48 protein-coding genes and 1 tRNA gene are annotated in these 57,671 nt (G+C 73.9%); 18 read left to right on the forward strand and 31 right to left on the reverse strand.

Annotated features, from left to right (window positions below):
• Nucleotides 1–65: 65 nt before the first annotated feature.
• The 3 genes from ACGF12_RS11530 to ACGF12_RS11540 all read right to left on the reverse strand — a co-directional run bounded on the left by ACGF12_RS11530 (nt 66) and on the right by ACGF12_RS11540 (nt 1,704).
• On the reverse strand, nt 66–338 hold the full coding sequence (locus ACGF12_RS11530) for a hypothetical protein (RefSeq protein WP_393028089.1): 273 nt from the start codon (nt 336–338) through the stop codon (nt 66–68).
• Nucleotides 339–458: 120 nt separating this feature from the next.
• Nucleotides 459–725 carry a UBP-type zinc finger domain-containing protein gene (locus ACGF12_RS11535; RefSeq protein WP_393028090.1) on the reverse strand — a complete coding sequence of 89 codons (267 nt, stop codon included), beginning with the start codon at nt 723–725 and terminating at the stop codon, nt 459–461.
• A gap of 34 nt (nt 726–759) precedes the next feature.
• Nucleotides 760–1,704 (reverse strand): helix-turn-helix transcriptional regulator, encoded by a 945-nt coding sequence (locus ACGF12_RS11540; RefSeq protein WP_393028091.1) that lies wholly within the window; start codon nt 1,702–1,704, stop codon nt 760–762.
• A gap of 162 nt (nt 1,705–1,866) precedes the next feature.
• Here ACGF12_RS11540 and ACGF12_RS11545 point away from each other — a divergent pair, with 162 nt between their 5' ends.
• Together ACGF12_RS11545 and ACGF12_RS11550 are read left to right on the forward strand one after the other, a co-directional pair.
• On the forward strand, nt 1,867–2,628 hold the full coding sequence (locus tag ACGF12_RS11545; protein WP_393028092.1) for an SDR family oxidoreductase: 762 nt from the start codon (nt 1,867–1,869) through the stop codon (nt 2,626–2,628).
• 238 nt (nt 2,629–2,866) lie between these two features.
• Complete coding sequence (locus ACGF12_RS11550) at nt 2,867–5,605, forward strand: lysylphosphatidylglycerol synthase domain-containing protein (RefSeq protein ID WP_393028093.1); 2,739 nt, start codon at nt 2,867–2,869, stop codon at nt 5,603–5,605.
• Nucleotides 5,606–5,616: 11 nt separating this feature from the next.
• Here the strand turns inward: ACGF12_RS11550 and ACGF12_RS11555 are convergent, their stop codons facing one another.
• Nucleotides 5,617–5,814 (reverse strand): hypothetical protein, encoded by a 198-nt coding sequence (locus tag ACGF12_RS11555; RefSeq protein WP_387615921.1) that lies wholly within the window; start codon nt 5,812–5,814, stop codon nt 5,617–5,619.
• Between the two features lie 181 nt (nt 5,815–5,995).
• Between ACGF12_RS11555 and ACGF12_RS11560 the strand changes: the two genes are divergently transcribed.
• From ACGF12_RS11560 to ACGF12_RS11585, 6 genes are all read left to right on the forward strand, one after another.
• The gene (locus ACGF12_RS11560; protein ID WP_393028094.1) at nt 5,996–6,463 is read left to right on the forward strand and encodes a carboxymuconolactone decarboxylase family protein; all 468 of its coding nucleotides are present in this window, start codon (nt 5,996–5,998) and stop codon (nt 6,461–6,463) included.
• A gap of 194 nt (nt 6,464–6,657) precedes the next feature.
• Nucleotides 6,658–7,302: a class I SAM-dependent methyltransferase gene (locus ACGF12_RS11565; protein ID WP_393028095.1), complete on the forward strand. Its 645-nt coding sequence runs from the start codon at nt 6,658–6,660 to the stop codon at nt 7,300–7,302.
• Nucleotides 7,299–7,877, forward strand: coding sequence for a TrmH family RNA methyltransferase (locus tag ACGF12_RS11570; RefSeq protein ID WP_380608578.1), 579 nt, complete (start codon nt 7,299–7,301; stop codon nt 7,875–7,877). Before ACGF12_RS11565 ends, ACGF12_RS11570 begins: the two co-directional genes overlap by 4 nt.
• Nucleotides 7,878–8,045: 168 nt before the next feature.
• Entirely contained in the window at nt 8,046–8,933 is an 888-nt protein-coding gene (locus tag ACGF12_RS11575; protein WP_393028096.1) for an ABC transporter ATP-binding protein, read from the forward strand.
• The gene (locus ACGF12_RS11580; protein WP_393028097.1) at nt 8,927–10,498 is read left to right on the forward strand and encodes an ABC transporter permease; all 1,572 of its coding nucleotides are present in this window, start codon (nt 8,927–8,929) and stop codon (nt 10,496–10,498) included. The genes ACGF12_RS11575 and ACGF12_RS11580 overlap by 7 nt, the downstream gene beginning before the upstream one ends.
• A 139-nt stretch (nt 10,499–10,637) precedes the next feature.
• A complete protein-coding gene (locus ACGF12_RS11585; RefSeq protein ID WP_393028098.1) occupies nt 10,638–11,189 on the forward strand; it encodes a hypothetical protein in 552 nt (183 codons plus the stop codon).
• A gap of 140 nt (nt 11,190–11,329) precedes the next feature.
• On the opposite strand, the gene ACGF12_RS11590 is transcribed toward ACGF12_RS11585, so the two are convergent.
• Both ACGF12_RS11590 and ACGF12_RS11595 read right to left on the reverse strand, forming a co-directional pair.
• Nucleotides 11,330–11,566 carry a DUF6059 family protein gene (locus ACGF12_RS11590; protein WP_393028099.1) on the reverse strand — a complete coding sequence of 79 codons (237 nt, stop codon included), beginning with the start codon at nt 11,564–11,566 and terminating at the stop codon, nt 11,330–11,332.
• A gap of 113 nt (nt 11,567–11,679) precedes the next feature.
• A tRNA-Thr gene (locus ACGF12_RS11595) sits at nt 11,680–11,753 on the reverse strand.
• A gap of 205 nt (nt 11,754–11,958) precedes the next feature.
• Between ACGF12_RS11595 and leuE the strand changes: the two genes are divergently transcribed.
• Nucleotides 11,959–12,609 carry a leucine efflux protein LeuE gene (gene leuE, locus ACGF12_RS11600; RefSeq protein ID WP_393028100.1) on the forward strand — a complete coding sequence of 217 codons (651 nt, stop codon included), beginning with the start codon at nt 11,959–11,961 and terminating at the stop codon, nt 12,607–12,609.
• A gap of 10 nt (nt 12,610–12,619) precedes the next feature.
• Here leuE and ACGF12_RS11605 read toward each other — a convergent pair whose 3' ends face one another.
• From ACGF12_RS11605 to bldG, 11 genes are all read right to left on the reverse strand, one after another.
• Nucleotides 12,620–14,233, reverse strand: a complete 1,614-nt coding sequence (locus tag ACGF12_RS11605; protein WP_393028101.1) for an alpha/beta hydrolase — start codon at nt 14,231–14,233, stop codon at nt 12,620–12,622.
• A 199-nt stretch (nt 14,234–14,432) separates the two neighbouring features.
• The gene (locus tag ACGF12_RS11610; protein WP_393028102.1) at nt 14,433–15,596 is read right to left on the reverse strand and encodes a hypothetical protein; all 1,164 of its coding nucleotides are present in this window, start codon (nt 15,594–15,596) and stop codon (nt 14,433–14,435) included.
• 320 nt (nt 15,597–15,916) lie between these two features.
• Nucleotides 15,917–17,128: a DNA polymerase III subunit delta' gene (locus ACGF12_RS11615; protein WP_393028103.1), complete on the reverse strand. Its 1,212-nt coding sequence runs from the start codon at nt 17,126–17,128 to the stop codon at nt 15,917–15,919.
• Between the two features lie 174 nt (nt 17,129–17,302).
• The gene (tmk, locus tag ACGF12_RS11620; protein WP_393028104.1) at nt 17,303–20,743 is read right to left on the reverse strand and encodes a dTMP kinase; all 3,441 of its coding nucleotides are present in this window, start codon (nt 20,741–20,743) and stop codon (nt 17,303–17,305) included.
• Nucleotides 20,744–20,899: 156 nt separating this feature from the next.
• Nucleotides 20,900–23,794, reverse strand: coding sequence for a type I DNA topoisomerase (gene topA, locus ACGF12_RS11625; RefSeq protein ID WP_393028105.1), 2,895 nt, complete (start codon nt 23,792–23,794; stop codon nt 20,900–20,902).
• A 466-nt stretch (nt 23,795–24,260) separates the two neighbouring features.
• On the reverse strand, nt 24,261–24,722 hold the full coding sequence (locus tag ACGF12_RS11630; RefSeq protein WP_393028106.1) for a DUF3592 domain-containing protein: 462 nt from the start codon (nt 24,720–24,722) through the stop codon (nt 24,261–24,263).
• A gap of 266 nt (nt 24,723–24,988) precedes the next feature.
• Nucleotides 24,989–26,521 (reverse strand): methyltransferase, encoded by a 1,533-nt coding sequence (locus ACGF12_RS11635; RefSeq protein WP_387615814.1) that lies wholly within the window; start codon nt 26,519–26,521, stop codon nt 24,989–24,991.
• A gap of 170 nt (nt 26,522–26,691) precedes the next feature.
• The gene (locus tag ACGF12_RS11640) at nt 26,692–27,456 is read right to left on the reverse strand and encodes a small secreted protein (protein WP_393028107.1); all 765 of its coding nucleotides are present in this window, start codon (nt 27,454–27,456) and stop codon (nt 26,692–26,694) included.
• A 137-nt stretch (nt 27,457–27,593) separates the two neighbouring features.
• A complete protein-coding gene (locus tag ACGF12_RS11645) occupies nt 27,594–27,962 on the reverse strand; it encodes a cyclophilin-like fold protein (RefSeq protein WP_393028108.1) in 369 nt (122 codons plus the stop codon).
• A gap of 149 nt (nt 27,963–28,111) precedes the next feature.
• Nucleotides 28,112–28,531, reverse strand: coding sequence for an ATP-binding protein (locus tag ACGF12_RS11650; protein ID WP_393028109.1), 420 nt, complete (start codon nt 28,529–28,531; stop codon nt 28,112–28,114).
• A 160-nt stretch (nt 28,532–28,691) separates the two neighbouring features.
• Nucleotides 28,692–29,033, reverse strand: a complete 342-nt coding sequence (bldG, locus tag ACGF12_RS11655; protein ID WP_380608663.1) for an anti-sigma factor antagonist BldG — start codon at nt 29,031–29,033, stop codon at nt 28,692–28,694.
• Between the two features lie 223 nt (nt 29,034–29,256).
• Here bldG and ACGF12_RS11660 point away from each other — a divergent pair, with 223 nt between their 5' ends.
• On the forward strand, nt 29,257–31,674 hold the full coding sequence (locus ACGF12_RS11660) for a DEAD/DEAH box helicase (RefSeq protein WP_393028110.1): 2,418 nt from the start codon (nt 29,257–29,259) through the stop codon (nt 31,672–31,674).
• On the opposite strand, the gene ACGF12_RS11665 is transcribed toward ACGF12_RS11660, so the two are convergent.
• The 7 genes from ACGF12_RS11665 to ssd all read right to left on the reverse strand — a co-directional run bounded on the left by ACGF12_RS11665 (nt 31,669) and on the right by ssd (nt 37,360).
• Nucleotides 31,669–32,169, reverse strand: coding sequence for an Rv3654c family TadE-like protein (locus ACGF12_RS11665; protein ID WP_393028111.1), 501 nt, complete (start codon nt 32,167–32,169; stop codon nt 31,669–31,671). The genes ACGF12_RS11660 and ACGF12_RS11665 overlap by 6 nt on opposite strands.
• Nucleotides 32,157–32,597, reverse strand: coding sequence for a TadE family type IV pilus minor pilin (locus ACGF12_RS11670; protein WP_393028112.1), 441 nt, complete (start codon nt 32,595–32,597; stop codon nt 32,157–32,159). Before ACGF12_RS11670 ends, ACGF12_RS11665 begins: the two co-directional genes overlap by 13 nt.
• Nucleotides 32,587–32,859 (reverse strand): DUF4244 domain-containing protein, encoded by a 273-nt coding sequence (locus tag ACGF12_RS11675; RefSeq protein WP_393028113.1) that lies wholly within the window; start codon nt 32,857–32,859, stop codon nt 32,587–32,589. The genes ACGF12_RS11670 and ACGF12_RS11675 overlap by 11 nt, the downstream gene beginning before the upstream one ends.
• A gap of 57 nt (nt 32,860–32,916) precedes the next feature.
• A complete protein-coding gene (locus ACGF12_RS11680) occupies nt 32,917–33,567 on the reverse strand; it encodes a type II secretion system F family protein (RefSeq protein WP_393028114.1) in 651 nt (216 codons plus the stop codon).
• A 131-nt stretch (nt 33,568–33,698) separates the two neighbouring features.
• Nucleotides 33,699–34,727 carry a type II secretion system F family protein gene (locus tag ACGF12_RS11685; RefSeq protein WP_393028115.1) on the reverse strand — a complete coding sequence of 343 codons (1,029 nt, stop codon included), beginning with the start codon at nt 34,725–34,727 and terminating at the stop codon, nt 33,699–33,701.
• A gap of 147 nt (nt 34,728–34,874) precedes the next feature.
• Nucleotides 34,875–36,152: a TadA family conjugal transfer-associated ATPase gene (locus tag ACGF12_RS11690; RefSeq protein ID WP_393028116.1), complete on the reverse strand. Its 1,278-nt coding sequence runs from the start codon at nt 36,150–36,152 to the stop codon at nt 34,875–34,877.
• An 83-nt stretch (nt 36,153–36,235) separates the two neighbouring features.
• Nucleotides 36,236–37,360 (reverse strand): septum site-determining protein Ssd, encoded by a 1,125-nt coding sequence (gene ssd, locus ACGF12_RS11695; RefSeq protein ID WP_393028117.1) that lies wholly within the window; start codon nt 37,358–37,360, stop codon nt 36,236–36,238.
• An 825-nt stretch (nt 37,361–38,185) separates the two neighbouring features.
• On the opposite strand from ssd, the gene ACGF12_RS11700 reads away from it, so the two are divergent.
• Complete coding sequence (locus ACGF12_RS11700) at nt 38,186–38,983, forward strand: HAD family hydrolase (protein ID WP_393028143.1); 798 nt, start codon at nt 38,186–38,188, stop codon at nt 38,981–38,983.
• 347 nt (nt 38,984–39,330) lie between these two features.
• Here ACGF12_RS11700 and ACGF12_RS11705 read toward each other — a convergent pair whose 3' ends face one another.
• A complete protein-coding gene (locus ACGF12_RS11705; protein ID WP_393028118.1) occupies nt 39,331–40,221 on the reverse strand; it encodes an oxidoreductase in 891 nt (296 codons plus the stop codon).
• 219 nt (nt 40,222–40,440) lie between these two features.
• Here ACGF12_RS11705 and ACGF12_RS11710 point away from each other — a divergent pair, with 219 nt between their 5' ends.
• The 7 genes from ACGF12_RS11710 to ACGF12_RS11740 all read left to right on the forward strand — a co-directional run bounded on the left by ACGF12_RS11710 (nt 40,441) and on the right by ACGF12_RS11740 (nt 50,568).
• Nucleotides 40,441–41,472, forward strand: coding sequence for an ATP-binding protein (locus ACGF12_RS11710; RefSeq protein ID WP_393028119.1), 1,032 nt, complete (start codon nt 40,441–40,443; stop codon nt 41,470–41,472).
• A 426-nt stretch (nt 41,473–41,898) separates the two neighbouring features.
• Nucleotides 41,899–44,274 carry a SulP family inorganic anion transporter gene (locus ACGF12_RS11715; RefSeq protein WP_393028120.1) on the forward strand — a complete coding sequence of 792 codons (2,376 nt, stop codon included), beginning with the start codon at nt 41,899–41,901 and terminating at the stop codon, nt 44,272–44,274.
• Nucleotides 44,275–44,516: 242 nt separating this feature from the next.
• On the forward strand, nt 44,517–46,472 hold the full coding sequence (gene acs / locus ACGF12_RS11720; RefSeq protein WP_393028121.1) for an acetate--CoA ligase: 1,956 nt from the start codon (nt 44,517–44,519) through the stop codon (nt 46,470–46,472).
• A 448-nt stretch (nt 46,473–46,920) separates the two neighbouring features.
• Entirely contained in the window at nt 46,921–48,297 is a 1,377-nt protein-coding gene (gene nhaA / locus ACGF12_RS11725; RefSeq protein ID WP_393028122.1) for a Na+/H+ antiporter NhaA, read from the forward strand.
• A 232-nt stretch (nt 48,298–48,529) separates the two neighbouring features.
• A complete protein-coding gene (locus tag ACGF12_RS11730; RefSeq protein WP_387615760.1) occupies nt 48,530–49,006 on the forward strand; it encodes a phage holin family protein in 477 nt (158 codons plus the stop codon).
• A gap of 99 nt (nt 49,007–49,105) precedes the next feature.
• Nucleotides 49,106–50,149, forward strand: a complete 1,044-nt coding sequence (locus tag ACGF12_RS11735) for an alpha/beta fold hydrolase (RefSeq protein WP_393028123.1) — start codon at nt 49,106–49,108, stop codon at nt 50,147–50,149.
• A gap of 209 nt (nt 50,150–50,358) precedes the next feature.
• Entirely contained in the window at nt 50,359–50,568 is a 210-nt protein-coding gene (locus ACGF12_RS11740; RefSeq protein ID WP_393028124.1) for a hypothetical protein, read from the forward strand.
• Nucleotides 50,569–50,605: 37 nt separating this feature from the next.
• On the opposite strand, the gene ACGF12_RS11745 is transcribed toward ACGF12_RS11740, so the two are convergent.
• The 6 genes from ACGF12_RS11745 to ACGF12_RS11770 form a co-directional block, all read right to left on the reverse strand.
• Nucleotides 50,606–51,307, reverse strand: coding sequence for a metal-dependent hydrolase (locus tag ACGF12_RS11745; protein ID WP_393028125.1), 702 nt, complete (start codon nt 51,305–51,307; stop codon nt 50,606–50,608).
• Nucleotides 51,308–51,517: 210 nt separating this feature from the next.
• Nucleotides 51,518–52,702 (reverse strand): MarP family serine protease, encoded by a 1,185-nt coding sequence (locus ACGF12_RS11750; RefSeq protein WP_393028126.1) that lies wholly within the window; start codon nt 52,700–52,702, stop codon nt 51,518–51,520.
• A gap of 46 nt (nt 52,703–52,748) precedes the next feature.
• Nucleotides 52,749–53,483, reverse strand: a complete 735-nt coding sequence (locus ACGF12_RS11755; protein WP_393028127.1) for an NUDIX hydrolase — start codon at nt 53,481–53,483, stop codon at nt 52,749–52,751.
• Entirely contained in the window at nt 53,480–54,382 is a 903-nt protein-coding gene (nth, locus tag ACGF12_RS11760; RefSeq protein ID WP_393028128.1) for an endonuclease III, read from the reverse strand. The genes ACGF12_RS11755 and nth overlap by 4 nt, the downstream gene beginning before the upstream one ends.
• A 137-nt stretch (nt 54,383–54,519) precedes the next feature.
• On the reverse strand, nt 54,520–54,921 hold the full coding sequence (locus ACGF12_RS11765; protein WP_393028129.1) for a 6-pyruvoyl tetrahydropterin synthase family protein: 402 nt from the start codon (nt 54,919–54,921) through the stop codon (nt 54,520–54,522).
• A gap of 56 nt (nt 54,922–54,977) precedes the next feature.
• Nucleotides 54,978–57,626 (reverse strand): AAA family ATPase, encoded by a 2,649-nt coding sequence (locus ACGF12_RS11770; RefSeq protein ID WP_393028130.1) that lies wholly within the window; start codon nt 57,624–57,626, stop codon nt 54,978–54,980.
• Between the last annotated feature and the right edge of the window lie 45 nt (nt 57,627–57,671).

Genomic DNA, 57,671 nt, shown 5'->3' on the forward strand with positions numbered 1-57,671 from the left:
GGGCGGATGCCCGGGTCGCGGCATCCGCCCCCGCGGGGCCGTCGGGCGGCGTCGGGCGCCGCCGGTCAGTGGGCGGAGTGCTTCTCCGCGCCGCGGTGCCGATGCCCCTTGAGTTCCGCGTGCATCGACGGTGCGGCGTGCATCGCCGAGGTCGCCGCGTCGCGCCCGCCGTGGCGGAAGGCGTCGCCGGAGAGGTACCCGGCGCCATAGGAGGACATGGCCGCGGTGTGCGGCTTCGGTCCGAGGCTGCTGGGCGTGCTCGCCATGCCCCGGCGTTCCAGCAGGTCCTGGGTGCCCTGGCGGAGCTTGGCGGTGCTGCCCGGGGTTCGCTTGGTCATCGTCGGCCTCCCTTCGGTGGCCACGGCCGGACGGATACCGAGCCGGAGGGCCGCACGGGCGTTATGTCCGGATTTTATCCGGGTTGTGGGCCGGTGCCACCGGGACGGCCCCCGCCCCGGTCAGCCCATGACCTCGTGGACGAAGCACCAGCGCCAGTCCTCCCCCGGCTCATAGGAGCGGATCACCGGGTGGGAGGTGTCGTGGAAGTGTGCGGTGGCGTGCCGCTGCGGCGAGAAGTCGCAGCAGCCGATGTGGCCGCAGTCCAGGCAGACCCGCAGGTGCACCCAGTCCCGGCGCCCCTGGGCCAGGCAGTCGGCGCAGCCGTCGGTGGGCGGGAGGGGCTCGATGTCCCGGGGGGCCATGGCGAGGTCTTCGCAGGCGCTCATGGTCGAAGGCTATGACGGCCCGGGCCGGGTCGCCTCAGGAGACGCCCGGGGTCCCGGCGGCCGCGCCCGGTGCCGTGCCGGGCCTCGTGTCGGGGGCTGCGCCCGGTGCCGTACCGGGTGTTGCGTCGGCGGCCGTCCAACTGGCCAGCAGGGCCAGCTTCTGGGCGGTGGGCGAGTCCGGCTGGGCGGTGTAGACGACCAGGACCTGGTCCGGGGAGCCGTTGACGTCCAGGGTCTCGTAGCCGAAGTCGAGTTCGCCGACCAGCGGGTGCCGCAGCTGCTTGCTGCCGCTGCTCTTGTCCCGGACCAGGTGGTCCGCCCAGAGCCGGCGGAACTCCTCGCTGCGCAGCGACAGTTCGCCGACCAGCGCGGTCAGGGCCGGGTCCTCGGGGTGCAGTCCGGCGTCCCGGCGCAGAAAGGCGACGGTCTCCGAGGCGACGGCGTCCCACTGGCGATAGTGGTCGCGGGCAGCCGGGTCGAGGAAGACGTGCCGGGCCTGGTTGGGCGCGGCGTTCGGGTTGGCCTCCGAGCGCGGCCCGACGTCCGGGCGGGCCGAGAAGCCGCTCACCGCGTCGCCCAGCGCGTTCCAGGCCAGGACGTCCATCCGGCGACCCAGAACGAAGGCCGGCACCCCGGTCATCAGGTCCAGCAGCAGCCGCGTCCCCGGGCGGACCTCCTGGGCGCCCCGTACCCGGGCCGCCGAGGCCTTCGGCGGTCGGGTCAGCGAACGCAGGTGCGCCGCCTCCGTCCCGTCCAGCCGCAGCACCCGGGCCACCGCGTCCAGCACCGCGTCCGAGGCGCTGCCGCCGCGGCCCTGCTCCAGCCGGACGTAGTAGTCCACGCTGACCCCCGCGAGCTGCGCCACCTCCTCCCGGCGCAGGCCCTGCACCCGGCGGCGGCCGTGCGAGGGCAGGCCCACGTCCTCCGGCTGGATCCGGGCCCGGCGCGAGCGGAGGAAGTCCCCCAGGGTGTTCTCCATGGCAGGCAGCGTAATCGCGGGGTGCGGCGCGAGGGTGGTACCGGCTTTCCCAGGAAGGGAGTTCCCGGGCTGGGCTGTCCCAGGAGGGGCACGGCCCTGGGTGGACGTGCGCGGCGTGCCCAGAGTGGTCGTCGTCAGCCCGATCCTCCCGAGGAGCCCCCGATGAGCTACCCCGCCCTCGCCACCCGCACCGCCGTCGTCACCGGAGCCGCCAGCGGCATGGGCGCCGCCACCGCCCGGCTGCTCGCCGCCGACGGCGCCCGGGTCGCGCTGCTCGCCCGTCGCACCGACCGGATCGAGGCGCTCGCCGCCGAGATCGCCGCAGCCGGCGGGCAGGCCCTCGCCGTCACCGCCGACATCACCGACCAGGCCTCGGTCGACGCCGCCGCCAAGGCCGTCCACGACGCGTACGGCCGAATCGACCTGGTGGTCAACAACGCCGGGGTGATGCTGCCCAACCCGCTCGCCGACGGCCGGATCGACGAGTGGACCCGCATGGTCGACACCAACCTCACCGGCGCGCTGCGGATCGTCCGCGCTTTCACCGAGGACCTCACCGCGGCCGCCGCCGACGGCCGCACCGCCGACCTGGTCAACGTCTCCTCGATCGCCTCGCACGTCGCCTTCCCCGACTACGCCGTGTACGGCGCCACCAAGGCCGCGCTCACCCAGCTGTCCGCCGCCCTGCGCAGCGAACTCGGCCCGCGCGACGTCCGGGTCAGCGCGATCGAGCCCGGCCTGACCGACACCGAGCTCGGCGGGCACATCGACAACCCGGTGCTGCGGGAACAGCTCGGCGGCATGTTCGCCGCCATCCCGGCGCTCGGCGCGGAGGACATCGCCGACCTGATCGCCTACACCGTCAGCCGGCCGCGGCACGTCAACCTGCGCCACCAGGTGGTGCTGCCGACCCGGCAGGCGTAGCGGCCGCGCGGAATCCCCGTTCCGGGGTCACGGGTGGCATGGGAGCATGCCACCCGTGGCGATCGTGACGGGGAGAGCGAACGACGACACCGGCGGGGGCGGCGGCGGTGCCTCCTCCACCGGGCGAACGGATACCGGTGGGGGCATACCCCGGCAGCCTGGAACGCCGGAGCCCGGACCCCGGGAGCCCGGGGCCGGGCAGCCCGGAGACAGCCGGCCCAAAGCCCGGCCGCCCCGGATGCGGCCGCTCACCGACACCGGCCGGATCCGGCAGCCCGTCGCCCTGCTCCGGTTGCTCACCGGCCTGCTCGCGATCGCGGTCACCCTGCTGCTCGCCGACTACGCCCGCGCCACCACCGGGGGCTTCGCCGCCGACGTCGCCGAAGCCGCCGCACTGGTGCCGCGCCCCCTGGCCGGCCTCGCCGGCGGGCTCACCACGGCCGCCGTCCTGCTGCTGCCGGTCGGACTCGCCGTCCGCCGGCTGCTCGGCCCGGACCGGCGGCGCGCCCTCCAACAGGTCTCCGACGGGCTGCTCGCCGCCGTCCTCGCGTACGGCGCCACCCTCGTCCTCGACCTGTGGGCCGACGACCTCGCCCCGGCCTCACTGGTCGCCGCGCTCACCCAGCGGCTGCCCGCCGACGTACTCGCGCACACCGAACCCGTCTACGGCTACCTCGCGCCCGTCCTCGCCTTCATGACCGCCTCCGGCAGCCGCGAACGGCGCCTGCCCTGGGCCGTCCTCGCCCTCTCCGGCCTCGCCGGACTGGCCGGCGGCTACGCCACCCCCACCGCACTGCTGCTCGGCCTGCTCATCGGCTGGACCGGCGCCCACCTCACCCTGTACGCCGTCGGCACCCCGGACCCCCGGCCCCGGCCCGGCGAGGTGCTGCGGGCCCTGCGGGACAGCGGGCAGCGGCCGGTCGAGGCCCTCCCCGTCGGGCCGGACCGCTACCGGATCCGGCAGGCCGAGGGGTGGCCCGAACTCGACGTCCAGCTGCTCGACCGGCAGGCCGTCACCGCCGCCGCCGTCCGGCGCGCCTGGCGCCGGCTGCGGCTGCGCACCGCCCCGCACCCCCGTGCACTGCGCTCCCCGCGCACCGGGCTGGAGCACGAGGCGCTGGTCACCTACGCGGCCCTCGCCGCCGGCGTCCGCACCCGCCGCATCGCCGCCACGGCCGGCCTCGGCCACGACACCGCCCTCATCGCGTACGAGCACCTGGCCGGCCGCACCCTGGACCAGCTCGCCGACGAGGAGATCACCGACGGCCTCCTCGCCGACACCTGGCGCCAACTCGCCCTCCTCCAGCGCCGCGAGATCGCCCACCGCGCCCTGGTCCCCACCTCCGTGCTGATCGACGACAACGGCGCCGTCCACCTGGTCGACTTCGCCGACGGCGACATCGCGGCCAGCGAACTCGTGCTCCGCTGCGACATCGCCCAGCTCCTCACCACCCTCGCCCTGCGCACCGGCGCCGCCCGCTCCGTCCACACCGCCACCGCCGTCCTCGGCCCCGACCCGGTCGCCGCCGCCCTCCCGCTCCTCCAACCCATCGCCCTCGCCCGCACCACCCGCCAGGCCCTCAAACACCACGCGCAGCCGAAGGCCGCCGCCGCACAGGACACGGCCTCGGCCACTGCGGTGCCGGGACGGCCAGGCGACCAGGCGGACACGGCCTCGGCCACCGCGGCGGCCGAGGCCGAGGGGCGTGCCGATCTGCGACCCGCGACCCAGCCGGGCGCCGGAGTCGGCACAGCGGGCTCCGCGCCGCAGCCGGGTCACGGCGGCGGCGGACACGCCCCCGTACCCGCGCCCCGCGCCGCGGCGCCGACCGAGAGCACGCACCAGGCGCAGCCGGGCGCCGGAGCCGACAGGTCGGCCCCCGCGCTGGTGACCGCGTCCCGCAACGGATCCGCCACGGCCGCCGACGGGCAGCCCCAGGGCCCCCGCAGCGCCGAGGACACGTCCGGGGGATTGTTGGAGGAGATCCGCGCGGAGGTGGTGCGGGGGCGGCCGGAGGTGGTCGGGCGGCCGGTGCGGTTGGAGCGGTTGCGGCCGCGGACCCTGCTCGCCGTGGTGGGCGGGGTGGTGGCCGGATGGCTGCTGATTCCGCAGTTCTTCGCGGCGGAGGACAATCCGGTCGCGGCGCTGGCCGACGCCGATCCGTGGTGGCTGGTGCTGGCGCTGGTGGCGGCGGGGCTGAGCCATGTGGCGGCGGCGATGGGATTCGTCGGGTTCGTGCCGGAGCGGCTGGACTTCCGCAACGCGGTGCTGGCGCAGTTGGCCGGGGCGTTCGTGAAGCTGGTGTCGCCCGGGGGTGTCGGCGGGATCGCCTTGAACACCCGGTTGCTGCAGCAGGCGAACATCCCGACCGCGCAGGCGCTGTCCAGCGTCGGGGTGGGGCAGTTGATCGGGCTGGTGCTGCACCTGCTGCAGCTGGGGGCCTTCGTCTACCTGGTGGACGCGCGGCCGGGCGGTTCGGAGCTGGAGGCGCTGCCCCCCGTGGTGGCCGGGCTGGCGGTGGCCGCGGTGCTGCTGGCGGTGGTGTGGTCGATCCGGCCGGCCCGGCGGTGGCTGGCGGCGCGGCTGCGGCCGTTGACGGCCGAGGTGCTGCCCCGGCTGCTGGACCTGCTGCGCAACCCCGGACGGCTGGCCGTCGGGGTGGCCGGGCAGCTGCTGGTGTCGCTCTGCCTGATCGCCTGCCTGTACTGCTGCATCCGCGCGGTCGGCCGGGTGCCGTCCTTCGCCTCGGTGGCGGTGGTGTTCCTGGTTTGCAACGCAGCGGGCAACGCGGCGCCGACCCCGGGCGGGGCAGGCGCGGTGGAGTTGGCGCTGGCCGGGGGGCTGGAGCTGACCGCGTCGATGGAGAAGGGCGGGGCGACGGTGGCGGTGGTGCTGTTCCGGCTGCTGACGCTGATCCTGCCGGTGCTGCCGGGTTGGGCGGCGATGACCTGGCTGCAGCGCCGCAAGGCGCTGTAGGACGGCGGGTCCTACTCCCGGTAGTCGTCCTCGTCGAGCTGGACCACCCGGCTCTGTTCGGCGGCGTCCGCGACATCGGTGGCCGGGTCCGCACCGAGGGCCCGGCGTTCGGCGACCTCGTCGTACTCGCCGCCGGTGGTTTCCTCGTCGTCGGGTTCGACGGTTTCGACGACCTCGTCGATCAGGTAGTCCTCGTGATTCTGCGGCATGGCGTCCGTCCTCGCTGTTCGGAGGCTTCACGGGTGGCGGTACTGGCAGTATCCGCCGCCGGGCGCCCGGACGCGATGCGCCGGGGCCGCTCCGGCGTGTTGCCTCGAGCAGAATTGACCCACGAAACAGGTGGCTCAATGACCCAGGAAATGGGTGCATTCCGCGCCTAGGGTCGTAGCCATGACGACGAACGGCACCACCGCCGCCCCCGCCCGCCTCGACTACGCCCGCACCGCCCCGAAGGTGTTCCGCGCGATGATCGCCCTGGACGCCGCCGCCCGTGAGGGCCTGGACCCGGCGCTGGTCGAGCTGGTGCAGATGCGCACCTCGCAGCTGAACGGCTGCGCGTACTGCCTGGACATGCACGCCAAGGACGCCCGCAAGGCCGGCGAGACCGACGAGCGGATCTACCTGCTGCCGGTCTGGCACGAGGCCCCGGCCGGGGTGTACAGCGAGCGCGAGCGGGCCGCACTGGCACTGGCCGAGGAGATCGCGCGGATCGACGGCGGGGTCCCCGACCCGGTGTACGCCCGGGCCGCCGAGCAGTTCGGGGAGGCGGAGCTGGCACAGCTGATCTCGGTCTGCTTCACCATCAACGCCTGGAACCGGATCAACGTGGCCACCCGCAAGACCCCGGGCACGCTGTAGCAGCCGCCCGCACCGGCACCGCCCCGCGGACGGGAGTCCGGGGACGGGCCCCGCGTCCGCGCGGAACGCGCCGCAGGCCACCGGGGGTACGATCGGTGCCGTACCCAGGGCCGCCCGCACCCACCCGGTGGCCCCGAGGCCCTTACGAACGACGGCCCCCGCGAACGACGGCCGCAACGAACGACGGGAAGTCCATGTCCGGCTCGCACTACTTCACCGGTGCACCCGAGGTCGCCAGCGAGCGCCGGCCGATCACGGTCTCCCTCCCGGACGTCACCCTGGAACTGACCACCGACGCCGGGGTGTTCTCCCGCAGCCGACTCGACCCGGGCACCCGGATCCTGCTGGAGCACGCCCCGCAGCCGCGGGTGCGCGGCCCGATCCTGGACGTCGGCTGCGGCTACGGCCCGATCGCGCTGACCTGGGCGACCCGGCGCCGACGGCTGCCGGTGTGGGCGGTGGACGTCAACGAGCGGGCGCTCGAACTGGTGCGGCTGAACGCCGAGGCACTGCGGCTGGGCAACGTCCAGGCCGCGCTGCCGGACGACGTCCCCAAGGACGTCCGCTTCGCCACCATCTACTCCAACCCGCCGATCCGGATCGGCAAGTCCGCGCTGCGCAAGCTGCTGACGCACTGGCTCGGCCGGCTGACCCCGGACGGCTCGGCGTTCCTCGTGGTGCAGAAGCACCTGGGCTCGGACTCGCTGCAGAAGTGGCTCAACGAGCAGGGCTACCCGACCTCCCGGGTCACGTCGGTCAACGGGTTCCGGATTCTGGAAGCGCGGCCCCGCCCGGATGCGGGCGAGGGCTCCGAGAGTGGACGGGGTACCACGTCGTGAAGCAGTTGCGCGGGACCGAACTGAAGCGTCTGCACCGCTCGTGGCGGCGCAGCAACGAGTTCCGGCTCGCGATGATCCTGGAGAACCTGCAGTCGCCGTTCAACGTCGGCTCGGTGGTCCGGACCGGGGCCGCGATGGGCGCCGAGAAGCTCTACCTGACCGGGGACACCCCGTCGGTGCGCTCGTCCGGTGCGCAGAAGGCCGCGATGGGCACCGACAAGTACCTGAAGGTCGAGCACTTCCCGACCGTCGCCGAGGCGGTGGCGGCCGCGAAGGCGGACGGCTTCAAGGTGGTCGGGCTGGAGCTGGCGGACGAGGCGGTGCCGATGTTCGCCGCCGAGCTGACCCCGGCGGTGGCCTTCGTCCTCGGGCACGAGGACCGCGGGATCACGCCCGAGGCACTGGCGCTCTGCGACCAGGTGGTGTTCGTGCCGCAGCTGGGCCGGGTCGGATCGCTGAACGTCTCGGCGGCCGCGACGGTGGCCTGCTACGAGGCGCGCCGCCAGGGGTACGCGATCAGCGGCACCCCGGACGGCAGCGACCTCGGCGGCGACCTCGGCGGCGACGAGGAGTAGGTCCGTACGACGGCGACAACGGTGGCGGGGTGGGCCCGACGGCCCGCCCCGCCACCGTTTTCCGCACGCCGCTTTCCGCACGCCGTTTCCGCACGCCGTTTCCGCACGCCGCGGATCTCTGCCATATGGCAGATGTCGGCAGCCGCCCCGACCGGAAGCATTCCCGGGGTGACCGAACTGCAGATCCTCGACCTGACCAAGGAGTACCGCGGCGGCCGGCGCGCGGTGGACTCGTTCTCACTGACACTCCGGCCCGGGGTGCTCGGCCTGCTGGGGGCCAACGGCGCCGGCAAGTCGAGCCTGATGCGCATCCTGGCCACGGTCACCCGGCCGACCTCGGGCCGGGTGCTGTGGGAGGGCGTCGACATCGCCCGCCGGCCCGGGCCGCTGCGCCGCACCGTCGGCTACCTGCCGCAGGACTTCGGCGTCTACCCGCAGCTCACCGCCCGCGAGTTCCTCGGCTACCTGGCCGCCGCCAAGGGGCTGCGGCGGCGCTCGGCCAGGGACCGGATCGAGGAGCTGCTCCAGCTGGTGAACCTGTCCGGGGCGGCCGGGCAGCGGCTGGGCGCGATGTCCGGCGGGATGCGCCAGCGGGTCGGCATCGCCCAGGCGCTGCTCAACGACCCGGCGCTGCTGATCGTGGACGAGCCCACGGTCGGGCTGGACCCGGAGGAGCGGCTGCGCTTCGGCAGCCTGCTGAGCGGGCTCGGCACCGACCGGATCGTCGTACTGTCCACCCACATCGTCCCGGACGTGGCCGCCACCGCCGACCGGATCGCCGTGATGGGCGACGGCCGGCTGCTGCACCACGGCAGCCCGGAGGAGCTGCTGCGCGGCGCCGAGGGCTCGGTCTGGGAACTGACCGTGACGGCCGATCAACTCCCGTCGCTGCGTTCGCGGTTCCTGCTCGGCGGCACCACCCGCACCCCGCAGGGGGTCCGGGCCCGGGTGCTGTCCGGACACCCGCCGGCACCCGGGGCGCAGCCCGTACCGCCCCGGCTGGAGGACGCGTACCTGCTGCTCACCGCCGGGCCCGAGCGGGTGCCGGCGTGCTGACCAGGATCGGGGCGCTCGCGCTGGCCGACTTCCGGGAGCGCCGGCGGCGGCCGGGCTACCTGGTGGTGCTGATCGGCACGCTCGCGCTGGGGCTGCTGGCCGCACCGGTCGGCGACTCCCGCTGGGAGGTGTTCCAGGTGACCGACCTGCACGGCCGCTACACCAGCGGCTACGTGGGGACGGTGACGGCGCTCGGCGGGGCGGTCTGGCTGTCGCTTGCGGGCTTCGGGATCGCCCGGGGCACGGTCGTCCGGGACGAGGAGAGCGGCGTCGGCCAGCTGCTCGCCGCCACCCCGCTGAGCCGGATCGGCTACCTGGCGGGCAAGTTCGGCAGCAACCTGCTGCTGTTCGGCTCGATGCTGCTCGCGCTGGCCGGGACGGCGCTCGGCGTGCAGCTGGTCAAGGGGGACTCGGACCGGGTGGACGTGGTGCGGCTACTGCTGCCGTACGTCCTGATCACGCTGCCGCTGCTGGCGGCGGTGGCCGGGTGCGCGGTGCTCTTCGACACCGTGCGCGGGCTGCGCGGCGGACTGGGGGCGATGGTCTGGTTCGTGGTCTGGCTGGTCCTGGTGCTGGGCGCGCAGGCCGGCGGCGGGCCGGACCTGCTGGGCATGCGGCGGATCACCGCGTCGATCCGGGAGGTGCTCGCGGCGGGCGGGCGGCCGGTGGACGGGGTGGAGTTCGGGGTCGGCCTGACCGCGGACAACCGGGTCACCGGCACCTTCGACTGGCCCGGCCTCGGGCCGGGCGAGGCGGTCGGACCGGCAGCCACGGGGGTGCTGCTGGTCGGCGCGGCGGTGGGGATCGCGCTGGTCGGGGCGCTCTGGTTCGGCCGCTTCGACGGGGCCGGGGCCGGTCGAAGCGCCCACCCCGCCACGGCCCCGGACGCGCAGACACCCGCGGCCGAGGCCGAGACCGCCCCGGCCGGCTTCGCCCTCGACCCGGCCCGGCTGACCCCGGCCCGGGAGGGCCGCAGCGGCCTCGCCGCCGTGCTCGGGGAGCTGCGGATCCTGGAGCAGGGCCGACGGCTGTGGTGGTGGGCCGGGGCGGGCGTGCTGGCCGTGGCCGCGGCCGGCGTCGCCCCGGACGGGCCGAGCCACCCGGTGCTGCCGTTCGCGATGCTCTGGCCGGTACCGCTCTGGTCCCGGCTGGGCCACCGGGCGGGCGGCGGCAGCGTCGGCGAGTTGCTCGGCGCCTGCCCGTCCCCGCTGCGCCGGGGGCTGGCCGGGCTGCTCGCCGGGATCCTCCCCGCGCTGGCGGTGGCGGCCGTGCCGGCCGTGCGGCTGCTCGGCGCCGGGCAGTCCCGGGCCGCGGCGGGGGCGCTGGCGGGGGCGCTGCTGGTCCCGGCGCTGGCGCTGCTGTTCGGCAGCCTCACCCGTGGCCCCCGGCTGTTCCAGACCGTCTACCCGCTGCTCTGGTACGGGATGGTCAACCACGTTACCGGGCTGGACTTCCTCGGCGTCTCCGGGGAGCGGGCCCCGGCCCCGGCGGCGGTCGCGGGTGTCGCCGCGGCGCTGGCGGCGGCCGCGCTCGCCCTGGACGCGGTGCGGCACGCCACCCGCTGAGCCCCACGGAGGAGGGCCGGTTCCCCCGCCGGGGGGAGCCGGTCCGTTCGTACGGCGGAGGCCGCGGCCGGGGGTCGGCTGGGAGCTTGGAGGCAGCCGGGCGGCAGCCCGACTCCCTTCTCCCCATGGAGGATCGACCATGCGCAGGACCACCGCCGCCGTCGCGCTCGCCACCGCCGTCACGGCCCTCGCCGCCACAACGGCGGGCACCGCCGCGGCCGCGCCCGTACCGGCCGGGCACCTCGCCCTGCACAGCTGGACCCTGCTCAACGAGCACGGCCCGGGCCCCAACCCGGGCGAGCGGCTCACCGCCCGCGTCGACGCCCGGACGGTCGACGGCCGCGCCCGGGGGCACGCCGTGGCCCAGCACGTCTTCACCAAGGACGGCACCGTCCGGGTCGAGTTCGACATCGACTGCCTGACGGTCGACGTCAGCGGTGCGGTCACCGTCACCGGGCCGATCGATCGCGTCACCGTCACCCCGGTCGGCGGCCGGCCGACCACCACACGGCCCGGCTGGCGCCCCGAGGCCGGGCTGACCTACTACCCGGCCGACGAACACGGCAAACGCCGGGTCGGCTGGGCCGCCTCCGACTACCGGGACCCGAACGCACCGGCCAAGGTGACCAAGTGCACCCCCGTCCCGGCCGACTTCTGGGTCATCGAAGGCGGGACCGTCCTGCACCGGTAGCGGCGCCCCGGCGGTCCGGAGCGGTCAGCCCGGCGTCGGCCGCGCGTCGGCGCCGCGCACGACCGTCGTGGGCATGACGCCGCCTTCGTCGACCCGCACCCGGTCCGCCAGGAACGCGACGAGCCCATCGCCACCCTCGCCTACCTCGACCAGTAGCCCGGCAGATCGACCAACTGGCTCCACAACCCCCGCTCCACCGCCGTCATCCCGACGTCCCCCACCACCCGCTCCGGATGCCCCGGCCCCGGCCCCACCAACCCGCCCGCCTCAGCCGCCGCCACCGCCCCCGCCACATGCGCCTGCCCGAGCGCCACCAGCCCCGCCCCCAACCGCCCCCAGAAGCCCCCGACCCGCCGCCACCACACCCCACGCGCCATCCCCCCAGCCTGCCCGCACCACCTCGAACCCCCCTCGACCCGCCCCCATCCGCCCCCGCCCCGCCCAACGCAAAAGGCCCGGTCAGAACATCTGACCGGGCCTTCCACATCTGAGCCGCCTGCGGGATTCGAACCCGCGACCTACGCATTACGAGTGCGTTGCTCTGGCCAACTGAGCTAAGGCGGCACCGCTGCCGTCTGTGGTGGCAACGCGGGCCAGTCTACACAGATTCGCAGGTGATCCGTAGCCAGGACGGGCGAGGGCAGGGCGGGGGCAGAGCGGGGGTGGGACATGGGTGGGCAAAGGGGGATGGTTTTCGCTTCAATCGATCGCCGGTACGACGTTACGATGAGCGCCCCCCTGCCACCCCTTCCCCACCCCGGAGCGCATCGTGCTCGGCGTCAACGACCTGGCGACTTACATCCTCGGCGCCCTCGTCATCATCCTGCTGCCCGGTCCCAACTCGCTGTACGTGCTGTCGGTCGCCGCCCGGAAGGGCATCCGGACCGGGTACCAGGCTGCGGCAGGCGTGTTCGTCGGCGACCTCACGCTGATCAGCCTGACCTCGCTGGGCGCCGCCTCGCTGCTGAAGGCCAACCCGGCGGTGTTCGCGGTGGTCAAGTTCGGCGGGGCCGCGTACCTGCTGTGGATCGGCTTCGGGATGCTCCGCGCCGCCCGCCAGCTGTGGCGCGAGCGCCGGGCCGAGGCCGACCCGGCCGCCGAGGCGGCGCCGGAGGCGGTCGAGCGGCCGTTCCGCCGGGCGCTGGTGATCAGCCTGCTGAACCCGAAGGCGATCCTGTTCCTGCTGTCGTTCTTCACCCAGTTCGTCGACCCGTCGTACGGGCAGCCCGCGCTGTCCTTCGGCCTGCTCGGTGGGATCCTGCAGACCTTCAGCCTGCTCTACCTCTCCCTGCTGATCTTCGCCGGCACCACGCTGGCCACCGCCTTCCGCCGCCGCAGGCGCCTCTCCGCGACGCTGACCAGCGGCGTCGCCGTGCTGTTCGCGGGCTTCGCCGCGAAGCTGGCGGTCTCCTCCGCCTGACGGCAGGCGGCTACCGGTCGCAACGCTTACCCTGCTCCGGCGCCTTCCCGGTCAGCAGGAAGTGGTTGACCGCGCCGTCGACGCAGGTGCTGTGCCGCCCGTAGGCGGTGTGGCCGTCCCCGTCGTAGGTGAGCAGCCGGCCGGACTCCAGCTGGTCGGCGAGGGAGCGGGCCCAGTCGTACGGGGTGGCCGGGTCGCGGGTGGTGCCGACGACGACGATCGGGGCGGCGTCGGCGGCCCGGATGGTGTGCGTCGCGCCGGTGGCCCGGACCGGCCAGTAGGCGCAGGTCAGCGCCATCCAGGCCATGTCGCGCCCGAAGTGCGGCGAGGCCCGCTCGAAGTCCGGCACCGCCCGCTGGACGTCGTCCGGCGAGCTGAAGGGGGCGGGCAGGTCGAGGCAGTTCACCGCCGTGTTGGCGAACATCAGGTTGGGGTACGAGCCGTCCGCCCCGCGCCCGTAGTACTCGTCGGAGAGCTTCAGCAGGCCGGTGCCGTCGCCCGCCCGGGCGACGGTGAGCGCGCTGCGCAGCCTGGGCCAGAGGAAGTCGGCGTACATCGCCTGGATGATCCCGGTGGTCGCCTGGGAGCCGGTGAGCCGACGCCCGTTGTCGGTGCTCGGCAGCGGGTGGGCGTGGACGGCCGTGAGCAGGGCGGTGAGCTGCTCGCCGACCTGCTGCTCGGTACGGCCGAGCGGGCAGTCCTCGTGCTTGACGCAGTCCTTGGCGAAGGCCGCCCAGGCGGTCTCGAAACCGCCGGCCTGAGTCCGGTTGCCGGCCACCGAGTCGAGCGCCGGGTCCATCGCACCGTCCAGCACCACCCGCCCGACCCGGCTCGGGAAGAGCCCGGCGTAGGTGGCCCCGAGGAAGGTGCCGTAGGACTTGCCGACGAAGTTCAACCGCTCGTCGCCGAGCAGGGCGCGCAGCACGTCCATGTCGCGGGCCGCCTCGACGGTGCTGAGGTGGCCGAGCGCGGCCCCGGCCTGCCGGGAGCAGCCGTCGGCGAACTCCTTGTCGGCGGCGACCAGCGCGTCGATCGCCCGCTGGTCCCCGGGTTCGAGGTCGACGGCGGTGAAGGCGTCCATCCGCTCGCCGCTCAGGCAACTGACGGGGTTGCTGCGGCCCACCCCGCGCGGGTCGACGCCGACCAGGTCGTACCGGGCCCGCACCGAGCGGTCGTACGTCCGGGCGACGGCCTCCAGGTACTCGATCGCCGAGCCGCCGGGCCCGCCCGGGTTGAGCAACAGGGAGCCCAGGCGGGCGTCGGCCCCGGAACCGGGAGCGGGAGCGGGTTGCGCACCGGATTCGCCCGGTACGGCCGCCGCCCGGGCTGCCGAGAGGGTGAGGTCGCCGTCCCCCGGACGGTCGTAATCCGTCGGCACCTGGAAGGTGGTGCACTCGAACCCGCCGTCGCAGGGCTGCCAGACCAGCCGCTGCGCGTAGTACGGCGCGAGCGCGTCCGGCACGGCGGCGGGCAGCGGCTCCAGTGGGGTGACGCCGGCCGCGACGGACGCGTCCGAGCCGGTCGAGTCGGACGGCCCCGCACTGCACCCGCTCACCGGGACCGCCAGCAGCCCGGCCGCCAGCAACGCGGCCGCCGCCCGGACTCGCCGTCCGAAGACCCTCATCCGCTCCTCTTTCCATGAATCCACGAACCCCACGAACCCCCACGAACCCCGCGAATCCACGAACTCCGCGAACCACGGAAACCACAGAAACCACAGAAACCACACGAAAGAACGAGCACGAAGGTACGGGAGCGAAGAAACGCGGCTGCCCGGCACCCACCCGGGGTACCGGGCAGCGTAACGCCCGCTCAACCACCGTTCAGGACGCCTTCGCCAGCGCCTCGGCCAGGAACTGAGCCGCCTGCCGGACCAGCCGCAGCCGCTCCCGGTCGGGGGTGTAGTCCTGCACGTTGTCCGAGATCCGCACGTCCGCCTTGGCCGCCGGGCCGGGGCCCGCCTTGAGCGCGGTCTGGAGCGTGCGGGCCGTGTCCAGCCCGGCGGCGTCCGCCTTCGCGGCGGCCAGCAACAGCTTGGCCGCGCTGCCCGCCGGGGCCTCGGCGCCGGCCTGCGTGAGCGCGGCGGCGTCGTACCGGCCGGAGACCGCCGCGGCCGCGCCGTACAGGTCCGGGCGGGCCAGCCCGGCGGCGGCCGCGCACGGCGCGCCGCCCTCGACGCCGAGGGCGCCCCAGGAGGCGGGGCCGGGGGGCAGGGTGCGGAAGGAGGCCGCGATGGTGGTGCGCAGAGTCGCGTCGTCGGAGACGGCGGCCGGGGCGGCGGCGATCAGCTCGCAGGGGTGCGCGGTGCCGTTCGGCGCCTCGGGGGCGACCAGGATGAACGCACGGGCACGGCCGGTCTGCAGGGCTGCGCCGACGCCCTCGAAGACGTCCGGGACCTCGGCGTCGGCCGTCTTGCCCGGCGTGGAGGCGTGCATCACGACGACGGGGAAGCGCGCGTTCGACTCCTTGGCGTACTGCGGCGGCAGCCAGACCCGGACGTTGCGCGGCTTCCCGTCGGGGCCGAGCACGGCGGACTGCAGCAGCTCACCGCCTCCCGGGTGCCCGACGCTGTCGAAGCGGCTGACCGCGGTGGGCGTCGCGGCAGCGGAGGTAGCGGCATCCGCAGCGGTGGGCGACTCGGTCGGCGTCGGCGGTGCCGCCGGCTGCCGGACCGCCGGACCGGCGCCGGAACCCTCCCAGGCCCCCGCCGCGGCGGCGTCCACGGCCGGCTCCACCCGATCCGCCTCCTCCCCACCCCGGCTGAGGCCCCCGAAGGCGCCGAGCGCGGTGAGCAGCGTCAACGCGGTGACGCACACTCCGCAGACCATCGCCCCCGCCGCCCGCAGCAGCATCGGCCACCGGTCGCCGGCCAGTTCGTAGGTCTGAGCGGCGCGCAGGTCGCGCCAGCGATGGAGCGCGCCGCGCGCCAGCCAGATACCGCCGACGGCGGCGGCCAGCAGGGGGATGACGAGGAGCGGACGAACCACGGAACGCACCACCTCGGAGGAGGGCCGGCGCCGGACCGGACCCGGTGCCGTCAGGGAGGCGACCACGCCGGCGGCGGGCCCCCGACACAGGGGGAGCCCGGGGTACGGCTGGGGCGCAGTCGGCCCCCAGCGTGCACAACGGGCGCGCTGTCACACGCGGGTGTGCCCGGCGAGTATCGCCCGTTCACTCGAAGGTGGGACGGCAGGCCACCTCCGGGAGGCGTACGGGGGACCGGAGGCCTGCGGCGAGGACCAGCGGCCTACGGGGAGGACGGGGCCCACCGGGAGGACGGGAAGCCCACGGCGAGAAGGGAACGGCCTCAGCCCGCCCGCAGCGCCACCGTCATCGCCTCGACCGCCAGCAGCGGGTCCACGTTGCGGTCCAAGGCCGTCCGGCAGGCGAGCACCGCCTCGATCCGGCGCAGCGTGCTCTCCGCCGGCCCGGCCTGGGCGACCCGGTTCAGCGCCTGCCGCTGGTCCTCGTTGGCGAGCACGCCGGTGGAGCCGAGCTGGAGCGCCAGCACGTCCCGGTAGAAGCCGAGCAGGTCGAGCAGCGCGACCCCGAGGGTCTCCCGGCGGGTGCGGGTGGCACGGCTCTTCTGCCGCTTCTCCAGCTCCTTGACCGCCCCGGCCATGCCGCGCGGCGCCTTGCTGCCCTCGGCGGCGCCGTAGGCGGCCTTCAGGTCGTCGGTCTCCTTGGCGTCCTGGGTCTCGGCGAGCGCCTCGGCGTCGGCCTTGGCGGTGTCGACCAGGCGCTGGGCGGCGGCCAGGCAGCCGCCGATGTCGGAGACCTCCAGCGGGATCCGCAGCACCTCGGTGCGGCGGGTACGGGCCTGCTCGTCCACCGCGAGGCGGCGCGAGCGCTCGATGTCGCCCTGCCCGGCGAGCGCGGCCAGCCGGGCGGCCTCCGGCTCGACCCCGTCCCGGCGGACCAGCATGTCGGCGACGGCCTCGGCGGCGGGCGTGCGCAGCACGAGCAGACGGCAGCGCGAGCGGATGGTCGGCAGCACGTCCTGGACGGAGGGGGCGCAGAGCAGCCAGACGGTGCGCGGGGAGGGCTCCTCCACGCCCTTGAGCAGCGCGTTCGCGGCGGCCTCGGTGAGCCGGTGGGCGGCGTCGACGAGGATCACCGACCAGCGGCCGCCGGTCGGGTAGCTGGAGGCGCGCAGCACCAGGTCGCGCATGTCGCCGACGCCGATGGACAGGCCGTCGGTCCGCACGTACTTGACGTCGGCGTGGCTGCCGGCCAGCACCGTGTGGCAGCCGTCGCAGAACCCGCAGCCGGGCGTGCCGCCGAGCGCGAGGTCGGGGCTGGTGCACTGCAGGGCGGCGGCGAAGGCGCGCGCGGCGGTGACCTGCCCGGCCCCGGGCGGGCCGGTGAACAGCCAGGCGTGCGTCATCAGGGAGGCGTTCCCGCCCTGGACCGGAGCGGCGCCGCGACCGGCCTCGACCGTCGCCCCGGCCGCCCGGGCCGCGGCGGTCAGCTGCTCGACCACCCGCTCCTGGCCCACCAGGTCGTCCCAGACGGCCACTGCTGCTCCCAAACTCCGTACGACAGCGCTCCCGGCGCCGATTCCCCGCCGTCGAGCATACGTCTCCGCCCCGACAGCCACTGCTCCGTCCGGGTCACGCCCGTACGGCGGCGGGCGGCGCCGCCGAGGGCCACTGCCCCGACGACGCCGCCCGCCATCCGTGACGAAACGGGCTCAGCCCCGGCGACCCCAGCGCCGGCCCTTGCCCTTGCCGCCGTCCCCGCCCCGGTCGTCCCCGTCCGGGTCGTCCCCGCCGCGCCGGTTCCCGCCGTCGTGCGGGCCCTGCGGCCCCTGGCCACCGCCGTGCTCCCAGCGGGCCCACTCGTCGCGCGAGCCGAGCAGGGTGTCGGTCAGGCTCGGCAGGTCGTCCATCGGGGTCTCCTCGGCCCACTCCGGCCGAGGCCGCTCCGCCGTGGGCTGCTCGATGCCGGGCTGCTCGACACCTGGCTGCTCGACGGCGGGCTGTCCGGCACCGGGCCGCCCGGCACCCGCCTGCCGCCCGCCGACCACCGGCAGCTCACTCGTGCCGTCCGCCGGCTCACCGGAACGGCGGCCCCACTCGATCGGGGGCAGCACCGCGGTCTCATCCGCGGCGGGGACCTTCGGCAGCACGGCGGTCTCGTCCACCGCCGGCACCTTCGGCAGCACCGCGGTCTCGTCCACCGCCGGCACCACCGGCAACTTGGCAGTGGCGTCGGCCGCCTCGGCAGCCCGGACGGCCGCCGCCTGCCGGTCCCGCAACGACAGCTCCCGCGTCGCCTCGTCGCCGAGCCCGGCAGAGGCACCCGACGCGTCCGAAGCACCCCGCGAGGCACCCGAGGCACCCGGGGCCTCCCCCGGCGTCTCCCGAACCGCCCGCAGCTCCGTGGTGGCCGCGTCCCCGGCCTCGGCCCGCCCCTCGGCCCGCCCCGCAGCCGTCTCCGCCGCGGCGGCAGCCGCCGCGAGCGCCGCGGCCTGCGCCAGCCGGGCCTCCTCGGCCCGCTGCAGCGCCTCCTCCGCCCGGCGCCGCTGCTCCTCGCGGGCCAGGTCCCGCTGCCGCTGCAGCTCCGCCTGGGTGGCCGCCTCGTCGGCGATCCGCTTGCGCTCGGCGGCCTCCGCGGCCAGCCTGGCCTGTTCCTCCGCCCGGCGGCGGGCCTCCTCGGCGGCGCGGCGCTCGGCTTCCTCCTCCGCCCGGCGGCGGGCCTCCTCCTCGGCCTTGCGCCGGGCCTCGGCGGCGGCCCGCTCGGCCTCCTCCTTGGCCAGTCGCTCCTTCTCGGCCTGCTCGGCCCGTAGCTGCGCCAGCACCTCCTGGCGCTTGCGCTCGGCGGCCTCCTCCTCAGCCCGACGACGGGCCTCCTCGGCGGCGCGCCGCTCGGCCTCCTCCTTCGCCAGCCGCTCCTGCTCGGCGCGGGCGGCCTTCTCCTGCTCGGAGAGCGGCAGCTCGCGGTCCAGCCGGTGCCGGATGGCGGTGGTGACGAAGCCGGGGGCCTGGCTGCCGTCCACGACCAGGTAGCGCGCCGGGTCGGCGGCCGCGAGGGCGAGGAAGCCGGCCCGGACCCGCTGGTGGAACTCGGTGGGCTCGGACTCCAGCCGGTCCAGTGCCTCGGTGAAGCGCTCCCGGGCCCTGGTCGGGTCGACGTCCAGCACCACGGTCAGGTCGGGCAGCAGCCCGCCGGTGGCCCAGCGGGAGATCCGGGCGACCTCGGTGGCGGCCAGGTCGCGCCCAGCGCCCTGGTAGGCGATGGAGGAGTCCATGTACCGGTCGGTGATGACCACGGCGCCGCGGGCGAGGGCCGGCCGGATGACGTTCTCGACGTGCTCGGCCCGGTCGGCCGCGTAGATCAGCGCCTCGGCGCGGTGCGACAGGCCGGTGTTGCCGACGTCCAGGACCAGGCCGCGCAGCCGCTGCCCGACCGGGCTGCCGCCGGGCTCGCGGGTGAGCACGACCTCGTGTCCCTTGCCGCGGATCCACTCGGCGAGCGCCTGGGCCTGGGTGGACTTGCCGGCGCCGTCGCCGCCCTCCAGGGCGATGAAGAAGCCGGTGCCCGTGCCCCGGTGCGGCACCGGGCCGCTGCCGCCGCGCACCGCGTCCACCAGGTCCCGGGCGAACGGGGCGGTGCCGCGCCGGTCGTCGGTGCGCAGCAGCACGACGGCGGCGAGCACCAGCGTGAGCAGCCCCGAGGTGGCGACCGCGAGGGCCGCGCCGCCGTGGATGAAGGTGAAGGAGCCGGGCTCGACGGTGCCGTACTCGACGTCCCCGTAAGCCGCGGCGATCAGCGGGACGACCACCAGCGCGGCCGCGACCACGGCCCGCAGCACCGCGTGGAGGTGCTCGGTGACCTTCGGCAGTCGGGCCTCCTCGACCTCCTGGGCGAGCAGGGTGCGCCCGGCCGAGATGACGAGCCCGGCGGCCAGGCCGGCCAGCACGGTGAGCAGCAGGACCAGCACGAAGTCCAGCACCAGCCCGGCCAGGATCAGCGCGACACCCTCGGTGAGCAGCGCCAGCGCGAGCAGTCGGCGGCGGGAGAGCGAGGGCAGGACGGCCCGGGTGAGCCGGGCGCCCAGCGCGGGAGCGCCCGCCGCGGCGAGCACGGTCAGGCCGTAGCCGATCGGCCCGGCCCGGTGCTCGGCCGCGGTGAGCAGCGCCAGCGCGGCGACGCCGGCCATCGAGGCGAAGCCGGCCGCGACGGCGAAGGTGAAGTACGGGGCGCTGCCGGTGCGGCCCTTGCTCAGCGCGGGGCCGGGCGTGGCGTCGGTCGGGGCACGCAGGCCGGTCAGCGGCGAGTGCGGGGCGACGGCCACCGGGCCGCCGGGTAGCTGCTGGAGGTAGCCGCGGGCGGCCGAGGCGGCGAACAGGCCGGCCGAGCCGAGCGCGGCGAAGGTCAGCTGGTGGGCGCGCAGCCAGTCCGAGCCGAGCGCCGCGCCGATGTTGTTGAGCAGGGTGAAGGTGACCAGGCCGACGGCCGCGAGCGGCACGGTGGCCCAGCCGGTGAAGCGGTCGATGCTGCGGACGGTGTCCAGGTTGGCGGCGGTCGGCCGCTGCTCCGCGGCGGGCACGTACGGACTGGCCGGCGGCAGCAGGCCGGGGACGACGGCGGCCTTGGCGATCCCCCAGACCCGCTCGGCCGCGCCGGTGAGGAACACGGTGGCGAGCAGCACGTAGGTGGCGGCGCCGGAGGGCCGCGGTCCGGCGCTCAGCCAGACCGTCCACCAGGGCGCGAGGCCGATCAGCAGGGCGCGCAGCGCGTCGGCGCCGAACAGCGTCCAGCGCCGGTCGAGCTTCCCGGCGACCAGCTGGTGCAGCGGTTCCAGGAGCGCCACGCCGACCAGCCCGGTGGCCGCCACCCGGACGGCGAGGACGGCGGCGGTGGCGAAGGCGAGGCTGCGCGGCAGGTCGCCGAACTGGCCGCCCTGGGCGGCCGCGATCACGGTGAGCGCGAGCAGCACCAGCAGGCCGAGCCGGTCGGCGGTGCCGCCGATCAGCTGGGTGGTCCACAGGCGCCGGTAGGGGCGGGTCCGCAGCAGCGCCCGGGCCCGGTCCACGGGGGTTCCGGCGGGCACGACCTCGGTCAGGTCGGCCACGGTGGCTCCGGCAGCCGGGGCGGCGCTGGGGGTGGGCTGCTCCTCGCTCGTCATACGGTCAGCGTAGCGGGCTGGGCTTTGCCCGATTGAGACGAACGGCGTTCCGGACCCCGGTCATCACCGGGCTGTGACGATCCCTGCACAGACCTCGGGCCCGCGCCCCGGGTGGGGGCGCGGGCCCGAGTCCGCTCTCGGCGGGCTGTCGGAGGATCAGCCCTCGTCGGTGGCGGCGCTCTTGCCGGCCACGGCCTCGCCGGCCGCGGTCTTGGCAGCCGTCTTCTTGGCGGCCGTCTTCTTCGCCGCCGCCTTGGTCGCGGTGGTGGTCTTCTTCGCGGCCGTCTTCTTGGCGGCGGTCTTGGTCGCCGCCGTCTTGGTGGTGGTGGTCTTCTTGGCCGCCGCCTTCTTGGCCGGGGCCTTCTTCACCGCCTTCTTCACCGGCCCGCGCGCCCGCTTCTCGGCGAGCAGCTCGTAGCCGCGCTCCGGCGTGATGGTCTCGACGTCGTCGTCCTTGCGCAGCGTGGCGTTGGTCTCGCCGTCGGTCACGTACGGGCCGAAGCGGCCGTCCTTGACCACCACCGGGCGCTCGCTGACCGGGTCGGTGCCCAGCTCCTTGAGCGGCGGCGCGGCGGCCGCGCGGCCGCGCTGCTTGGGCTGGGCGTAGATCGCCAGCGCCTCGTCGAGGGTGATCGTGAAGAGCTGGTCCTCGCTGGTGAGCGAACGCGAGTCGGTGCCGCGCTTGAGGTACGGGCCGTAGCGGCCGTTCTGCGCGGTGATCTCCGCGCCCTCGGCATCGGTGCCGACCACGCGCGGCAGCGAGAGCAGCCGCAGCGCGTCCTCCAGGGTGACGCCGTCCAGCGACATCGACTTGAACAGCGAGGCGGTACGCGGCTTGACCGCGTTCTTGCCGGTCTTGGGCGTGCCCTCGGGCAGGATCTCGGTCACGTACGGGCCGTAGCGGCCGTCCTTGGCGACCAGCATGTTGCCGCTGACCGGGTCCGGGCCGAGCTCGAAGTCGCCGCTGGGCTTGGCGAGCAGCTCCTCGGCCAGCTCGACGGTCAGCTCGTCCGGCGGCAGCTCGTCCGGGATGTCGGCGCGCTGGCCGGGCTCGCCCTCGACGGCGGAGGCGCGCTCGACGTACGGGCCGTAGCGGCCGACCCGCAGGGTGATGTCGTCGCTGACCTTGAACGAGCTGATCTCCCGGGCGTCGATCGCGCCGAGGTCGGTGACCAGCTCCTTCAGGCCGCCCAGGTGGTCGCCGTCGCCGTTGCCGGCCTCGGCGGCGCCACCCGCGACGTGGCCCTCGCCCTCGCCGAAGTAGAAGCGCTTCAGCCACGGCACGGACTGCGCCTCACCGGCGGCGATCCGGTCGAGGTCGTCCTCCATCTTGGCGGTGAAGTCGTAGTCGACGAGCCGGCCGAAGTGCTTCTCCAGCAGGTTGACCACGGCGAAGGAGAGGAAGGACGGGACGAGCGCCGTGCCCTTCTTGAACACGTACCGGCGCTGGATGATCGTGTCGATGATCGACGCGTAGGTGGAGGGGCGGCCGATCTCCCGGTCCTCCAGCTCCTTGACCAGCGAGGCCTCGGTGTAGCGGGCCGGCGGCTTGGTGGCGTGGCCTTCCGGGGTGATCCGCTCGGCGGCCAGCGGGTCGCCCTGGGCGACCTGCGGCAGCCGGCGCTCACGGTCGTCGAGCTCGGCGTTCGGGTCGTCGGCGCCCTCGACGTAGGCCTTCAGGAAGCCGTGGAAGGTGATGATCTTGCCGGAGGCGGAGAACTCGACGTCCCGGCCGTCGGCGGAGGCGCCGCCGACCCGGACGGTGACGGACTGGCCGACCGCGTCCTTCATCTGGGAGGCGACGGTGCGCATCCAGATCAGCTCGTACAGCTTGAAGTCGTCGCCGGTCAGGCCGGTCTCGGCAGGGGTACGGAAGCGGTCGCCGGAGGGGCGGACCGCCTCGTGCGCCTCCTGGGCGTTCTTGACCTTGCTGGCGTAGGTGCGCGGGGCGTCCGGCAGGTAGTCGGCGCCGTAGAGCTGGGTGACCTGCGCGCGGGCGGCGGCGATCGCGGTGTCCGACAGCGTGGTGGAGTCGGTACGCATATAGGTGATGAAGCCGTTCTCGTACAGCTTCTGGGCCACCTGCATGGTCCGCTTGGCGCCGAAGCCCAGCTTGCGGCTGGCCTCCTGCTGGAGCGTGGTGGTGCGGAACGGCGCGTACGGCGAGCGGCGGTAGGGCTTGGACTCGACGCTGCGGACGCTGAACGCGGTCTGCGCCAGGGCGGCGGCCAGCTGGCGGGCGGCCTGCTCGTCCAGGTGCAGGGTGTTGGTGCTGCCGGCCTTCAGGCGGCCGTCCGAGCCGAAGTCGCGGCCGCTGGCGATCCGCTTGCCGTCCACCGAGGCCAGCCGGGCGCCGAAGGTCTCCGGGTTGGCGGAGTCGGCCGGGGTGCGGCCGGTGCCGAAGGTGCCGACCAGGTCCCAGTACGAGGCGGTGCGGAACGCCATCCGCTCGCGCTCGCGCTCGACCACCAGACGGGTCGCGACGGACTGCACCCGGCCCGCCGACAGCTTCGGCATGACCTTCTTCCACAGCACCGGCGAGACCTCGAAGCCGTACAGCCGGTCGAGGATGCGGCGGGTCTCCTGGGCGTCGACCAGGCGCTGGTTGAGCTCGCGCGGGTTGGCCACGGCCTCCTGGATCGCCGACTTGGTGATCTCGTGGAACACCATCCGGTGCACCGGCACCTTGGGCTTGAGCACCTGCTGGAGGTGCCACGCGATGGCCTCGCCCTCGCGGTCCTCATCGGTGGCGAGGAAGAGCTCGTCGGACTCCGCGAGCAGTGACTTCAACTTGCTGACCTGGGACTTCTTGTCCGCGTTGACCACGTAGATGGGCGCGAAGTCGTGGTCGACGTCCACCCCGAGGCGGCGCACCTCGCCGGTGTACTTGTCCGGCACCTCGGCCGCGGTGCTGGGCAGGTCGCGAATGTGCCCGACGCTCGCCTCGACGATGTAGCCGGGGCCCAGGTAGCCCTTGATCGTCTTCGCCTTGGCCGGCGACTCGACAATGACGAGTCGCTGTCCGTGCGCGGTCTCGCTGCTCGGGGACACCTTCGCTCTTCTCTCCCGGTCCTTATGTGGCTGGTCGGCGCCGGCAGCACGGGCTGCGCTCCGCCCGACCCCTCCACCGTCCCGGGCTGCCGCTGAACGACACCCCACCAGCGGAGTGTGACCGTACCCCGGCCACCCTTGTCAAACGGACGGATCCCGCGTTTTCACTTGCCGGGCTCACCGACGCCACTCGAACGGTAACCCGATGACGGAGGTTCGCGCCCCGTGGAGGGGGGCTTCGGCAGGTTCCGGAGGATGGAATGACGAATTTCAAGATCTGTCAACGGAAAAATCGCCGCACTTCCGGTATTGCGCTTTCCGGATCGCGCCAGGGGCCACCGACATGGCCGGTGCGGCTGAGGTGTTCGGTACGGCAGGTAGGGCCGATGCGCTCGGTACGGCTGGCCTGTCCGGTACCGCTGCCGCGGCCGCTGCTACCGCTGCCGCTGCCGCTGCCGCTGCGAGCTCAGCGGCCGGCCGCGGCCAACAGTCCGGCGCCCGCCGCCAGGCAGCACACGCCCAGGGCGCTCCACAGCAGGTCGGTGACCGCCGCCCGGCTGATCTCCCCCGCCGCCAGCACCGCCCGGCAGGGCCGGTCGGGGTCGTAGCAGACCCGCACCGAGGCGCCGGGCGCGAAGCTCTCCGGGCGGCGCAGCGGGGTGTGCCCGCGCGGACGGGTGAGCACCAGCTCCGCGATCCGGCCACCGCCGGGCCCCTCGGCGGCCGGGGGCAGCACGGAGAAGGAGAGCAGCGGCGCGCTGTCCAGCTGCCCGTGCACCTCGTTCTCGGCGACGACGGTGGCCACCGCCGGCACCCCCCGTCGGCGCACCCGGTGGCGAAGGCGCACTTCGGCGGCGCACCAGAGCAGCAGCGCGCCACCGAAGAGGGTGAGCACCAGCCCGCCCACCGTCGCCGTCGTCGTGTCCACCCCTGGCCCCCGGCTCCCCAGCTCTGTCCACAGCCTGTGGACAGAGAGCCTCACAGCGGCGGACCAACGGGGCGCGGCCACCCGGGGGCCACCGGACGAACCGGAGGGTACGGGCGGGTGAACCGGGGGTCGTCCGCGAAGCGTTCCGCCGCACGGGGCCGGACAGAGGCCGGACGGGGCCAGGCAGGGACCGGACGCGGGCCGGACGGGGACCTCCGTACCGAGGCCACCGAAGCGGTCACCGAAAGCGGGTCACCGAAAGCGGGTCACCGAACGGGGTTGATGAACCCCTGCTCGGTCAGCAGCCGCAGCGACTCCGGCACCCGGTCCCGCAGGACCACCCGGTCCTCGCCCAGCAGCTGCGCGATGGCGTCCACGATCTCGCCCGCCGCCAGCGACCCGTCGCAGACCCCGACGAAGCCGGCACCCACGGTGTCCACCTTGGTTGCCCGCCGCATGCCGCGGTTGTGACGCAGGATCACGTGCTCCGGGTCCTCCGCCCCCGGCGCGCCGACCTGCTCCTGGACCACCTCGTCGGCCAGCACGTAGCGGGCCGCGAGCAGGCCCGCGTCGTCGTGCGAGCGCAGGAAGTCCTGCCGGTCGAACCACTCCTCGATGTGCGGGCCGAGCGGCTGCTCCACCGGGTGCGGCCACTCCTCCACCCGCACGATCGGACGCTCGGCACCGCTCGCCCGCAGGGTGATCCAGCCCATGCCGATACCCTCGACCCGGCCCGCCTCGAAGGCGTCCAGCCACTCGCCGTACCGGGCCTGGTAGTCGCCGCCGGGGCCGCGGTGGTCGCCGCCGTCGCGCAGCCACAACTCGGCGTACTGGGCCACGTCCTGGACCTCGCGCTGGACGATCCAGGCGTCCAGCCCGGTGCCCGCCACCCAGCCGGCCAGCCGCTCGTGCCAGTCCTCTCCCTTGACGTGCTGCCAGTTGGCGAGCAACTGGCAGTAGCCGCCCGGCTCCAGGTGCTCGGCGGCCGAGCGCACCAGGTTGCGGCACAGGTCGTCCCCGGCCATTCCGCCGTCGCGGTAGGTGAACCGGCCGGCCGGCGAGATGACGAAGGGCGGGTTGGAGACGATCAGGTCGAACTTCCGCTCCCCGACCGGCTCGAAGAGGCTCCCGGCGACCGCCTCGGTGTTGTCGAAACCGGACAGCGCGAGGGTCAGCTCGGTGAACCGCAGCGCGCGCGGGTTGAGGTCGGTGGCGACGACCTTCTGTGCGTGCCGGGCCGCGTGCAGCGCCTGCACGCCGGAGCCCGAACCGAGGTCCAGCGCGGCCCGGACGGGGCGGCGCACGGTGATGTTGGCCAGCGTCGTGGACGCGCCGCCGACCCCCAGCACCAGGTCCTTGCGGGCCACCCCGTGGGCCGTCTCCCCGGAGCCGATGCCACCTGCGCCGCCCACCGCGCAGCCCAGGTCGGAGACCACCCAGGCATCCGAACTGGGCATCCCGGCCACCTCGTTGGCGTACGGGCGGACGTCCACCGTGGCCCGCACCAGGTCCCCGTCGGAGCGCAGCCAGCCGTCCGCCAGGCAGTCCTCCACCGGCAGCGCGGCGGCGGCCGCCTGGTACGGCACCGGCTGCTGCAGCAGGAACAGCCGCACCAGGGTCTCCAGCGGGCTGCCGCCCCGGGTGGCACGCAGCGCCGGGACGGCCTCGCTACGGGCCAACGCCGCGTATCCGGTGGGGCCCAACAGGTCCAGGCACCCGTCAGCGGTGAACGATGCGGCCAGCAGCGCCTCGCGCAGTTTGGCCAGACGGGTCGGGTCGAGAACGGGGCTACTGATCACCCCGCCATTGTCCCCCGCCCCATGCCACCCTCGCCCCACCAGCCCACCCGGGCCGCACCCACCCGAGTCCGAGCCCCGGCCTGCGCCCCTCGGCGGACACAGCAGCCGGGGCCGGAGGGCCGCTCCCGTGAGCGGCCCTCGCCGTTGCTCCCGCTGCTCCTCGTCCTCGGTCAGCTCGCGCTGGGGGCCGGGGTGGACGGGGCGGCCGCCGGGGTGGTGGCGGCGCCCGCGGAGGGGGTGGCCGCCGGGCTCGCGCTGTCCGTTGCGCCGGGCGTGGGGGTGCCGTTGGGAGCGCCGGCCGTGGCGGACGCTCCGGCGCTCGGGGTCACGCTCGCGCCCCCGGCGGCCGGGGAGCCACTGGCGCTGCCGCTCGCACCGGCGCCCGGGGTGGCCTGGCTGGGCTTGCAACCGTCCTGCTTGGCCATCGCGGCGCCGAGCTCGCCGCGCTGCAACTTGCTCTGCGCCTGGGTGGACAGCGAGGCCAGCCGCTGCACCTGGTCGGCCACGCTGCGCAGCCCGTCGGCGAACTTCGCCTGGTCGTTGTTGGGCAGCGCGTCCAGCTTCTTCTGGACGTCCTGGTAGCCGTCGGCGGCCTTCTTCAGCTCGTCGACGGTGTCCTTCTGCAGGGCCGCGCCGTTGTCCACCTTGGGCGCGCCGGCCGCGTCGATGGCGCTCGCGATGTCCTGGTTGGTCTTGGCCAGCCGCCCGATGTCCGTCGAGAGCCGCTTCTGCAGGTCGGCCGGGGCCTCGCCGGTCTTCACCTGGCCGGTGTCGGCGAGCGCGGACTGCGCCTGGGCGATCGGGTCCTTGGCCGCGCCGCAGACGTTCGACGCCCAGGATTCCAGCTGCTTGCTGTTGTCGTCGCCGCCGCAGCCGACGGCGCCGAACGCGAGCAGCACGCCGAGGGCGGGTACGGCCAGCAGTCGCTTGTTCACCGGGAGAAGCCTTTCGGTTTCGGTCGTCTTCGGTCGTCGAACCTACACGTCCGCCGTCCGAGCCCCGGTTCCCGGCTGCTCAGCCCCGGTCGGCCGACCCGGGCTCCCGCTCCCGCACTCCCGCCCCCGGCCGCCGCTCAGGCCCGCTCGACCCGGATCGGATCGCCCGGCCGGACGGTGCCCAGCACCTGGGCGTCCCCGTCGAGCGCGCCGAGGACGTTGCAGGGGCTGGCCAGTCGGCACTCGCCGTCGCGCGAGATCGGCGTCGGCCCGTAGGGCAGGGCGAGGCTGTCGCCGTCGGTCCAGAACGCGACCGTGCCCGGCTCGACCACCTGCCGGGCACCGTCCTCGCGCGGCGCGCTGACGGGCGTGCCGAAATAGACCTCCTCGCCCCAGGTGCTCGCCGTCGATTCGATCGGCAGCTCGGCCCAGAGCGCCTCGGTGGTGGGCGTGGCCCGCAGCGTGGCGGTGGCCTGACCGGCCGGCCACAGGATGCGAATCCGCATGTGCTTCCTCTTCCGCGACAGGTCCGATCAGCGATCGGACCCGGTCGTGCCGGAAGCAGCGAACCGCCGGGCTCAACAATTTGTCAACAGGATCCCAGGAATCGGGATCCCAGGAGTTGGGACCGGGGCATCGGAGGCGGCGCGGGCCCTCAGGCGGCGACGGAGGCGACCGAGACCGGCCAGCTCATCCGGATCACAGCACCGCCGGTGCCGTTCGTGACCTCCAGGTCCTCGACCAGGCCGGTGATCACGGCGAGGCCCAGGGTGTCCTCGTCCGGGTCGCCGCCCTCGTCGGCACCGGGAGCCAGGTGGGCCTCGGGGCCGGCTTCGTCCTCGACCTCGATGAGGAAACGCTTCTCCTGATCGGTCAGCGCGACCCGGACCGTGCCGCCGATGCCACCGCGCTGGTGCAGACCGACCGCACGCGAGCACGCCTCACCGACCGCGAGCCGTACCTCGTCGAGCACCGACTCGTCGACCCCGGCCCGTCTGGCGACGGCCGCGGCGACCAAGCGGGCCGTCCGCACGTGCTCGGGAAGCGCGCTGAATCGAAGTTCGACGGTTGCCATATCTCCCCTTCGGGGTGCTCCGACGGGGGCCGGAGGTACGGCCCCGGTGGGCCGGACGGGTCGGCCCCTGAGCGGCCGGGAAGCACCGGGGCCCGTTTGGGCCCCAGCGCCCCGGACGCGTGGAACGGGCGGGCCGGCCGCAGGGGCCGGCCCGGACGCGTCAGTCGGTCGCCTGGACCGCGTCCTCCACCGAGGTGTGGATCGGGAAGACCTTGGTCAGGCCGGTGATCCGGAAAATCTTGAGGATGCGCTCCTGGTTGCAGACGAGGCGCAGCGAGCCCTCGTGGGCGCGCACCCGCTTCAGACCGCCGACCAGGACACCCAGGCCGGTCGAGTCGAGGAAGTCAACGCCCTCCATGTCGACGACGAGGTGGTACTTGCCGTCGTTGACGAGCTCGACCAGCTGCTCCCGCAGCTTCGGGGCGGTGTACACATCGATCTCGCCGCCAACCTCGACGACCGTACGATCGCCGACTGCGCGGGTCGACAGGGACAGGTCCACGGAACCTCCAGCACCTTGCCTTGCTACGTCATGTGCGATCCTCGGCCGGACGGCCGCCACCGCATGGTCGCGAGCCCGGGCGCGCCAAGCCAAACGCGTGGCAAGCCTCAGCGCTGCGACCCACGGCCGTACGGCCGTCACGGCCACATTCAACCACCTGCGACCATGCCCGCACGATGGCTTACGACGATTCTGCGTCACGCCGGTGACACACTGGGTCCCCATGCCGCCCCGACACAGCCTGCCCGAGGCACTGCTCACGACCCTGGCCACCAGTCGGGGGCGATCCGACCGGCTCACCCATACGGAGCACCTTCCCGCCCGGCCTGCACGTTATTCGCCGTGGCCCGAGTCGATCCGACCGGAGATCGTGGCCTCGGCACTCGCCGTCGGGGTGGAGCAGCCCTGGGCGCACCAGGCAGAAGCGATGAACCTGGCCAAAAGCGGCCAGACTGTGGTGATCGCCACAGGCACCGCCTCGGGCAAGTCGTTGGGCTATCTGGCGCCGGTGCTCAGCGACCTGCTGGAGGGTACCGAGGCCCGCAACGGCCGCGGCGCCACCGCGCTGTACCTGGCCCCGACCAAGGCGCTCGCCGCCGACCAGCGCCGCCGCGCCGCCGAACTCGCCCCGCCGAGGGTCCGGGCCGCGCTGTACGACGGCGACACCCCGCCCGAGGAGCGCGAGTGGGTCCGCCAGTACGCCTCCTACGTGCTCACCAACCCGGACATGCTGCACCGGGGCATCCTGCCGGCGCACGCCCGTTGGTCCTCCTTCCTCAAGGTGCTGCGCTACGTGGTCGTCGACGAGTGCCACAGCTACCGGGGTGTGTTCGGCTCGCACGTCGCCCAGGTACTGCGGCGGCTGCGCCGGATCTGCGCCCGTTACGGTTCGTCACCCACCTTCCTGCTCGCCTCCGCCACCACCGCCGACCCCGCCGCGACCGCCCGGCGCCTGACCGGTCTGCCCGCCGTGGCCGTCACCGAGGACGCCTCGCCGCGCGGGCCGATGATCTTCGGCCTCTGGGAGCCGCCGCTGACCGAGAACGTCGGCGAGCACGGCGCCCCGGTGCGCCGCACCGCCACCGCCGAGGCCGCGCACCTGCTGACCGACCTGGTCGAGCGGCAGACCCGGACCGTCGTGTTCGTCCGCTCCCGCCGCGCCGCCGAACTCGTCGCCCTCCAGGCCCAGGACCAGCTCGGCCGACCGCTCGCCGAGCGGGTGGCCGCCTACCGCGGCGGCTACCTCGCCGACGAACGCCGGGCCCTGGAGCGCGCCCTGCACTCCGGCCGGCTGCTGGGACTCGCCTCCACCTCCGCTCTCGAACTCGGCGTCGACATCTCCGGCCTCGACGCCGTCCTGATGGCCGGCTACCCCGGCACCCGGGCCTCGCTCTGGCAGCAGGCGGGCCGGGCGGGCCGCGAGGCCCAGGGCGCGCTCGCCGTCCTGATCGCCCGGGACGACCCGCTGGACACCTACCTGGTGCACCACCCGGAGGCGCTGTTCGCCGCACCCGTCGAGGCCACTGTGCTCGACCCCGACAACCCGCACGTGCTCGCCCCGCACCTGTGCGCGGCCGCCGCCGAACTGCCGCTCACCGACGCCGACCTGGAGCTGTTCGGCCCCTCCACCGCGCCGCTGCTGCCGGTGCTGGAACGGCGCGGCCTGCTGCGCCGGCGCGCCGACGGCTCCTGGTACTGGACCCGCCGGGAACGCGCCGCCGACGCCGTCGACCTGCGCGGCAGCGGCGGCAGCCCGGTGCAGATCGTCGAGGCCGACACCGGCCGGCTGCTCGGCACGGTGGACGCGGCGGCCGCCCACGCCACCGTCCACACCGGGGCCGTCCACCTCCACCAGGGCCGCACCTACCTGGTCCGGGAGCTCGACCTGGAGAACTCGGTCGCCCTGGTCGAACCGGCCGACCCGCCGTACACCACATCCGCCCGCGACATCACCTCCATCTCCGTCCTCGACACCGACACCACCGTCCCGTGGGGCGAGGGGCGGCTCAGCTTCGGCTCGGTGGAGGTGGTCAACCAGGTGGTCGGCTACCTCCGGAAGCGGATCTCCACCGGGGAGATCATGGGCGAGAGCAAGCTCGACCTCCCGCCCCGCACGTTGCGCACCCGCGCGGTCTGGTGGTCCGTCACCGAGGACCAGCTGCTCGACGCGGACCTCCCGCTCGACCAGCTGCCCGGCGCCGCCCACGCCGCCGAGCACGCCTCGATCGGCCTGCTGCCGCTGTTCGCCACCTGCGACCGGTGGGACATCGGCGGCGTCTCCGTCCCGCTGCACCCCGATACCGGGCTGCCCACCGTGTTCGTCTACGACGGCCACCCGGGCGGGGCCGGCTTCGCCGAACGCGGTTTCCAGCGGGCCGTCGAGTGGCTGACCGCCACCCGGGCGGCGATCGCCTCCTGCGAGTGCGAGCGCGGCTGCCCGTCCTGCGTCCAGTCACCCAAGTGCGGCAACGGGAACGACCCGCTGAACAAGGCGGCCGCCGTCCTACTGCTGGATGTCCTGCTGGCCGGGGCACCTGACGCGGGGTCCGGGCCGGGCCCGGAAGGCTCGGAGTCCGGAACGAGCCCCGAGGCGGCGGGGTCCGGGCCCGACCCGGAGGGCGGGGCGCCGAGCGGTTCATGAGGCCGCCGCCGCGCCGCCCGGGGCGTCACCGAGACCGTCCTCGGGTGCGGTGACCGGGGCCCGTACCGGTCCGGCCCGGGCCCTCGCCCGCGCCGGGCCGACCGGCAGGTGCACCGGGAGCCCGCCGACCGGCACCTCGGCAACCACCTCGACGGCGTCCGCCGACCGGTCCACCGAGCAGGACACCAGGCCGGCACCCTGTGCGGCGGCGATCCCGGCGGCCCGACCGCAGCCGCCGTCCGGCTCCAGCAGCAGCCGGTCCGCCGCCGCGAGGGCCGCGAGGTCGGCGGCGGACTCGGCCCGGTGCCGGGCGGCGACCACCGCACCGACCGCGATCGTCGCGGCGAACACCGCCGTGCCCAGCATCGCCAGTGCGAGCAACCACACCGTCGCCGAGCCCGCGTCCGGCCCGCGCCCGCCCACCGCGGCGGCCCGAGCGGTACGGGCCCGCCCCAGCCGCCCCACCGCCCGGCGTGGGCCGCTCAGGATGGCCACGCGCCAACACCTCCTCCCGAACCACTCCTCCCCAGCACGTCCTCCCGCTGCGCCACCGCCCGCGCGCCGAGCCGTACCGCGAGCAGACCGCCGAGTTTCCCAGGCGCCGCGCACGGCGCGTCCACGTCGACCCGCACCGTGTCCGCCGCGACCGCGACCCGGACCTCCGCCCCCGGCGGGGCGGCCGCGCGGGCGAGGTCGGCGGCGTCCGCCTCACCGCGTGCGGCCGCCCTGGCGCCGATCCTGGCCGCGTCCACGCAGTGGATCTGCGCGGCCGCCGCGAGCACGCCCCAGATCAGCATCGCCGCGAGCAGGACGAGCGCGGGCAGGGCCACCGCCGTCTCCGCCGTGGCGAAACCGCCGTCGCCGCGTCGGGCCGGCCGCAGCGACCACGGACGAGCGCCGCCGCTCGCCGTCCTACGTGGCATGGAGCGCGCGTTCGAGCATCTCGGTCAGCGCCCCGGTGATGGTCGCGCTGGTCACCACCTTGTACAGCCCGGCCGCGAGGGCGCAGGCGCCCAGCGTTCCGACGGCGTACTCGGCCGTGGTCATCCCGGCGTCCGACCGGCGCCGGCGGCGGGCCAGCCGGCCGGCCCGGCCGGCCGCCCAACGGCTCTTCCGCCGCCACGCCCCCAGCAACTGCCGGAGCGGACGCCCGGCGTCGGGCCTGATCGCGATCACTGCGGTCATCGATGTCTCCTGTTCGATCTCTTCCGCGACTCCGGCCGATCCGGAGCCGACGTTCATTCACATGGACTGGGCGAAACGGCTGGTGAGGCCGATCACCACCGGCACGACCCCGATCAGGACGAAGGCCGGGAGGAAGCAGAGCCCCAGCGGTGCGGTGGCGAGCACCGCGGCCCGGCGAACCCGCGCGTGGGCCGCGCGGACGGCGGCCGTCCGCTGCTCCTGGGCCAGTCCGATCAGCGGGCCGGCCGCAGGGGCTCCACCGAGGCTCGTCCGGACCAGGCAGCGCGCCAGCGGGGCCAGCGCGGGATGCTGTTCGCCCAGTCGGGTCCAGCACAGTTCCGGCGGGGCACCCAGGGCCAGTTCGGCCCCGATCGCCGCCAGCCGCGGCCCCAGCGGCGCGCCCACACTCCGGCCCACCGCCGACACCGCCGCCGAGGGCAGCGCCGCCGACCCGAGACAGGCTGCCAACAGCTCTGCACCCAGTGGGAGTTGCCGGGTCAGCAACTCGTTCTCCCGGGCCGCCCGACGGTCCGCCGGTGACCGTGCCCGGGCCGACCACCGATGGACGCCGACCGCCGCCAGCACCCCGGCGACCGCCCCGGCACCGCCACCGAGCAACACCGCCACCGCCAGCCCGGCGCCGACCGTCGGCACCACGCGCCGCCAGGGCCCAACACTCGGGCCCTTCAGCCGCGTTCGCTTCCGCACCTCCTCCCGCTCCCACGCCCAGGCGGACGCCCGCCGCCTGGCTCTGCCCGGCACCGACGCCACCACGGTCGCCCCTGCCGCCACTGTCGCCACCACGGCGAGACCGGCCACCGCCCACTCGAAGCCCCGCATCACCCGGCCTCCGCTCCCCCGCCGAGCGCCCGCGCCCACATGAGCCCTCGACGCGCACCGCCGCGCTCCCTTGCCCCCGGAGCCTGAGCACCGCCCCCGGCCCCCCGAGGAGGCTCCAGCGCTCCCCTGGCCGCCGCCCGGACGATGCGGGCCGTCCAGAGCACGCCCAGCCCCTCCAGGACCGCGCCCGCCACGAGGCAGCCCAGCCCGGCCGACGTGTGCAGCAGGACGTCCAGCGGACGGGCCCCGAGTGCGCCGCCCAGCAGCAGCCCCGCGCTCGGCAGGGCGGCCAGGACGGCGATCGTCGTCCGCGGCCCGGCCAGTTCCCCCGCGATCTCCTCCGCCAGCGCCCGCTCGCCGCGTAGCGCCTCCGCGACCCGGTCCAGCGCGGCGGCCAGCCCCGACCCACCGTCGGAGGCGACTCGCCAGCAGGCCGCGACGGCCGCCGCCCCGCTGCCGCCCGGCAGTTCGGCCAGCAGCTGGAACGCGGCGGGGACGTCCCCGCCGTAGCGGCCCGCCGCCAGCCGGGCCACCGGCTCCTCGCCGAGCCGGCGCAGCCCCTCCGGGTCCGCCGCGAGCCGGGCCGTGGCCAGGTGCAGCGCCTGCTCCGGCGTCGAGCCGCCGCGCAACTCACCCGCCAGCGCGGCGCAGAGCTCCACCACGGCCGCGGCCCGCCGCCCGGCCTCCACCGCCGTGCGCCGCCGCAGTCGCCACCTTCGCAGCGGCAGGGCGGCCAGCACGGCCGCGAGTACCGGCACCGGCGAGGAGAAGGCCTGCCCGGCGACCAACCCCACCGGCAGCAGCAACAGTTCGGGTGCCAGCAGGTCCGGGAGGCGAGCCCTCGCACGCCCCGCCGCCTCCGGGCCCGACCCGCCCACCGGAGGCCCGCTGCCCGCCAGCACCAGCCTGGAGCGCCGACCGCCCGGCAGCTGCTCCTGCACGGCCCGCCACGCGGCGGCCGCCAGCAGGAACAACACCGCCGTCCAACAGAGCACCAGTTGACTTTGCATCACATCGCCGCCGTCCATGTCATCGCCCCTTCCTGCCCCAGGTCCCGAGCAGTGCCAGCGCGGCCACCGCGCATCCGGTCAGCAGCACCACGAACCCGAGCTCCACCAACCGCAACTCCCGCGCCGCCCCACCTGCCGACAGTGCTGCCGCGATCACCACCGCGCTCACAACGGCCCCGCCCCGGGCCCCGCCCCGGGCTGCACCCCGAGCGCCACCCCGCGCGCCGCCAGCAAGCCGACGAGCCGTTCCCAGCCCGCCCCCGGCACCAGGCCGCCCGTTGCCGGAAAGGCCACCGCCGCAGTGGTCACGGCCAGCCCGTCGCGGTCCCCGGCCAGCGTGTGGATCTCCGCCACCCGGCGGCGGCCCGAGCCCGGATCCCGGACCAGGTGCACCACCACGTCGAGCGCGGCCCGCAGCTGGCTGTGCAGCGCCGGCCGGTCGAGCCCGGCCAGCGAGCCCAGCGCCTCCAGCCGGACCGGCACGTCCGCCGCCGTGTTGGCGTGGACGGTGCCACAGCCGCCCTCGTGCCCGGTGTTGAGCGCGGCCAGCAGGTCCGAAACCTCGGCGCCGCGGACCTCGCCGATCACCAGCCGGTCCGGCCGCATCCGCAGGGCCTGCCGGACGAGGTCCCGCAGGGTGAACTCGCCCAGACCCTCCTGGTTGGGCGGTCTGCTCTGCAGCCGGACCACGTGGGGATGGGCCGGTCGCAGCTCGGCGGAGTCCTCGGCGACGACGATCCGCTCGTCCGGCCCGACCAGGCCGAGCAGCGCCGCGAGCAGCGTGGTCTTGCCCGAGCCCGTCCCACCGGAGACCAGCAGCGAAAGCCGTGCCCGCACGATGCCGGCCAGCAGGTCGGCGCCCTCCGGCGGCAGCGCCCCGCCCGCCACCAACTCGTCCAGCGTGAACGGCCGGGGCCGGCAGACCCGCAGCGAGATGTGGGTGCAGCCGGCCGCGATCGGCGGCAGCACCGCGTGCAGCCTGGTGCCGTCCGGCAGTCGGGCGTCCACCCAGGGCCGGGCGTCGTCCAGGCGCCGCCCGGCCGCGGTGGCCAGCCGATGGGCCAGCCGCCGCACCGCCTCGGCGTCGGCGAAACGGACTCCGGTGGCTCGGTGCAGACCGCCGCCACGGTCGACCCACACCTCGTCCGGACCGTTCACCAGGACGTCGGTGACGTCCGGCGCCGCCAGCAGCCGGTCCAGCGGGCCCGCACCCACCAGTTCGGCGCGCAGCGAGCGCACGGTGTCCAGCACCTCGTCCCCGCCGAGCGGCGGCCGGGTGGCCCGCAGCACTGCCGCGACCGATCCCGCCGTCGGGGCGGCCCCCGACTCGGCCAGCCGCAGCCGCACCGCGTCCACCAGCTCCGCCGTCCGCTCCTCGCGGGCCGTCCGGCCGTACGGGCAGGGCCCGTGCCCGGCCTGCGGCGGCCCGCCGGGCGGCGGCACGCTCCTGAGCGGCCGGTGCTCCCGCGCACCGTCGCCCGGGCCCGGGGCACCGCCCCGAGGGCCTGTTCTGCGAAGACGGACCATCAGTACACACCTCCTCCGACCGCCGGCACCGGCGGCAGTACCTCGTTCAGGAAGGTCGCGCAGAAGCGCGCGAGCGGGCCGCTCTCCCGGATGCCGGGCGGGACGCCCTTCTCGACGTCCTCGCCGAGCCCGGGCTCGGGTTCCAACTCCCCAGCCAGGTCGAGCCGCAGCCCGCGGGCGATCCGGTGCGCCGGGAGCCCGCCGGCGCGCACCGGCCGGACCACGGCCCGGACGTCCCCGAGCCGCATCCGGGCCGCCGCCGCGACCCGGTCGGCGGCCGCCACGGCGCGCAGTTCGGCCGGGACCACCAGCAGGGCCAGGTCGGACTGCTCCAGCGCCTGCCCGGCGGCCGCGTCGAGATGGCGCGGCACGTCGACCACCACCAGCCCTCCGCGCCGCCGGGAGGCGGCCAGCACGCTGCGCATGGCCTCCGGCGGCACCGTCAGGGTGTCGCCACGGTCCCAGGACAGGCAGGACAACGCGGAGAGCCGTTTGAGCGCCGGCAGCGCGCGGGCCAGCTCGGCCCCACTGACCCGCCCGCGCGAACCCGCCAGGTCGGGCCAGCGCAGCCCGCGGGCCGTCTCACCGCCGAGCAGGATGTCCAGGCCCCCGCCCAGCGGATCACCGTCGATGAGTATGGTCCGCCGACCCGTGCGCGCGGCCGTGACCGCCAGGGCGCAGGCCAGCGTGGAGGCCCCGGCCCCGCCCCGGCCGCCGAGCACGGCGACGGTGACCGCCGGGGAACCGACGCCCTCGGCCGCGTCGGCGATCCGGTCGAGCAGCCAGGCCTCGGCATCGGGCAGGAACAGCACGTGCTCGGCGCCGAGTTGGACCGCTCTGACCCACACCCCGGGGTCGTCCAGGTCCAGCCCGAGCAGCAGCACCCCGCCGCGCCTGCCCAGTCCGGCGCAGCGCTCCGCCTGGTCGTCCCCGACCAGGATCAGCGGGGCGCCCTCCCACAGCTCACGCGTCGGCGGCGCGCCGCGGATCAGTCGAGGCTCGGTGCCCGCCGCCGCGCAGAGCCGCAGCAGGTGCTCGGCCAGGCCCTCGTCCTCGGTGACGACGAGCGGCCCGCCGGCCTCGGGGCCCTCGGTGGTGAGGTGGTCGGCGATCGGCGTCGACATGGTGCTCTCCCCTCTGCGCCGCCGGCCACCAGGGGCGGGGCGCGCTTCGGACGGTTGCGGCGGACGGTCGCCCGGCAGACCTCCGGAGAGAAGGGGGATGAGGCCCTGCCCGGCGACCGCCGCCGACCATCACGGTGGGGGGAGATCCGGATTCCGTCATCCACGTTCCGATTGCCTGTGGATAACTCGTGGGTTGTGGATGAAAACGTTCACCCGGGCGGGGGGCTAATCGGCAAAGAATTGACGAAAGGGGGTCACGGAGATGAACCGGCCACTCACCGCACCCCGGCCGAACACTCTCCCGACACCCCCTCGCAGCCTTCCGCGCACCCCACCGCGACGGTCCGGCGGAGCCGATCGGAACCAGCCGCGTAGGCCGTGTGAGCCATGAGCAAACGGCAACGCAGAGTGACGAAAGGTGGTGGACGGAGCGAGCCGTCGACACCCCCTGTACACCGTCGGCCGGGCGGTCACGGAAGCCGCCGCGAAGGACTTTCAAGCCCTGAAAATGGCCCCGGACGTGCGACGACCCCCGCCGGGGGGGAGAGCGGGGGTCGTCTATCCACAGCCCGACTCGGGGGGGAGGAGCCGGACCGGGTTAGCACGGTCGCGAACGATCCGTGACTTCCATGGTGTACCCGAGCGGCCAGAAACACAAACCCGCACGCCCGCGAGTACGCCGAATGGCGGGGTGTTTTGCGGCTCCCTCTATCCTCGGTTCCCGTGGACACCACCGAGAACGCCGACGACCACGCCGACGAGTCCCAGGGCGGCACCACCGGGCCCGGGGAACCGGTCGCACCCGCCCGCCCCCGGCCGAGCGGGCTGCGCACGGCCGCCTTCTTCGACCTCGACAAGACCATCATCGCCAAGTCGAGCGCGTTGGCCTTCAGCCGCCCGTTCTACCAGGGCGGCCTGATCAACCGTCGGGCGGTACTGCGCAGCGCGTACGCGCAGTTCGTCTTCCTGGTCGGCGGCGCGGACCACGACCAGATGGAGAAGATGCGCGAGTACCTCTCCGCGCTCACCCGGGGCTGGAACGTCCAGCAGGTCCGCGAGATCGTCGCCGAGACGCTGCACAACCTGATCGATCCGATCATCTACGACGAGGCCGCCTCGCTGATCGAGCAGCACCACGCGGCCGGCCGGGACGTGGTGATCGTCAGCAGCTCCGGCTCCGAGGTGGTCGAGCCAATCGGCGCGCTGCTCGGCGCGGACCATGTGATCGCCACCCGGCTCCACGTCGAGGACGGCTGCTACACCGGCGAGATCGAGTACTACGCCTACGCCGAGAACAAGGCCGCCGCCATCCGGGAGTTGGCCGAGACGGAGGGCTACGACCTGGCCCAGTCGTACGCCTACAGCGACTCGTCCACCGACCTGCCACTGCTGGAGGCGGTCGGCCACCCCTCGGCCGTCAACCCCGACCGCGCGCTGCGCAAGGAGGCGCAGGCGCGGGAGTGGCCGGTGCTGGTCTTCGACCGGCCGGTGGAACTGCGGCGGCGGCTGCCCGAGTTCTCCGCGCCGAGCGGTTCGGTGCTGACCGCGGTGGCGGTCGGGACGGCCCTCGTGACCGCCGGGGCCATCTGGTACCTGGCCCGCCGACGCCGCCCCGCTGCCTGAGGCCTCAAGTCAGTACAAAGTCCAACAAAACGGGCAATCGGTACATACTTCTCGTTTCGGGTTCCCCTTTCGGCCGAAACGCGATACAAATGAAGCACGGCCCGCGAGACCCGGTCAGGACCGAAGAGGTCAAACCGACAACGCAGTTCAGGCCCACGGACCGCGTGTACAGATATCCAGGCACCCACATGCAGCCGACCCGCTGTCGGGCCGCCGGACCAGACGAACGGGCAGGATCCCCGTCTGATCGGCACTTCCGGTGCATGCTTGGTCACCCGGAATCTGCACCAGCGGCGGCACCCAGCAGGATCAGGTGCCGCCGCATCTTCCTGTCCACGGGCGCCCGCTCAGACCATCCCGCGCTGCATCGCCTCGCAGACCGCGGTGCTCTCGCGCACGCCGAGCCGTAGCGCCCGCCCGCAGTGCGCGATCCAGGCCGCCATGCCCTCGGGCGTGCCCGCCAGGTAGCCCGCGAGAGCCCGCTGGTAGGCGTCGGTACCCAGCTCCGCCAGGCCGACCTCGGCCGGACAGATCGACTTCGGATCGAGCCCCTCGGCGATCAGCACGATCCGCTGGGCGGCCCGCGCGATCACCCCGTTGTACGCACCGAACGGCCGCAGCGCGAGCAGTTCGCCGTGCACCACCGAAGCGACCACCAGGGCCGGCGTCCCCACGCCGTGACCCTCCGCGCGGGCCACCAGCAGCCGGGAGAGCTGGTCCAGCCGGGCCGCGACCTCCTCCGCGCCCGGCGCGGGCGGCAGCACGGGCGTCGGCCCGACCGCGATGTCGACCTCGACGCTGTCCACCGGCGCGAGCTCCAGCGGGAACAGCTCCTCAGCGGCCTCCCCCGCCCGTCGCGGCCGACCGGCGGCCGGGTCGGCGTCGCCGACCGCGAGCAGGTGCAGCCGCGCCAGCACCTGCAACGGCGAGTGCCGCCAGACGCTCAGCAGCTGGCCGGCCTCGGCGGCGATCCGCAGGGCCGCGCCGACCGTCCGGGCCTCGGCGTCCGCGCCGAAGTCGGTGCGGCGCCGGACCTCCTCCAGCGGCCAGTCGGCCCCGGCCACGGCCGCCGACGCACGGGCGCCGCGCAGCGCGGACTCGGAGGTGACCTCGGCCGCGCGGCGGCGCATCACCCGGTGGCCGTAGAGCCGGTCGACGGCCTTGCGCACCTCGGCAACCGCGTCGGGCACCCCGGGGAGCTGGGCCAGCGGGGCGAGGGGATCTGTTCCAGTGCTCACCTACCCGAGAGTAATGAACAGGCGGTCCCTCCCGGAACAGCAACCCCGCATCACCCGTTAGAGGCAATCCTCACTTCCCTCCCCCGACGAGGCCCAAACCCCGGCTAGCATAGCCACTATCGGAGACGATAACGATTTCCAATTAGGGGCGCTCGGCACGCGCGTCCCCCCGAGCACGCGGCCCGCCCCCAGGGCCCAGAGCGAGAGCCGGAGCCCCAGATGAAGATCGCCTTCGTCGGCAAGGGCGGCAGCGGGAAGACCACGCTGTCCGCACTGTTCATCCGCCACCTGGCCGCCATCGGCCGGCCGGCCATCGCCGTCGACGCCGACATCAACCAGCACCTGGGCCCCGCCCTCGGCCTGACGGATGCCCAGGCCGCCGAGCTGCCCTCGCTCGGCGCGCACCTGCCGGAGATCAAGGAGTACCTCCGTGGCAGCAATCCGCTGATCCGCTCGGCCGACGAGATGATCAAAACCACGCCGCCCGGCCGTGGTTCGCGCCTGCTGCGGATCATCGAGGAGAACCCGGTCTACGCCGCCTGCGCCCGCCCGATCGCGCTGGACGAAGGCTCGGTCCGGCTGCTGGCGACCGGCGCGTTCACCGAGGAGGACCTCGGGGTGGCCTGCTACCACTCCAAGGTCGGCGCGGTGGAGCTGCTGCTCAACCACCTGGTGGACGGCCCGGACGAGTACCTGGTCACCGACATGACCGCGGGCTCCGACTCCTTCGCCTCCGGCCTGTTCACCCGCTTCGACCTGACCTTCCTGGTGGCCGAGCCGACCCGCAAGGGCGTCTCCGTCTACCGCCAGTACCGCGACTACGCCCGGGACTTCGGCGTGCAGCTGCGGGTGGTCGGCAACAAGGTGCAGGGCCCGGACGATCTGGCCTTCCTGCGCCGCGAAGTCGGCGACGACCTGCTCACCACCTTCGGACAGTCGGACTGGGTGCGCCGCCTGGAGCAGGGCGCCGAGCCGCCGCTGAAGTCGCTGGAGCCGGCCAACCGGGCGGTACTGGAGCTGCTGCGGGCCGAGGCCGAGGCGGCGTACGGGCGGCGCGACGCGCGCCGGTACACCGAGCAGGCGGTGCTCTTCCACCGGCGCAACGCGGAGAGTTGGGCCAACGCCAAGGTCGGCATCGACCTGGCGACCCAGGTGGACGAGGACTTCGTGCTGGGCGAGCCCGCGGGAGAGTTCGCGGGCGAGTTCGCGACCGCCGGCGGGCAGGCCGCCCCGGCAGGGGCCTCCGCCTGACCCCACCACGAACAGAACGGGCCGTCGCCTCCCCCTCACCCCGGGGGAGGCGGCGGCCCGTTCGCCATCCCGGCCCCGTTCGGCGCCACCAGCAGATTCCCGTCGGTTCGAACACCACCCAATGGGGTGAATCAAGGGGTTTTCCACTTCCCACCGGGAAGGACGCCGTGCAAAGCTTTCATTACTCTCGGTTTACCGAGTCTTGATGGTCCGTCCCGACGGCCCTCGCGAGACATTCCGCACCTCGCCCGGGCCCCTGGCGGGCCTGATGGTCAACGCCGGTCGGTGACACCCGCATTCCCCCGCCGCGCCCACGCCATCCCGCCACACCGTCGCGACCCACGACAGCCGATCCGCCCCGGAGCCCCACCCCGGACTCACCGCCGGACCTGACTGCGTTCGTTCCCCCGGACAGACGGGAAGACCATGACCCTCGACATCTCCAGTGCACCCATCGCCTCCGACACCACCGACCACGCGCCACCGGGCCCCGACTCCCGGGTCCGCTGGGCCCAGGACCTCTCCGCCTCCCTGGTGGTCTTCCTGATCGCCGTGCCGTTCTCACTCGGCATCGCGCTCGCCACTGGCGCCCCGCTCACCGCAGGGCTCGTCGCGGCGGCCGTGGGCGGTATCGTGGTCGGACTGTTCGGCGGCACCCCGCTCCAGGTCAGCGGCCCCTCCGCCGCCCTGACCGTGATCACCGCCGGACTGGTCGCCCAGTACGGCTGGCAGGCCACCTGCGCCGTCACGGTCGCCGCCGGGCTGCTCCAACTCCTGCTCGGCGTACGCCGGGTGGCCCGGACGGCGCTCGCCGTCTCACCCGCGATCGTGCACGGCATGCTGGCCGGGGTCGGGCTCACCATCGCCATCGCGCAGCTGCACGTCGTCCTCGGCGGCTCCCCGCAGAGCTCCGCGATCGCCAACCTGCTCGCCCTACCCGGGCAGTTGGCCGGTCCACACCCGCCCGCACTGCTGGTCGGCACAGTGACCGCGGCAACACTGCTGGGCTGGCCCCGGCTCGGCCGACTCCCGGGCCGAGCGGGCGAGTTCGGCGCCCGCCTGGCCAAAGTGCCCGGCCCGCTGGTCGCCGTGGCCGTCGCCACCGCGCTCGCCCTCGCCCTGGACCTGCGGCTCGCCCACATCCAACTGCCCCCCTGGCAACCGCACTCGCTCGTGCCCGCACTGCCGCACGGTCCGCTGACCGGAGTGCTCGCCGCCGTCCTCACCGTCACCGCCGTCGCGAGCGTGGAGTCGCTGCTGTCCGCCGTCGCGGTCGACCGGATGTCCCGGCGCACCGGTGACCTCGACCGCGAGCTGCGCGGGCAGGGCCTCGCCAACACGGTCAGCGGCCTGGTCGGCGGACTGCCGATCGCCGGCGGCGCCGTGCGCAGCACCGCCAACGTCCGGGCCGGCGGGCAGACCAAGTGGGCCTCGGTGCTGCACGGCGCCTGGGTGCTGGCCGCCGCGCTGGCACTGACCGGCGGACTGCGCCGGATCCCGCTGGCGGCCCTGGCCGCGCTGGTGCTGGTGGTCGGGCTGCAGATGGTGAGCTTCGCGCACATCCGCAAGGTGCACCGGCACCGGGAGTTCCCGGTCTACCTGACCACGGTGCTCGGCGTGGTGGGCCTCGGGGTGCTGTGGGGCGTGGGACTCGGCGCGGGCACCGCCGTGCTGCTCGCGCTCTACCGGCTGACCCGCGCCCATGTGGACGTCGAGGCCGGCCTCGACGGCTCGGTCACCGTCCAGACCCACGGGCCGCTCACCTTCACCGCCGCCCCCCAGTTGAGCCGGGCGCTGGCCTCGATCCCCGCGGACGCCGAGGTCACCGTGGTGCACGACGGCTCCTTCCTGGACCACGCCGCGTACGAGACGCTGCACAACTGGCGGGCCGGACACCAGGCCGCGGGCGGCCGGGTCTCGATGGTGACACGGCGTCCGGAGGGCGAGGTGCTCGACCCCGACGGCACGGTCCGCGCGGGCAGTTCGCCGGGCCCGCACCGCTGCCGGGCCTGGACCCCTTGGGTCGGCCACCACTGCATCGAGCAGCAGGAGGACCCGCATGGCCGGCTGCTGGACGGCGTCCGGGTGTTCCAGCAGCACACCGCCCCGCTGATCCGGCCCGAGCTCGCCCGGCTGGCCCGGGAGGGGCAGACACCCTCACAGCTCTTCCTGACCTGCGCGGACTCCCGGATGGTCACCAGCATGATCACCAACAGCGGCCCGGGCGACCTGTTCACCGTCCGCAACGTGGGCAACCTGGTGCCGGCCCCCTTCGAGCCCGGCGCGGCCGACGACTCGGTGGCCGCCGCGGTGCAGTACGCGGTGGAGGCACTGGAGGTGCGCTCGATCACGGTCTGCGGGCACTCGGGCTGCGGCGCGATGAAGGCCCTGCTGGACGGCGTGCACGAGCGTCCCGGACCGCCCACCCCGCTGGCCCGCTGGCTGCGCAACGGCCGCGGCTCGCTGGACCGGCTCCGACGGGCCCCGGCCGAGTTCGCCGACCGGCCGGTGGTGGACCTCGCGGAGCAGCTCTGCATCACCAACGTGGTCCAGCAGTTGGACCAGCTGTTGGCGAACCCGGCGGTGGAGCGCCGGGTCGAGGAGGGTACCCTGCGGCTGGTCGGGATGTACTTCGACTTCGCCACCGCCCAGGCCTACGTCCTGGACCGAGCCGCCGGGACGTTCAGCCCGGTCGAGGCCCGCACAGAGGTCCGGCCCGACGGGGTTTCGGCCGAACGGGTGGGACAGGACGGCCGGGTTCCGGCCGAGGGCAGCGGGGAGGATCCCCAGCTGGCCGCCTGAAAGCCGGGTCCGTGTCCCCGCCGGGCGGGCCGGGGCACGGGCCCACCTGCCGCTGCGCGTTCTGCCGCCCTGGTGCGGCGGAACGCGCGGTCGGCCGTTCGACGATCGGTCAAAGGTCTACACCAATTCCCAGGAGCCTCTTGTCAAGTGCCCCGTTCGCCTGGTGAGCTGTGCGCTGGGACACACGGGACGTTCCCCACGCACGGGACCGCCCCAGATCATGACTCGATGAGGAGTGCGCGTTGAGCAACGAGAGCCTGGCCAACCTGCTCAAGGAGGAGCGGCGCTTCGCCCCGCCGACAGAGCTCGCCGCAGCCGCCAACGTCACCGCGGCCGCGTACGCGCAGGCTTCCGAGGACCGTCTGGGCTTCTGGGCCGAGCAGGCCCGCCGCCTGAGCTGGGCCGTCGAACCGACCGAGACCCTCGACTGGTCCAACCCGCCCTTCGCCAAGTGGTTCGCCGACGGCAAGCTCAACGTGGCCTACAACTGCGTCGACCGCCACGTCGAGAACGGCCTGGGCGACCGGGTCGCCATCCACTTCGAGGGCGAGCCCGGCGACAGCCGCTCGATCACCTACGCCCAGCTCAAGGACGAGGTCTCGCAGGCCGCCAACGCGCTGCTGGAGCTCGGCGTCCGCAAGGGCGACCGGGTGGCCGTCTACCTGCCGATGATCGCCGAGGCGGTCGTCGCGATGCTCGCCTGCGCCCGGATCGGCGCCACCCACTCGGTGGTCTTCGGCGGCTTCTCCGCCGACGCCGTGGCCTCCCGGATCCAGGACGCCCAGGCCAAGCTCGTCATCACCGCCGACGGCGGCTACCGGCGCGGCAAGCCCTCCGCCCTCAAGCCGGCCATCGACGAGGCGCTCACCAAGGTCGACGGCGTCGACCACGTCCTGGTGATCCGCCGCACCGGGCAGGAGACCGCCTGGACCGAGGGCCGCGACGTCTGGTGGCACGAGATCACCGCTCGCCAGTCCACCGAGCACGCCCCCGAGCCGCACGACGCCGAGCACCCGCTGTTCATCCTCTACACCTCGGGCACCACCGGTAAGCCCAAGGGCATCCTGCACACCTCGGGCGGCTACCTCACCCAGGCCAGCTACACCCACCACGCGGTCTTCGACCTCAAGCCGGAGACCGACGTCTACTGGTGCACCGCCGACATCGGCTGGGTCACCGGCCACTCGTACATCGTCTACGGCCCGCTCTCCAACGGCGCCACCCAGGTCATCTACGAGGGCACCCCGGACACCCCGCACCAGGGCCGGTTCTGGGAGATCGTCCAGAAGTACGGCGTGACGATCCTCTACACCGCGCCGACGGCGATCCGCACCTTCATGAAGTGGGGAGACGACATCCCCGCGAAGTTCGACCTCTCCTCGCTGCGGGTGCTGGGCAGCGTCGGCGAGCCGATCAACCCCGAGGCCTGGATCTGGTACCGGGAGCACATCGGCGGCGGCAAGTGCCCGATCGTGGACACCTGGTGGCAGACCGAGACCGGCGCCATGATGATCAGCCCGCTGCCGGGCGTCACCGAGACCAAGCCGGGCTCGGCCCAGCGCGCCCTGCCGGGCATCGCGGCCACCGTGGTCGACGACGAGGCCAACGAGGTCCCGAACGGCTCCGGCGGCTACCTGGTGCTCACCGAGCCGTGGCCGTCCATGCTCCGCACCATCTGGGGCGACGACCAGCGCTACATCGACACCTACTGGTCCCGCTTCGAGGGCCGCTACTTCGCCGGTGACGGCGCCAAGAAGGACGAGGACGGCGACATCTGGCTGCTCGGCCGGGTGGACGACGTCATGCTGGTCTCGGGCCACAACATCTCCACCACCGAGGTCGAGTCGGCCCTCGTCGGGCACTCCTCGGTGGCCGAGTCCGCCGTGGTCGGCGCGACCGACGCCACCACCGGCCAGGCCATCGTCGCCTTCGTGATCCTGCGCGGCGGCGTCACCGAGACCCCGGAACTGGTCGAGGAGCTGCGGGCGCACGTCGGCCGCACGCTCGGCCCGATCGCCAAGCCGAAGCAGATCAAGGTGGTCGGCGAACTGCCGAAGACCCGCTCCGGCAAGATCATGCGCCGCCTGCTGCGCGACATCGCCGAGGGCCGCGAGATCGGTGACACCACCACCCTCGCCGACAGCACGGTGATGAGCCAGATCCAGGCCCAGCTGCCGCCGTCGGGCGGCAACAACTGAACCCGCTGAGCGCTGGCTGAACACGCCGGCGCGGTGACCGGGGCCCCGGGCGGACACCACCGCCCGGGGCCCCGTCGTCGTCCGGTTCGGGCACGGTGATGCCGCGACCGGGCACGGTCGTGCTCCAGCGCGAAGAAAGGGCGAATCGCGCCGCCCCGGACCGGCTGGTGCCCCCGACCGACGACAGGGAGGCGTTCACCCGGCTGCACGCGGCTGAGGCCGTTCGGGGGTCGGGCGGTTGCTCCTCAGGAGTGCTGAACCAGCCCCCAGGACTTAAGTCCTTGGATAGGACAATCCGGAAGTCACTCGGGCGTCCCGTTAGACTGTTAAGGACGCATCAAGATCCTTGAGCAGGAATCCGGGCGTCACAGGGCGCGCCGGGAAGTCTGGTCGGCAACTGCACCACCCGTGCATCCGTTGCCGCTCCCAGCCCCTCAGGAGGTCCCGCGTGACCGACCAGCCGCCCGTCCACGAGCCGACGACCCGCCGCCGGCAGCTTCTCGGCCGGCTGTCACTGCCCGAGCGCACCTTCGTCACCGCCGCCCTGCGCACCGAGACGGTCGGCGGCGTGCTGCTGCTGGCCGCCGCCGTGGTCGCGCTGATCTGGGCCAACGTCTGGCCGCACGCGTACGAGAGCGTGCTCGACTACACCGTCGGCCCGTCCGCCCCGCTCCACCTCGACCTCACCCTGGCCGGCTGGGCCAAGGACGGCCTGCTGACGATCTTCTTCTTCGTGGCCGGCATCGAGCTCAAGCGGGAGTTCGTCGCGGGCGAGCTGCGCACCCCGAGCGCCGCGCTGCTGCCGGTGATCGCCGCCGTCTGCGGCGTCGCCCTGCCCGCGATCCTGTTCTCCCTGGTCAACTCCGGCAGTGGCGGCCACCCCGGCGGCTGGGCCATCCCCACCGCCACCGACATCGCCTTCGCGCTCGGCGTGCTGGCCGTGGTGGGTAGCCACCTCCCGTCGGCGCTGCGCGCCTTCCTGCTCACCCTGGCCGTGGTCGACGACCTGATCGCGATCCTGATCATCGCGATCTTCTACAGCTCCGGGATCAAGTTCTGGGCGCTCGGCCTGGCCTTCGCCGGCCTGGTGCTGTTCTGGTTCCTGCACCGGCGCGGGGTGAAGGGCTGGTACCTGTTCGTGCCGTTGGCCGTGGTGGTCTGGGCGCTGATGCACGAGAGCGGCATCCACGCCACGGTGGCGGGCGTCGCGATGGGCCTGATGCTGCGCTGCCACCGGGAGGGCGACGAGCAGCACTCCCCCGGCGAGCACATCGAGCACCTGGTCCGCCCGATCTCCGCCGGGCTGGCCGTCCCGCTGTTCGCCCTGTTCGCGGCCGGGGTGTCGATCTCCGGCCCGACGCTGCGCGAGGTGTTCACCCAGGCCACCCCGCTCGGCATCGTGATCGGCCTGCTGGTCGGAAAGACGGTGGGCATATTCGGCGGCACCTGGCTGGCCGCCCGGTTCACCCGGGCCGAGCTGAACCCGCAGCTCAAGTGGGCCGACCTGTTCGCCGTCTCGGTGCTCGCCGGCATCGGCTTCACCGTCTCGCTGCTGATCAGCGAGCTGGCCTTCCGGAACGACCTCGCGCTGGCCGACCGGTCCAAGACCGCCGTCCTGGTCGGCTCGCTGCTCTGCGCGCTGGTCGCCACCGTGCTACTCAAGCTGCGTAACCGGCACTACCGCGCGCTGTGCGACGAGGAGGACCGGGACTCGGACGGCGACGGCGTCCCGGACGTCTACCAGGAGGACGACCCGGCCTGGCGGGCGCGGGTCTCCGAGACCGCCCGCCACCTGCCCGGCGAGAGCCCCGGAACCGGCCGCTGAGTCCCCGACGGGCTTCCCACAGGACTGCGGGAAGCCCGTCCCCGAGGGCTCGGAAACGCCTTGCGCAAGCGGGACACGCCCCCCGGCAGGGCCCCGGAGTGGTGTCCGACTGACCGGTAGGGGCATGATTCTGAGCTGTCGACAACCCACTGACGCCTCCGGGACCCCCACCGGCACCGGAACCGCACCCGCGACGGCGTCACGCCGCAACAGCCGCAGAGGAGAACCGCTGATGCCCGCAGGAGCCGCAGACCCGTCCAGCAACGGCCGGGCGCCCTACGAGGGCGAGCGTTCGGTGGGGCAGCTGTTCGCGGCGGCCACCGCCGACCTCACCGCGCTGGTTCACGACGAGATCGCGCTCGCCAAGTCCGAGATCAAGGCGGACGTCAAGCGCGGCGTCTCCGGTGGCGTCTTCTTCGCCGTCGCCGGGGTGCTCGCCCTGGCCGCCATCCCGATGGTGAGCATCGCGATCGCCTTCTTCTTCCATTGGCTGGGCGTGCCGATGGGCTTGTCGTTCGTGCTCTCGGCAGCCGTCCACTTCATCCTCGCGGTGCTGGTCGGGCTGCTGGCCTGGCGTTTCATCAAGAAGATCCAGAAGCCCGAGCGCACCATCGAGGGCGCCCAGAAGACCGCCGAGGTGCTGAAGAACGTCCGGCCGCGCCCGGCCACCCAGGAGGAGATCGACCGGGGCCTGGGCCGCATCCCGTAACGGACCCGACTCCGCAGGACCCCGCCGGACACGCACCCGAACCCGCCGACGGCGAGTGCCGGGCACGTGTCCGGCGCACGGATGTGACACGCTCTCGGTATGCCGCTTGACCAGAAGCCCGCGCCCGCGCAGCCGTCCGCCGATTCCGGCCCCGACTCCGGCCCCGACTCCGGCCCCGAGCTGGCCCCGGAACAGGAGACCGGGCAGGAGACCGGACCGCAGACCGGACAGGAGCCCGCCGAGGCCTGGAGCATCCGGCAGTCCGGCCCGTGGACGCACCGCGACCTCGCGGCCAACGGCGCCCGCTTCCACATCGCCGAGCTGGGCTCCGGCCCGCTGGTGCTGCTGGTGCACGGCTGGCCCGAGTACTGGTGGGCCTGGCGACACCAGCTGACCGCGCTCGCCGAGGCCGGCTACCGCGCGGTGGCGCTCGACCTGCGCGGCATCGGCGGCAGCGACCGCACCCCGCGCGGCTACGACCCGGGCAACCTCGCCCTGGACATCACCGGTGTGATCCGCTCGCTCGGCGAGCGCCGGGCGCACCTGGTCGGGCACGCCTCGGGCGGCACCCTGGCCTGGGTGGCGGCGGTGATGCGCCCGTCGGTGATCCAGAGCCTCACCGTGGTCTCCGCCGCGCACCCCCGGGACCTGCGCCGGGCGCTGCTGACCGACCGCAAGCAGATGGCCGCCTTCGAGCACGTGCTGGGCTTCCAGCGGCCGTGGATACCGGAACGCCGTCTGGTGGCCGACGACGCCGCGCTGGTCGGCCGCTACCTGGACGAGTGGACCGGGCCGACCAAGATTGACGGGACGGCGGTGCACGCGTACCGGCAGGCGATCCAGATCCCCAGCACCGCGCACTGCTCGATCGAGCCGTACCGCTGGCTGCTGCGCTCGATGGCCCGCCCGGACGGCATCCAGTTCGCCCGGCGGATGAAGAAGCCGATCACCGCGCCGACGCTGCACGTCCAGGGCGCCGCGGACCCGGTGCTGCTGTCGCACACCGCGCTCGGCGGCGGCGAGTACGTGGCGGCGCCGTACCGTTGGCGGCTGCTGCCGGGGGTCGGGCACTTCCCGCACGAGGAGGCGCCGGAGGAGTTCACGGCCGAGCTGCTGGACTGGGTGGGCCGCCACAAGGACTGACCGTCCGGGCCCCAGGGGATCAGCCCACGGGATCAGCCCCGGGATCGGCCAGGGATCGGCCAAGAGCTCATTCCGGGAACCGACCGGGGCGCCGGGGAAGGGACCTTTGGCCCAACTCCCTTGGCGCAAAACTCATATGCCAAGCGCATAGGCCAATTTCGACGGACCCGGGCGGTTACCCTCACCGGCCCAGGGGCATCAATTCCGGTATGACCTGGATGCCCGATCGCGGCGCCGCCCCGCGCGGCCGACGCCACAACAGCCCCCAGCGTTCCGCGCCCCGCCCGGACTGGGCGGAGGACCTCGGCTTCGAGGGCCTCGACAGCCGTCAGCGCGGGGCGCAGCGGCAGCTCGGCATCCCGCGCATCCTCGGCCGGCGCGCCCGGTGGGTGGGCGCACGACTGCGGCGCGAGACCTGAGGTCTCGCGCCGCTTCGGCAGGCTGGTCAACAGCCGGTCAGTTCACCATGGTCGGGGACAGCGCGGTGAACCAGAGCAGGACGAAGGTCGCCACCGACATGATCGGCACCAGCACCTTGGTCTCGACGTTGTTGCCGCTGCGCTTGATCAGCACGATCTCGTAGCGCTCCTTGTGCGGCCACAACAGCGGCGCGCCCTTCTTGGTCAGACAGTCGCCCAGCAGGTGCGCCAGGGTGCCCAGCGCCGCCGCGTACGGCAGCCAGCCGGGCGAGTTGGGCATCCAGGTGTTCATCCCGAAGGTGCCGAGCGCGGACAGGCCGATGACGGTGATCCACACCTCCGGGCCGTGGCCCGGCGGGCACAGCCGCAGGGCCTTGATCGCGAGCGCCAGCAGGAAGAACGTCAGCCCGAGCGTGAAGTAGCGGCCCAGGTAGGTGACGCCGGCCCAGGTGCCGCCGCCCATCAGCGCGACGAACAGCAGCGAGTGGGTGGCGTGCCGGTGACCGCCGGAGGCCCAGGCCACGAAGCGGCAGAGCGCCTTGGAGACCGGGCCGAGGAAGTTGGCGATCGAGCCGTCGTGGTGGTCGAGGTCCGGCAGCAGCGCCGCGCCCGCGCACAGCACCGTGCCCATCAGTATGTCCGCCGGCTGCAGCGTGGTGTGGAGCAGCAGCGGGGGCAGGAACGGAGCTGAGGCCGCGTACAGCATCGCCCCGCTCACCGCGTGCGAATGACCCATCATCGGACTACCACGACCTCCCGTTGAGCTCACTCCGGGGACGGCGCCCGGTTGAGCCGAACGGGTGAGCGCGGCCGAGGCTACCAGGGCGGACTGACGGTGCGACGGATTCCGCACCGGCGCCGCGCCGACGCCCCACCAGCGCCGCACCGGCCGAACGACCAGCGTCGGCGAACCAGGAAACCCGGCGCCGCACCGGCCGAACGACCAGCCTCAGAGCGCGCAGCCCTGGGTGTCCACCCGGGTGTTCGCGGTGCTGCCCGCCTGCGCGTCCTCACGCACCTCGGCCGAGGTCAGCACGTATCCGGTGTCCCCGCTGTCCAGGGACTTGGCGAACACCACGCCGTACACCTGGCCGTCCGGGGTGAGCAGCGGGCCGCCGCTGTTGCCCTGACGGACCAGCGAACGCACCGAGTACACGTCGCGCACCACCTGGCCGCGGTGGTAGATGTCCGGGCCGTTGGCCTGGATCCGGCCGCGGATGCGGGCGGGCTGGACGTTGAAGGCTCCGTTCTCGGGGAAGCCCGCGACGATCGCGCTGTCGTTGGTCTTGGCCTCGCCCGCGAAGGTCAGCGGGGGCGCGTTCAGCTTGGGCACGTCCAGGACGGCGATGTCGCGCTGCCAGTCGTAGCGGACCACCGTCGCGTCGTACAGCTGGCCGACGCCGCCGATCTGCACGGTCGGCTCGTCGACGCCGCCGACCACGTGGGCGTTGGTCATCACCCGGTGCGGGGCGAAGACGAAGCCACTGCCCTCCAGGGTCTTGCCGCAGGAGGTCGCGGTGCCGACCACCTTGACCAGGCTCTGCCGGGCCTTGGCCACCGCCGCGCTGCCGGCCAGCGCCGGGTCGGGGGTGTCGACCTGGGTGATCGGCTCGTGCTCGAAGGGGTTGAACACCTGCGGGAAGCCGTTGCGGGCGAGCACCTTGGAGAAGTCCGAGAACCAGTTCGGCGCGTCGCCGGGCAGCGCGCTCTGGACGCCGCCGAGGATCGCCGAGGATCGGACCTGCTTGGAGACCGTCGGCAGGGACGTCCCGGCCAGCGCGGAACCGATCAGCCAGGCCACCAGCAGCATCGAGATCACATTGACCACCGCGCCGCCGGCCGCGTCCAGCACCCGGGCCGGGCGGCGGTCGATGTGCCCGCGCAGTTTCCAGCCGAAGTGCGCGGTGATCGCCTGGCCGATCGCGGCGAAGGTGATCACCACCACGACGGCCACCACCGAGGCCGTGGTGCCGGGGCTGAGGTGGTCGAGCAGCAGCGGCAGCAGCTGGACGGCCAGCAGACCGCCGCCGAGGAAGCCGACGAGCGACAGGACGCCCACCACGAAGCCCTGCCGGTAGCCCGAAATGGCGAATCCGACGGCGGCGAGGATCAGCAGCACATCCAGGACGTTCACTCCGACACCCTCCCACGCTTCGCGGACCCGCCGCGCCGACGGCCCGTCACGAGGTGTCGGCGTCGCCGCCCGGCAGGGCGCGGGAGTGCTCGAGGTCACCCTGGACCAGCGCGAGCGCCTCGTCCGAGAGGTCGACGATCCGGGACGGGTCCCAGGGCAGCTCCAGGCCGCTGTGGTGCAGCACCCGGTCGATCACCCCGGCGGTGAAGCCCCAGACCAGCCGCCCGGCGACCGCGAAGGCCGGCCCGATGTGCCCGGACGGGTGCCGCAGCCGGACCCGGTTCGCCGGGTCGGCGAGGTCGGCGATCGACACCCGGAACACCGCGCCGGTCTCGCCCTGGTCCACCGGGCGCACCGGCGACTCCTCGCGCCACCAGCCCAGCACCGGGGTCACCACGAAGCGGCTCACCGGGATGTACAGCCGGGGCAGCTCCGCGAAGACCTGCACCCCGGCCGGGTCCAGGCCGGTCTCCTCCCAGGCCTCGCGCAGCGCCGCCGCGATCGGGCCGGGGCCGTCCGGGTCGCCGTCCTCCGGGTCCAGCGCGCCGCCCGGGAAGGACGGCTGGCCGGCGTGCGAGCGCAGCGAACGGGCCCGCTCGATCAGCAGCACGTCCGGACCGTCCGGGCCCTCGCCGAACAGCATCAGCACCGCGGCCGCCCGGCCGCCCTCGTGCGGCGGCAGAAAGCGGCTCAGCTGCTCGGGCAGCACCCGCTCGGCCGCGTCCCGGACCGGCTGCAGCCAGGCCGGCAGGCCGTCCCGCTCGATGGCGCCGGCCGTCATGCGCCCACCGCCAGGTCCGCGACCTGCCCCTGGTGGGCGGCGGCGTCGGCCCGGGCGGCCGCCTCGCCGGGGAAATCCGACGGTGGCTTCAGCCGTTGGCCGGGTTGGCCGCCCATCTCGTACTTGAGCAGCTTGCGGGCCTTCTCCGGGTCGGTCTCGCCCTCCCCGTACGCGGGGCAGAGCGGCGCGATCGGGCAGGCCCCGCAGGCGGGCTTCTGGGAATGGCAGATCCGGCGGCCGTGGAAGACCACCCGGTGCGAGAGCATCGTCCACTCCGACTTCGGGAAGATCTCGGCGACGGCCAGCTCGACCTTCACCGGGTCCTCCTCGGTGGTCCAGCCGAACCGCCGGGCCAGCCGTCCGAAGTGGGTGTCCACGGTGATGCCGGGGACTCCGAAGGGTTCTCCCGTCTTAGGATCACGAGCGTTTCCGAGGACCACGTTGGCCGTCTTCCGGCCCACGCCAGGCAGTGTAAGCATCTCCTCCAGGGTCTTCGGCACCTCACCGCCGAAGTTGTCCCGCAGGGCGATCGACAGCCCGATCAACGACTTCGCCTTGTTCCGGAAGAACCCGGTCGGCCGGATGATCTCCTGCAGCTCCTCCGGGTTCGCCGCCGCCATGTCCTCCGGCTCCGGATACTTCGCGAACAACGCCGGCGTCGTCTGGTTCACCCGCAGGTCCGTCGTCTGCGCCGACAGCACCGTCGCCACCAGCAGCTCGAACGGCGTCTCGAAGTCCAGCTCCGGATGCGCGTACGGATACGTCTCCGCCAGGATGCGATTGATCTTCCGCGCCCGCCGCACCATCGCCAGATGCGACTCCGGCTTCCTCGGCTTCACCGCCGCCTTCTTCGCGGCCGGCTTCGGCGCCGCCGCCTTCCGGACCTTGCTCTCTGCCATGCACGAAGGCTACGCCGAAGAGCTGCTCCGGTTGCATCGCTTGCCCATGCCCGTAAGCCCGCCTCGCCGCAGGACAGGAAGCTGTGACGTCGCCTACCGATGCAGCGCCTCGGCCCGGCGGCGCCCCGTGGACCTGCTCATCCCCCCGTGCAGGGCTCCGGTTCGTGATGTACGCGGGGTCTGTAGGTCGCCCACGTCTTCGGGGTTTCCGACACCCGGACCGCCGTCAGTTCCGGCAACTGGTCGGTCCAGATGCCGAAGATCCACATGGCGAGGTTCTCGGCTGACGGGGAGACACCCCCCCCCATCGCCTCATTGAGGTGTCGGTGGTCGAGGGTGTCGTCCATCCACTTCTTGAAGGCATCGAGGTCACGGTAGTCGCGGACGAACCCGGCCTCGTTGAGTTCCTCGGGCCGGGCAGACAGTTCGAGCACCACGATGTAGTTGTGCCCGTGCATGCGGGCGCAGGGATGCCATGCGGGCAGCACGTCCAGCACATGGCTGGCCGAGAAGTGAAACTCCTTGGTGATGGTCAGCATGGTGTCCCCGCTCCGTGTACCTTCCCTGCTCTCCCGGCCCGTCCTATTCCCGCCACTCAGATCACTCCCTCGGTGTCGAGAATCCTTCGGTTGAGCGGGACCTCTTCCAGGAAGCGGCACCGCAGGTCGGCGTCGTCGATCAGCCCGGCCTTACGGGTCACCTCGGAGCGGGCGCGGTCAAGGAGTTCCTGGGCTTCACCTTCCGATCCTGCCGCACGCAACGCCGCTGCCGCGTCGTAGAGGACCTCCTCGGTACGTAGGGCGGGCATGTCACCGACCATGTCGAGTGTGCGCAGCGCCTCACGGGCCAGTTCATGAGCGGCCGCTGGCTCCCCCATCAGCAGGTGCGTACGGCTACGCAGAACCAGGGCCGCGATCTGGCTGCGGACCATGCCGGTGCTGTCGGTCTCCACCCGGGTCGCCAGCGCGAGGCGGTCTGCCCGGCGGACCGTGGCCAGGTCCCCGTCGGCGACGTCGAGCAGAACCTCGGCGAAAACGTTGCGGACGATCGGCACCAGATTGGCGAGCCATGTCCGCTGGGTCTCCAGCCAAGCGGCCTCGGCCAGTTCGAGGGCCTCTTCTCGGCGCCGCGAATCCATGGCGAGCAGTCGAGCGAGCAGAACGGCGTTGTAGGCGTGCCATCCGCTGTCACCGCCCCGCTTCTCCTCCGATGCGAGGGCCTCCCGCAGTACCGCTTCCGCCTGCGCCCACGATGCGGTGGCCATGTGCACCTGGGCGAGGTAGTTGAGCGCTATCGGCAGCTCGACGGCCATCGGCTCACGCCGGATCCGGTCGACGCACCGCAAGAGTCGGCCCAGTGCCTCACCGAGGTGCCCGCTGTCGAAGAGGCTGATGGCGAGCTGCATCTCCGCGAGGTTGCGGGCGTGCTGGAGCACGGGATCGTCGGTGGCGCCCAGGGTGGGGTCGGACGCGTACATGCGCTCGACCTCGCGTAGCTGCTCCAGGCCGTCCGCCAGTCGCCGCTTCGAGACCTGTCGGCCGTACTCGACCTTGGCGACGAAGAGCGCCACGGGGTCGCCCGCCTGGTCGGCCCGGTCCACCGCCTCACGGAGCTTCTCCAGGGACGGCTCCAGGCCCTGGGTCGCGAGCAGGGTCTTGCCGCGGAGCAGGGTCGTACGGGCGATCAGCCGGGCGTCGGCGCATCGCATGGCGGCCTGTTCCGCTTCGGCCGCAAGCGCATCGATGTCCGGTCCGCCGGCCGGCTGATGGCGGCCCCTCCAGCGGACCTCGGTCAGCGACAGCAGCAGCTCGATCGCGGCGATGAGACGGCGGTCCCGGTCCGGTTCCCTCTCCGGCAGTGCGCGGGACGCGCGGATGGCCACCTCGCAGTGCTGCTCCGCCTCGACGAAGGAGAGCCCGTCGAGCGCCGCCGAACGCGCGAGTGCGTAGTGAGCATCCGCCGAGGCCGCCAGGCAGGGCAGGCCGCCGCGGTCCAGATGGCCGGCGATCTCCAGCCGGCGTCCGAGGGCGGCGTCCGGTCCCGAGTGGGCGCTCAGCACCTGGGCGATCCGGGCGTGCCGGGAACGGCGCTGCTCCGTGGTCTGCTGGTCGTAGATCACCCGCCACAGGGCTCCGTGCTCGAACCGGTAGCAGTCCGCCTGGTCGCCTCGTGCCCACTCCGGGGGCTCGGCTTCGGCGACGATCAGCTGCTGCTCGTCGCCGATCCTGCGCAGGCGTTCGATCACGTCGTCGTGCGGCTCGCCGAGCGCCTCGGCCACGACGTTCGAGAGGAAACTGCTGCCCTGCGCGGCGGCCGTGGAGATCAGCCGCCGGTCCCGCTCGTCGAGCAGTCGCAGACGCGAGTCGACCACGCGGTTGAGACTGCGCGGCAGGGTGATCCGGTCGCTGTCAGGGTTCCACTCCTCCAGGCACATCCTGACGAAGACCGAGTGTCCTCCCGTGAGTTGGACCAGTTCGGCCGACAGCTTCGCGGGCGCTCCCGGGTGGCGGCGCTCGACCAGTTCCTGGACGGCCTCCGTCGGCAGGCCGGCCAGTTCCCGGTGCCGGGCGAGCCCCTGGCTCTCCCAGGTGTCCAACAGGGCCTCCACGGCCGCTGCGGAGCCGCCGTTCGGCTCCCGGTCCGGCGCGTGGCTGATCACCAGGGCCAACGGTTCACCGTCGAGACGCCGGACGAGCCTGTCCAGGACCAGCAGGCTGCTCGGGTCGATGTGCTGGATGTCGTCGACCAGCGCCAGGACGGGAAGGCCGTCGCGTGCCAGGTCCAGCAGCGCGTCGGCAATCCGGGCTGCGGCCCCGTGTTGGATCGGCATCACGCTGTCGAGTGGCAGCGAGCCGGAGCTGAGTGCGGCCTCGGTGACCTCCCTGCCGACCTTCCAAGCCGCGCCGAGCCCTGGCACGATCGCCGACAGAACCTCCGGAGCAGACGTCGCCACTCCCCGCCCGGCTCCGCGGAACACTCGGCTCCACCAGCCGGGCTGCTCGGCCTGGTCGTGGAGCTGCTGGAGCAGATCGACTGCCGGAGCGTACGTCAGTCCTGTGCCGATCTCCGGATAGCAGCTCGTCAGCACCACGCGGCATGCCTCTGGTGTCCCGGACCGCTCGCCGACACGACGAGCGAACTCGGCCAGCAGAGCGGACTTGCCCATGCCCGAACGTCCCCGTATCACCAGCGCCCCACCCCGCCGGTCGGCCAAGTCCGTCACCAGGCCGTCGAGTTCAGCCATGTAGTCGACACGGTCAACGAAGTCCGTCGGCACAGACACCCCCAG

The organism is Kitasatospora sp. NPDC048296 (assembly GCF_043201815.1).
Lineage (GTDB): Bacteria > Actinomycetota > Actinomycetes > Streptomycetales > Streptomycetaceae > Kitasatospora.

Bases quoted from the DNA above. Each gene is read 5' to 3' on its own strand.
- ACGF12_RS11765 (WP_393028129.1), bottom strand. From the start codon at position 54,921: ATGCTGACCATCACCAAGGAGTTTCACTTCTCGGCCAGCCATGTGCTG.
- ACGF12_RS11530 (WP_393028089.1), bottom strand. From the start codon at position 338: ATGACCAAGCGAACCCCGGGCAGCACCGCCAAGCTCCGCCAGGGCACC.
- ACGF12_RS11730 (WP_387615760.1), top strand. From the start codon at position 48,530: ATGCCCGCAGGAGCCGCAGACCCGTCCAGCAACGGCCGGGCGCCCTAC.
- ACGF12_RS11645 (WP_393028108.1), bottom strand. From the start codon at position 27,962: ATGCGGATTCGCATCCTGTGGCCGGCCGGTCAGGCCACCGCCACGCTG.
- ACGF12_RS11545 (WP_393028092.1), top strand. From the start codon at position 1,867: ATGAGCTACCCCGCCCTCGCCACCCGCACCGCCGTCGTCACCGGAGCC.
- ACGF12_RS11675 (WP_393028113.1), bottom strand. From the start codon at position 32,859: ATGACCGCAGTGATCGCGATCAGGCCCGACGCCGGGCGTCCGCTCCGG.
- ACGF12_RS11710 (WP_393028119.1), top strand. From the start codon at position 40,441: ATGAAGATCGCCTTCGTCGGCAAGGGCGGCAGCGGGAAGACCACGCTG.
- ACGF12_RS11660 (WP_393028110.1), top strand. From the start codon at position 29,257: ATGCCGCCCCGACACAGCCTGCCCGAGGCACTGCTCACGACCCTGGCC.
- ACGF12_RS11540 (WP_393028091.1), bottom strand. From the start codon at position 1,704: ATGGAGAACACCCTGGGGGACTTCCTCCGCTCGCGCCGGGCCCGGATC.
- ACGF12_RS11560 (WP_393028094.1), top strand. From the start codon at position 5,996: ATGACGACGAACGGCACCACCGCCGCCCCCGCCCGCCTCGACTACGCC.
- ACGF12_RS11770 (WP_393028130.1), bottom strand. From the start codon at position 57,626: ATGGCTGAACTCGACGGCCTGGTGACGGACTTGGCCGACCGGCGGGGT.
- ACGF12_RS11605 (WP_393028101.1), bottom strand. From the start codon at position 14,233: ATGAGGGTCTTCGGACGGCGAGTCCGGGCGGCGGCCGCGTTGCTGGCG.
- ssd (WP_393028117.1), bottom strand. From the start codon at position 37,360: ATGTCGACGCCGATCGCCGACCACCTCACCACCGAGGGCCCCGAGGCC.
- ACGF12_RS11745 (WP_393028125.1), bottom strand. From the start codon at position 51,307: ATGATGGGTCATTCGCACGCGGTGAGCGGGGCGATGCTGTACGCGGCC.
- ACGF12_RS11585 (WP_393028098.1), top strand. From the start codon at position 10,638: ATGCGCAGGACCACCGCCGCCGTCGCGCTCGCCACCGCCGTCACGGCC.
- ACGF12_RS11670 (WP_393028112.1), bottom strand. From the start codon at position 32,597: ATGCCACGTAGGACGGCGAGCGGCGGCGCTCGTCCGTGGTCGCTGCGG.
- ACGF12_RS11590 (WP_393028099.1), bottom strand. From the start codon at position 11,566: ATGGCGCGTGGGGTGTGGTGGCGGCGGGTCGGGGGCTTCTGGGGGCGG.
- ACGF12_RS11555 (WP_387615921.1), bottom strand. From the start codon at position 5,814: ATGCCGCAGAATCACGAGGACTACCTGATCGACGAGGTCGTCGAAACC.
- ACGF12_RS11715 (WP_393028120.1), top strand. From the start codon at position 41,899: ATGACCCTCGACATCTCCAGTGCACCCATCGCCTCCGACACCACCGAC.
- ACGF12_RS11535 (WP_393028090.1), bottom strand. From the start codon at position 725: ATGAGCGCCTGCGAAGACCTCGCCATGGCCCCCCGGGACATCGAGCCC.
- nth (WP_393028128.1), bottom strand. From the start codon at position 54,382: ATGGCAGAGAGCAAGGTCCGGAAGGCGGCGGCGCCGAAGCCGGCCGCG.
- ACGF12_RS11685 (WP_393028115.1), bottom strand. From the start codon at position 34,727: ATGGACGGCGGCGATGTGATGCAAAGTCAACTGGTGCTCTGTTGGACG.
- tmk (WP_393028104.1), bottom strand. From the start codon at position 20,743: ATGACGAGCGAGGAGCAGCCCACCCCCAGCGCCGCCCCGGCTGCCGGA.
- ACGF12_RS11735 (WP_393028123.1), top strand. From the start codon at position 49,106: ATGCCGCTTGACCAGAAGCCCGCGCCCGCGCAGCCGTCCGCCGATTCC.
- ACGF12_RS11550 (WP_393028093.1), top strand. From the start codon at position 2,867: ATGCGGCCGCTCACCGACACCGGCCGGATCCGGCAGCCCGTCGCCCTG.
- ACGF12_RS11740 (WP_393028124.1), top strand. From the start codon at position 50,359: ATGACCTGGATGCCCGATCGCGGCGCCGCCCCGCGCGGCCGACGCCAC.
- ACGF12_RS11755 (WP_393028127.1), bottom strand. From the start codon at position 53,483: ATGACGGCCGGCGCCATCGAGCGGGACGGCCTGCCGGCCTGGCTGCAG.
- ACGF12_RS11650 (WP_393028109.1), bottom strand. From the start codon at position 28,531: ATGGCAACCGTCGAACTTCGATTCAGCGCGCTTCCCGAGCACGTGCGG.
- ACGF12_RS11565 (WP_393028095.1), top strand. From the start codon at position 6,658: ATGTCCGGCTCGCACTACTTCACCGGTGCACCCGAGGTCGCCAGCGAG.